The 57,671-nt window shown below is 37.1% G+C and carries 55 protein-coding genes, 1 tRNA gene and 1 pseudogene; 18 read left to right on the top strand and 39 right to left on the bottom strand.

Annotated elements, in window-relative coordinates; genetic code table 11:
• Positions 1 to 10 precede the first annotated feature (10 nt).
• The 4 genes from ACOCEA_RS07430 to ACOCEA_RS07415 all read left to right on the top strand — a co-directional run bounded on the left by ACOCEA_RS07430 (position 11) and on the right by ACOCEA_RS07415 (position 3,831).
• Positions 11 to 1,420, top strand: a complete 1,410-nt coding sequence (locus ACOCEA_RS07430) for an MBL fold metallo-hydrolase (protein WP_420755592.1) — start codon at positions 11 to 13, stop codon at positions 1,418 to 1,420.
• A 181-nt stretch (positions 1,421 to 1,601) separates the two neighbouring features.
• A complete protein-coding gene (locus ACOCEA_RS07425; RefSeq protein ID WP_420755591.1) occupies positions 1,602 to 2,264 on the top strand; it encodes a peroxiredoxin in 663 nt (220 codons plus the stop codon).
• An 89-nt stretch (positions 2,265 to 2,353) separates the two neighbouring features.
• The gene (locus ACOCEA_RS07420) at positions 2,354 to 2,698 is read left to right on the top strand and encodes a rhodanese-like domain-containing protein (RefSeq protein WP_420755590.1); all 345 of its coding nucleotides are present in this window, start codon (positions 2,354 to 2,356) and stop codon (positions 2,696 to 2,698) included.
• Between the two features lie 122 nt (positions 2,699 to 2,820).
• Complete coding sequence (locus ACOCEA_RS07415) at positions 2,821 to 3,831, top strand: c-type heme family protein (protein ID WP_420755589.1); 1,011 nt, start codon at positions 2,821 to 2,823, stop codon at positions 3,829 to 3,831.
• 566 nt (positions 3,832 to 4,397) lie between these two features.
• On the opposite strand, the gene ACOCEA_RS07410 is transcribed toward ACOCEA_RS07415, so the two are convergent.
• Positions 4,398 to 5,282: a sterol desaturase family protein gene (locus ACOCEA_RS07410; RefSeq protein WP_420755588.1), complete on the bottom strand. Its 885-nt coding sequence runs from the start codon at positions 5,280 to 5,282 to the stop codon at positions 4,398 to 4,400.
• Positions 5,283 to 5,490: 208 nt separating this feature from the next.
• Between ACOCEA_RS07410 and ACOCEA_RS07405 the strand changes: the two genes are divergently transcribed.
• Both ACOCEA_RS07405 and ACOCEA_RS07400 read left to right on the top strand, forming a co-directional pair.
• Positions 5,491 to 5,697, top strand: a complete 207-nt coding sequence (locus tag ACOCEA_RS07405) for a YgaP family membrane protein (protein WP_420755587.1) — start codon at positions 5,491 to 5,493, stop codon at positions 5,695 to 5,697.
• A 156-nt stretch (positions 5,698 to 5,853) separates the two neighbouring features.
• A complete protein-coding gene (locus ACOCEA_RS07400; protein WP_420755586.1) occupies positions 5,854 to 7,161 on the top strand; it encodes an NAD(P)/FAD-dependent oxidoreductase in 1,308 nt (435 codons plus the stop codon).
• Between the two features lie 80 nt (positions 7,162 to 7,241).
• Here the strand turns inward: ACOCEA_RS07400 and ACOCEA_RS07395 are convergent, their stop codons facing one another.
• Together ACOCEA_RS07395 and ACOCEA_RS07390 are read right to left on the bottom strand one after the other, a co-directional pair.
• The gene (locus ACOCEA_RS07395) at positions 7,242 to 8,582 is read right to left on the bottom strand and encodes an OprD family outer membrane porin (protein ID WP_420755585.1); all 1,341 of its coding nucleotides are present in this window, start codon (positions 8,580 to 8,582) and stop codon (positions 7,242 to 7,244) included.
• Positions 8,583 to 8,588: 6 nt separating this feature from the next.
• Positions 8,589 to 9,629 (bottom strand): c-type cytochrome, encoded by a 1,041-nt coding sequence (locus ACOCEA_RS07390; protein ID WP_420755584.1) that lies wholly within the window; start codon positions 9,627 to 9,629, stop codon positions 8,589 to 8,591.
• Between the two features lie 203 nt (positions 9,630 to 9,832).
• On the opposite strand from ACOCEA_RS07390, the gene ACOCEA_RS07385 reads away from it, so the two are divergent.
• The 6 genes and pseudogenes from ACOCEA_RS07385 (at position 9,833) to ACOCEA_RS07360 (ending at position 13,586) form a co-directional block, all read left to right on the top strand.
• Positions 9,833 to 10,360, top strand: coding sequence for a DsrE family protein (locus ACOCEA_RS07385; protein ID WP_420755583.1), 528 nt, complete (start codon positions 9,833 to 9,835; stop codon positions 10,358 to 10,360).
• A gap of 10 nt (positions 10,361 to 10,370) precedes the next feature.
• Entirely contained in the window at positions 10,371 to 10,961 is a 591-nt protein-coding gene (locus ACOCEA_RS07380) for a class I SAM-dependent methyltransferase (RefSeq protein ID WP_420755582.1), read from the top strand.
• Positions 10,962 to 11,027: 66 nt separating this feature from the next.
• Positions 11,028 to 11,276, top strand: a pseudogene (locus ACOCEA_RS07375) (cytochrome d ubiquinol oxidase subunit II); the annotation flags it as partial.
• A gap of 92 nt (positions 11,277 to 11,368) precedes the next feature.
• Entirely contained in the window at positions 11,369 to 11,926 is a 558-nt protein-coding gene (locus ACOCEA_RS07370; protein ID WP_420755581.1) for a YeeE/YedE family protein, read from the top strand.
• Positions 11,927 to 11,930: 4 nt separating this feature from the next.
• Positions 11,931 to 12,344, top strand: a complete 414-nt coding sequence (locus tag ACOCEA_RS07365; protein WP_420755580.1) for a DUF6691 family protein — start codon at positions 11,931 to 11,933, stop codon at positions 12,342 to 12,344.
• A 393-nt stretch (positions 12,345 to 12,737) separates the two neighbouring features.
• Entirely contained in the window at positions 12,738 to 13,586 is an 849-nt protein-coding gene (locus tag ACOCEA_RS07360; RefSeq protein WP_420755579.1) for a universal stress protein, read from the top strand.
• Positions 13,587 to 13,619: 33 nt separating this feature from the next.
• Here ACOCEA_RS07360 and ACOCEA_RS07355 read toward each other — a convergent pair whose 3' ends face one another.
• On the bottom strand, positions 13,620 to 14,717 hold the full coding sequence (locus ACOCEA_RS07355; protein WP_420755578.1) for an efflux RND transporter periplasmic adaptor subunit: 1,098 nt from the start codon (positions 14,715 to 14,717) through the stop codon (positions 13,620 to 13,622).
• Between the two features lie 120 nt (positions 14,718 to 14,837).
• Between ACOCEA_RS07355 and ACOCEA_RS07350 the strand changes: the two genes are divergently transcribed.
• A complete protein-coding gene (locus tag ACOCEA_RS07350; protein ID WP_420755577.1) occupies positions 14,838 to 15,689 on the top strand; it encodes a universal stress protein in 852 nt (283 codons plus the stop codon).
• Positions 15,690 to 15,713: 24 nt separating this feature from the next.
• Here the strand turns inward: ACOCEA_RS07350 and trxA are convergent, their stop codons facing one another.
• Positions 15,714 to 16,013, bottom strand: coding sequence for a thioredoxin (trxA, locus tag ACOCEA_RS07345; RefSeq protein WP_420755576.1), 300 nt, complete (start codon positions 16,011 to 16,013; stop codon positions 15,714 to 15,716).
• A 116-nt stretch (positions 16,014 to 16,129) separates the two neighbouring features.
• Between trxA and ACOCEA_RS07340 the strand changes: the two genes are divergently transcribed.
• The gene (locus ACOCEA_RS07340) at positions 16,130 to 16,972 is read left to right on the top strand and encodes a universal stress protein (RefSeq protein WP_420755575.1); all 843 of its coding nucleotides are present in this window, start codon (positions 16,130 to 16,132) and stop codon (positions 16,970 to 16,972) included.
• A gap of 546 nt (positions 16,973 to 17,518) precedes the next feature.
• Here ACOCEA_RS07340 and ACOCEA_RS07335 read toward each other — a convergent pair.
• The 3 genes from ACOCEA_RS07335 to ACOCEA_RS07325 all read right to left on the bottom strand — a co-directional run bounded on the left by ACOCEA_RS07335 (position 17,519) and on the right by ACOCEA_RS07325 (position 19,436).
• A tRNA-Pro gene (locus ACOCEA_RS07335) sits at positions 17,519 to 17,592 on the bottom strand.
• A gap of 170 nt (positions 17,593 to 17,762) precedes the next feature.
• Positions 17,763 to 18,674, bottom strand: a complete 912-nt coding sequence (locus tag ACOCEA_RS07330; RefSeq protein ID WP_420755574.1) for an alpha/beta hydrolase — start codon at positions 18,672 to 18,674, stop codon at positions 17,763 to 17,765.
• 27 nt (positions 18,675 to 18,701) lie between these two features.
• The gene (locus ACOCEA_RS07325; RefSeq protein WP_420755573.1) at positions 18,702 to 19,436 is read right to left on the bottom strand and encodes a M15 family metallopeptidase; all 735 of its coding nucleotides are present in this window, start codon (positions 19,434 to 19,436) and stop codon (positions 18,702 to 18,704) included.
• 156 nt (positions 19,437 to 19,592) lie between these two features.
• Here ACOCEA_RS07325 and ACOCEA_RS07320 point away from each other — a divergent pair, with 156 nt between their 5' ends.
• Positions 19,593 to 20,714 carry a glycoside hydrolase family 130 protein gene (locus ACOCEA_RS07320; protein ID WP_420755572.1) on the top strand — a complete coding sequence of 374 codons (1,122 nt, stop codon included), beginning with the start codon at positions 19,593 to 19,595 and terminating at the stop codon, positions 20,712 to 20,714.
• A gap of 54 nt (positions 20,715 to 20,768) precedes the next feature.
• Here ACOCEA_RS07320 and ACOCEA_RS07315 read toward each other — a convergent pair whose 3' ends face one another.
• The 6 genes from ACOCEA_RS07315 to ACOCEA_RS07290 form a co-directional block, all read right to left on the bottom strand.
• A complete protein-coding gene (locus ACOCEA_RS07315) occupies positions 20,769 to 22,835 on the bottom strand; it encodes a glycoside hydrolase family 3 protein (protein ID WP_420755571.1) in 2,067 nt (688 codons plus the stop codon).
• A gap of 134 nt (positions 22,836 to 22,969) precedes the next feature.
• Positions 22,970 to 23,251: a hypothetical protein gene (locus ACOCEA_RS07310; protein ID WP_420755570.1), complete on the bottom strand. Its 282-nt coding sequence runs from the start codon at positions 23,249 to 23,251 to the stop codon at positions 22,970 to 22,972.
• 21 nt (positions 23,252 to 23,272) lie between these two features.
• On the bottom strand, positions 23,273 to 24,598 hold the full coding sequence (locus ACOCEA_RS07305) for a sulfatase family protein (RefSeq protein ID WP_420755569.1): 1,326 nt from the start codon (positions 24,596 to 24,598) through the stop codon (positions 23,273 to 23,275).
• Between the two features lie 101 nt (positions 24,599 to 24,699).
• Positions 24,700 to 25,521, bottom strand: a complete 822-nt coding sequence (locus tag ACOCEA_RS07300) for a sugar phosphate isomerase/epimerase family protein (RefSeq protein WP_420755568.1) — start codon at positions 25,519 to 25,521, stop codon at positions 24,700 to 24,702.
• 13 nt (positions 25,522 to 25,534) lie between these two features.
• The gene (locus ACOCEA_RS07295; protein ID WP_420755567.1) at positions 25,535 to 26,257 is read right to left on the bottom strand and encodes a gluconate 2-dehydrogenase subunit 3 family protein; all 723 of its coding nucleotides are present in this window, start codon (positions 26,255 to 26,257) and stop codon (positions 25,535 to 25,537) included.
• A gap of 3 nt (positions 26,258 to 26,260) precedes the next feature.
• Positions 26,261 to 27,982, bottom strand: a complete 1,722-nt coding sequence (locus ACOCEA_RS07290; protein WP_420755566.1) for a GMC family oxidoreductase — start codon at positions 27,980 to 27,982, stop codon at positions 26,261 to 26,263.
• Positions 27,983 to 28,181: 199 nt separating this feature from the next.
• Between ACOCEA_RS07290 and ACOCEA_RS07285 the strand changes: the two genes are divergently transcribed.
• The gene (locus ACOCEA_RS07285) at positions 28,182 to 29,555 is read left to right on the top strand and encodes a Gfo/Idh/MocA family protein (RefSeq protein ID WP_420755565.1); all 1,374 of its coding nucleotides are present in this window, start codon (positions 28,182 to 28,184) and stop codon (positions 29,553 to 29,555) included.
• A gap of 1 nt (position 29,556) precedes the next feature.
• On the opposite strand, the gene ACOCEA_RS07280 is transcribed toward ACOCEA_RS07285, so the two are convergent.
• From ACOCEA_RS07280 to ACOCEA_RS07255, 6 genes are all read right to left on the bottom strand, one after another.
• Positions 29,557 to 30,573, bottom strand: coding sequence for a LacI family DNA-binding transcriptional regulator (locus ACOCEA_RS07280; protein ID WP_420755564.1), 1,017 nt, complete (start codon positions 30,571 to 30,573; stop codon positions 29,557 to 29,559).
• A 62-nt stretch (positions 30,574 to 30,635) separates the two neighbouring features.
• Positions 30,636 to 31,952 (bottom strand): xylose isomerase, encoded by a 1,317-nt coding sequence (gene xylA / locus ACOCEA_RS07275; RefSeq protein ID WP_420755563.1) that lies wholly within the window; start codon positions 31,950 to 31,952, stop codon positions 30,636 to 30,638.
• Positions 31,953 to 31,963: 11 nt separating this feature from the next.
• Positions 31,964 to 33,448, bottom strand: a complete 1,485-nt coding sequence (locus tag ACOCEA_RS07270) for a xylulokinase (RefSeq protein WP_420755562.1) — start codon at positions 33,446 to 33,448, stop codon at positions 31,964 to 31,966.
• A 269-nt stretch (positions 33,449 to 33,717) separates the two neighbouring features.
• The gene (locus ACOCEA_RS07265) at positions 33,718 to 34,338 is read right to left on the bottom strand and encodes a response regulator transcription factor (protein ID WP_420755561.1); all 621 of its coding nucleotides are present in this window, start codon (positions 34,336 to 34,338) and stop codon (positions 33,718 to 33,720) included.
• Between the two features lie 673 nt (positions 34,339 to 35,011).
• Positions 35,012 to 36,715: a PorP/SprF family type IX secretion system membrane protein gene (locus ACOCEA_RS07260; protein ID WP_420755560.1), complete on the bottom strand. Its 1,704-nt coding sequence runs from the start codon at positions 36,713 to 36,715 to the stop codon at positions 35,012 to 35,014.
• A gap of 142 nt (positions 36,716 to 36,857) precedes the next feature.
• Positions 36,858 to 38,117: a cell envelope biogenesis protein OmpA gene (locus tag ACOCEA_RS07255; protein ID WP_420755559.1), complete on the bottom strand. Its 1,260-nt coding sequence runs from the start codon at positions 38,115 to 38,117 to the stop codon at positions 36,858 to 36,860.
• Between the two features lie 254 nt (positions 38,118 to 38,371).
• Here ACOCEA_RS07255 and ACOCEA_RS07250 point away from each other — a divergent pair, with 254 nt between their 5' ends.
• Positions 38,372 to 38,560 (top strand): hypothetical protein, encoded by a 189-nt coding sequence (locus ACOCEA_RS07250; protein WP_420755558.1) that lies wholly within the window; start codon positions 38,372 to 38,374, stop codon positions 38,558 to 38,560.
• Between the two features lie 12 nt (positions 38,561 to 38,572).
• On the opposite strand, the gene ACOCEA_RS07245 is transcribed toward ACOCEA_RS07250, so the two are convergent.
• From ACOCEA_RS07245 to pcaH, 8 genes are all read right to left on the bottom strand, one after another.
• Positions 38,573 to 39,403: a DMT family transporter gene (locus ACOCEA_RS07245; RefSeq protein WP_420755557.1), complete on the bottom strand. Its 831-nt coding sequence runs from the start codon at positions 39,401 to 39,403 to the stop codon at positions 38,573 to 38,575.
• A gap of 260 nt (positions 39,404 to 39,663) precedes the next feature.
• On the bottom strand, positions 39,664 to 40,869 hold the full coding sequence (pcaF, locus tag ACOCEA_RS07240; protein WP_420755556.1) for a 3-oxoadipyl-CoA thiolase: 1,206 nt from the start codon (positions 40,867 to 40,869) through the stop codon (positions 39,664 to 39,666).
• A 1-nt stretch (position 40,870) separates the two neighbouring features.
• On the bottom strand, positions 40,871 to 42,223 hold the full coding sequence (locus ACOCEA_RS07235) for a 3-oxoacid CoA-transferase (RefSeq protein ID WP_420755555.1): 1,353 nt from the start codon (positions 42,221 to 42,223) through the stop codon (positions 40,871 to 40,873).
• An 11-nt stretch (positions 42,224 to 42,234) separates the two neighbouring features.
• Positions 42,235 to 43,431, bottom strand: a complete 1,197-nt coding sequence (locus tag ACOCEA_RS07230; protein WP_420755554.1) for a 4-hydroxybenzoate 3-monooxygenase — start codon at positions 43,429 to 43,431, stop codon at positions 42,235 to 42,237.
• Positions 43,432 to 43,585: 154 nt separating this feature from the next.
• Positions 43,586 to 44,716, bottom strand: a complete 1,131-nt coding sequence (gene pcaDC, locus ACOCEA_RS07220) for a bifunctional 3-oxoadipate enol-lactonase/4-carboxymuconolactone decarboxylase PcaDC (RefSeq protein WP_476422496.1) — start codon at positions 44,714 to 44,716, stop codon at positions 43,586 to 43,588.
• Positions 44,717 to 44,731: 15 nt separating this feature from the next.
• On the bottom strand, positions 44,732 to 46,048 hold the full coding sequence (pcaB, locus tag ACOCEA_RS07215) for a 3-carboxy-cis,cis-muconate cycloisomerase (RefSeq protein ID WP_420755553.1): 1,317 nt from the start codon (positions 46,046 to 46,048) through the stop codon (positions 44,732 to 44,734).
• Between the two features lie 12 nt (positions 46,049 to 46,060).
• Positions 46,061 to 46,597: a protocatechuate 3,4-dioxygenase subunit alpha gene (gene pcaG / locus ACOCEA_RS07210; RefSeq protein WP_420755552.1), complete on the bottom strand. Its 537-nt coding sequence runs from the start codon at positions 46,595 to 46,597 to the stop codon at positions 46,061 to 46,063.
• 21 nt (positions 46,598 to 46,618) lie between these two features.
• Complete coding sequence (gene pcaH / locus ACOCEA_RS07205) at positions 46,619 to 47,326, bottom strand: protocatechuate 3,4-dioxygenase subunit beta (protein ID WP_420755551.1); 708 nt, start codon at positions 47,324 to 47,326, stop codon at positions 46,619 to 46,621.
• Positions 47,327 to 47,528: 202 nt separating this feature from the next.
• Between pcaH and ACOCEA_RS07200 the strand changes: the two genes are divergently transcribed.
• Positions 47,529 to 48,401: a helix-turn-helix domain-containing protein gene (locus tag ACOCEA_RS07200; protein WP_420755550.1), complete on the top strand. Its 873-nt coding sequence runs from the start codon at positions 47,529 to 47,531 to the stop codon at positions 48,399 to 48,401.
• A gap of 358 nt (positions 48,402 to 48,759) precedes the next feature.
• Here ACOCEA_RS07200 and ACOCEA_RS07195 read toward each other — a convergent pair whose 3' ends face one another.
• The 11 genes from ACOCEA_RS07195 to ACOCEA_RS07145 all read right to left on the bottom strand — a co-directional run bounded on the left by ACOCEA_RS07195 (position 48,760) and on the right by ACOCEA_RS07145 (position 57,668).
• Entirely contained in the window at positions 48,760 to 49,311 is a 552-nt protein-coding gene (locus tag ACOCEA_RS07195) for a GNAT family N-acetyltransferase (protein WP_420755549.1), read from the bottom strand.
• A gap of 60 nt (positions 49,312 to 49,371) precedes the next feature.
• A complete protein-coding gene (locus tag ACOCEA_RS07190) occupies positions 49,372 to 49,872 on the bottom strand; it encodes a YybH family protein (protein ID WP_420755548.1) in 501 nt (166 codons plus the stop codon).
• Between the two features lie 84 nt (positions 49,873 to 49,956).
• Complete coding sequence (locus ACOCEA_RS07185) at positions 49,957 to 50,538, bottom strand: Crp/Fnr family transcriptional regulator (RefSeq protein WP_420755547.1); 582 nt, start codon at positions 50,536 to 50,538, stop codon at positions 49,957 to 49,959.
• Positions 50,539 to 50,653: 115 nt separating this feature from the next.
• Positions 50,654 to 51,919: an RNA polymerase sigma factor gene (locus ACOCEA_RS07180; protein ID WP_420755546.1), complete on the bottom strand. Its 1,266-nt coding sequence runs from the start codon at positions 51,917 to 51,919 to the stop codon at positions 50,654 to 50,656.
• Between the two features lie 36 nt (positions 51,920 to 51,955).
• Complete coding sequence (locus ACOCEA_RS07175) at positions 51,956 to 52,297, bottom strand: YciI family protein (protein WP_420755545.1); 342 nt, start codon at positions 52,295 to 52,297, stop codon at positions 51,956 to 51,958.
• A 209-nt stretch (positions 52,298 to 52,506) separates the two neighbouring features.
• Positions 52,507 to 53,244 carry a DUF6090 family protein gene (locus tag ACOCEA_RS07170; RefSeq protein ID WP_420755544.1) on the bottom strand — a complete coding sequence of 246 codons (738 nt, stop codon included), beginning with the start codon at positions 53,242 to 53,244 and terminating at the stop codon, positions 52,507 to 52,509.
• Positions 53,237 to 53,971: a DUF6090 family protein gene (locus ACOCEA_RS07165; protein ID WP_420755543.1), complete on the bottom strand. Its 735-nt coding sequence runs from the start codon at positions 53,969 to 53,971 to the stop codon at positions 53,237 to 53,239. Before ACOCEA_RS07165 ends, ACOCEA_RS07170 begins: the two co-directional genes overlap by 8 nt.
• A 106-nt stretch (positions 53,972 to 54,077) precedes the next feature.
• Positions 54,078 to 55,556 (bottom strand): nitrilase-related carbon-nitrogen hydrolase, encoded by a 1,479-nt coding sequence (locus tag ACOCEA_RS07160; protein ID WP_420755542.1) that lies wholly within the window; start codon positions 55,554 to 55,556, stop codon positions 54,078 to 54,080.
• Positions 55,557 to 55,635: 79 nt separating this feature from the next.
• Positions 55,636 to 56,226: a Crp/Fnr family transcriptional regulator gene (locus tag ACOCEA_RS07155; protein ID WP_420755541.1), complete on the bottom strand. Its 591-nt coding sequence runs from the start codon at positions 56,224 to 56,226 to the stop codon at positions 55,636 to 55,638.
• A gap of 186 nt (positions 56,227 to 56,412) precedes the next feature.
• Positions 56,413 to 57,516 carry an AmmeMemoRadiSam system protein B gene (amrB, locus tag ACOCEA_RS07150; RefSeq protein ID WP_420755540.1) on the bottom strand — a complete coding sequence of 368 codons (1,104 nt, stop codon included), beginning with the start codon at positions 57,514 to 57,516 and terminating at the stop codon, positions 56,413 to 56,415.
• 38 nt (positions 57,517 to 57,554) lie between these two features.
• Complete coding sequence (locus ACOCEA_RS07145; RefSeq protein ID WP_420756216.1) at positions 57,555 to 57,668, bottom strand: hypothetical protein; 114 nt, start codon at positions 57,666 to 57,668, stop codon at positions 57,555 to 57,557.
• Between the last annotated feature and the right edge of the window lie 3 nt (positions 57,669 to 57,671).

Raw genomic sequence — 57,671 nt, 5'->3', positions numbered from 1 at the left:
ATGTGTTACTATGAAAGTTGAACAAATTTATACAGGCTGTCTTGCTCAAGGCGCCTATTATATAGAAAGTAAAGGAGAAGTTGCCATCATTGATCCCTTAAGAGAGGTTAAACCTTATATTGAAAGGGCAAAACAGGATAATGCCAAGATCAAGTATATCTTTGAAACCCACTTTCACGCAGATTTTGTTAGCGGACATGTTACTTTGGCAAAAGAGACCGGGGCACCAATTGTTTACGGTCCAAACGCCAACCCTACTTTTGATGCAATCATAGCTGAGGACAATCAAGAATTTAAACTGGGGGATCTTACCATTAAAGTGTTACACACACCTGGACATACCATGGAAAGTACCACATTTCTTCTAATAGATGAGAATGGAAAAGACCATGCCATTTTTAGTGGGGATACCTTATTCCTAGGTGATGTCGGCAGACCTGATTTAGCTCAAAAAATGGGTGTTTTAACAGAAAGAGATCTTGCTGGCTTTCTTTATGATAGCCTTAGGGAAAAAATTATGCCCTTAGCGGACGATGTTGTTGTTTATCCTGCCCACGGGGCTGGTTCTGCATGTGGCAAGAACATGATGAAGGAAACCATAGATACTCTTGGTAACCAGAAAAAAATGAATTATGCCTTGCGAGCTGATATGACCAAGGAAGAATTTATAGATGAGGTGACAGAAGGATTGTTGCCCCCTCCACAATATTTCCCTTTAAACGTTAAGTTAAATAAGGAAGGTTATGAGGATATTGAACAGGTTTTGGAAAGAGGTACCACTGCATTGAGCCCAAAGGCATTCGAAACAGCGGCAAATGAAACAGGTGCTATTGTTTTAGATGTAGGCCATCAAGACGACTATGCCAAAGGACACATACCACGTTCCATATTTATTGGTTTGGATGGCAGCTTTGCACCTTGGGTAGGTGCTTTAATTGCAGATGTACAACAACCTATACTTTTGGTAACTCCAAATGGTATGGAAGAAGAAGCTGTTACCAGATTATCAAGGGTTGGATTTGACAATACATTAGGTTATTTGGAAGGTGGTTTCGAGGCTTGGAAAAAAGCAGCTATGGAATATGATACCGTTAGCCAAATAGATGCTAAAGGGCTTAAAGAAAAAGTAGCATCCGAAGAGGCTCCTGTTTTTGATGTTCGCAAAGAAAGTGAGTTTCTTTCTGAACATATGTTGGTGGCCAATAACACCCCATTGGATTATCTAAACGATCATTTGGCAGAGTTCCCAGATAATGAACCATTTTATGTGCATTGCGCGGGTGGCTATAGAAGTATGATTGCATCGTCTATCCTAAAAAGCCGCGGCATTCATAACTTAATTGATGTTAAAGGAGGGTTTAAGGCCATAAAAGAAGCGGAGATACCTGTTTCTGAATACGTTTGCCCTTCTACACTTTAACTCATTGTTTTATTGGATTGATTGAAAAGGAAAATTCCCCAATTGGGGAATTTTCCTTTTTTATATTATTTATTCCATTCCTCAAATTTTTTAATGTTTTACATGAGTTCTATGTCTTAATGTAACCAGTGTTACTGTGCAAGATAGGTCATAGGGCTATCTTTATTTTAAATAATAACATATGGAAACTATAGACAATAAAGAAGTAAATACCATGCCTAGAATTGGAGATATAGCACCAGATTTTGAGGCGATAACTACAAAGGGTCGTATAAAACTATCTGATTTTGCTAAGGACAAGTGGATTGTAATGTTCTCTCATCCTGCAGATTTCACACCAGTATGTACTACTGAAATGAGTGGTTTTGCAACTCGTAAATCAGAATTTGACGATTTAAATACCGAATTATTGGGGTTGAGTATTGATAGTATACACGCACACTTGGGATGGGTACAAAACGTACGCGAAAATACTGGCGTATATTTTGACTTTCCTATCATTGCCGACTTGGACATGAAAGTTTCCAAGAAATATGGCATGTTGCAACCAAATGAAAGTGAGACAGCTGCAGTACGTGCCGTATTTTTTATTGATCCTAAGAAAAAGATAAGGTTAATCATGTACTACCCTCTTAATGTTGGAAGAAATATGAATGAAATACTACGTGCGTTAGTAGCATTGCAGACATCGGACAAGCATAAAGTATCTATGCCATTGGATTGGAAAAAAGGAGATAAGGTCATTGTTTCGCCTCCAAAGACCCTAGATGAACTAAATGCTAGATTGGTGGATGACAGCCTAGAGAAAATAGATTGGTACCTAGCCAAAAAAAATCTTAATTAAACTGCTTTTATTGGTTGGTTGTTTAAGGAAACGGTTCATTTAAATGGCCGTTTCCTTTAAAATAAAACTTAAATTAAAAATATAAAATTATGTCTTTTATAAGCGCACTCTTCGGATCAAAAAAGAAAGAAACAGACCGTATCGCTATATTAAATAAGGAAGAATATAAAGAAGCCATTGAACATAAAAATATTCAATTGGTTGATGTTCGCACATCGTTAGAGTATACCAGCGGCCATATTAAAAACGCCTTGAATATTGACTTTTTCAATGCGAATACGTTTCAAAGGGAATTTGAAAAATTGGATAAGGATAAACCCGTATACCTATACTGTAGATCTGGAGCTAGAAGCCAAAAAGCTGCATATAAACTACTTGATATGGGATTTACCAAAATCTATGACCTTAAAGGAGGATATAATAATTGGAGATAAAAACCTTTACTCTTTTAAAGTCACCATCCCTATGCGAAATATTGAATATAAAGGATGTAGTACTACCATAATTTTTTAAGCCAAATCATTTGTGGGTTGCATAAGAAGATAAATATAAAATCATGAAAAATATAATCCTATTATTAACTATCATTGGGCTGACAAGCTGTAAGGATAAACCCAAGACAACAACTGAACAAGGTATAAAAGGGTCCAATGTAATGGCTTTATTAGCCCAAGAAATATCACAAGATGCTAGTACGTTACTAAAAACTAAATGCTATAGCTGTCACGATCCAAATGCCAGTCACCAGCAACGTATTGCCCCACCAATGGCAGCCATAAAAGCTAGGTATCTAAAGGACTATTTAACAAAACAGGAATTTACCAATGCTATTTGGGCATTTGTAGAAAAACCTTCAAAAGAGAAGGCAAAAATGAAAGGTGCCATAAACCGTTTTGGCGTAATGCCCTATCAACCCTATAATGAAGAAGACATTCGACTGATTTCCGATTTTATTTTCGATTATCAAATAGAAGAACCTTCATGGTTTAAAAAACATTGGGAAGAACGCCATGGTGAGGGCAGTTACCAGCAGAAAGGAAAGAAATTGGGGAATACCATCAACACACACGAAAAAAACTATGTTGAAATTGAATTGACATATGCCAACAACACGAAAAAAATATTAGGACAAAACCTTATGGGTACTATACAAAATAAGGGAACCGTAGCGGCATTAGATTTTTGCAATGAAAGAGCTTACCCATTAACGGACAGTATATCAAAAGTACATAATGCCATAATTAAACGTGTTACAGATAAACCTCGTAACCCTGCAAACCAAGCAAATAGCATAGAATTGGGACATATAGATTATTTTAAAAATGTAGTTGCCGCAAATGAAAAATATGAACCTATTATAGAAGAAGATGGCAAGGGTGTTAACTTTTACTACCCTATTATTACCAATAGTTTATGTTTACAATGTCATGGAGAAATTGGTAGTGATATACGGTCCGATGTGGTAAACAACTTAAAAATTAAATATCCAATGGATGAAGCTGTAGGATATAGAGCCAATGAAGTTAGGGGTGTCTGGAGTATCTATTTTAAAAAAAATGAACAATAACATAAGGTTTTTAGTGGAAATTACAGATTAGGTTTAGAACTACGACAACCTGAATGCAACTGGAAAATGGGCTGATTCCTTGCCAAGTAGCTTTTGTGAGCGTACAATGCAATCTCCAATAGGTCTCTACCTATCCAATGCCCTATCACTTTCCAAAAAAATGAAAATAGAATACAAATACGAAACTTTGCCGTAAACTGTTGCGAACAATGGTACAACCATAAAAGAAATTTAGAACAAGGCTATTCTATCCTATTCTAGAATGAAAAATAGTATTTGGAACATGCACACTTTTATACTAGTGAATATACTATAGAAGATAAGCGTTACGAAATGGATAATCATCTTGTGCATCCGGTCTACGGAAATTAAAATATTGGTTATTGCGGTCTTTAGTTGTGGAGAATAGTAGAGAACTTTCCTCACCAGATTTGCTGGTTAAACACCTTTCTTAATTACATTAAGCCATAGCTTGGTAATATCTGCCTACAAGTAATGTTAATGAACAAGCTAAAAAAATGGCGGCACCATTGTAAGTGTTGGAACAATAGCAAAATTATTTAAAACTAAGAGTGTGGCTTATCCTTAGGGCCAAAACCATACAAAATCTGCTTAAAGAATGTTTTTGGCATCTCATCATCTCCAGGATATCCTAACGTAATGCTTCCACTATCTTCAGGAATATAATTGGTTTTAAAAATATAATCCCATAAACTTAAGCTTATTCCAAAGTTAACACCGTAGGTGCCTTTGGGCAATGTATAGGCATGATGATACAGATGCATTACCGGGTTGTTAAAGATATACTTAAAAGGCCCCCAGGTTATTTTAATGTTTGAGTGATTAAAATGGCCAATGGTTATGGCCAAAAAATGAACAATATATGCCTGTTCTGGTTCAAAACCACCCAATATCATCACCCCAAATGTTTTTAATGGTTTGTAAAAAATATTTTCCATCCAGTGGTAACGTAAATGAGCGGCAAAACCCATTTCCTTAACGCTATGATGTACTTTATGAAATTTCCATAAAAAGGCATATTTATGTAACAAAACATGCGTAAACCACTGTACAAAATCCAAGATTATAAAGAATATAAGAAGTTGGGCCCAAGAAGGCAATGATGTTATATCCATTATTGCCAAACTACTTGCTTTAATGCCTATATCCTTAAAAAACAACTGTAACACCCTATATACGCCACTTATAACGATAGCGAACAGAAAAAAATTAAAGAACATGTAAAATCCGTCTAACCAAAAATCCTTTCTAAAAATTCCCTGTTCTTTTCGCCAAGGGAACATAATTTCCAAAAACCAAACCACTAAGGAAATAATGATAAGACCCCAAAAATAATTGGTATACCAAGGCACATCGAAAATTATAGATTTCCAGGTCCAATCCATAGTTCCCATAAATGCGTTCCAAAAAGCTTCTAAATAATGCTTCATTTGTATAGATAGTATATTCAAAGATAAGGGCTTACCTAATTTTTAAAAGTAACAAATGTTACAAATTATTAAGATTTGAATTATTAACTTGTACTATGAAATTTAACAAAGTACTTAAACTCATAGCGGTATGTATTTTATGTATTGCGATAATAACAGGAATAGTATTCTTTGTTGAAAATGTATTAACCAACTAAATTTATCCAATATGAAAAAAAACATGGGCGGTTTAGACCGTACAATTCGAATTATTGCTGCATTAATTATTGCTGCATTATTTTATTTTAAAGTAATTGATGGAACTTTAGCGTATGTGTTGTTAGCAATATCCGCAATTTTCCTATTAACAAGCTTTATCAGCTTTTGCCCACTATATACCCTCTTTGGTATAAGTACTTGTAAGGTAAAAGAATAAGAATCCATCACAAATCATAAACACCTGCTTCGATTTATAGAAACGGGTGTTTTGTTTTTGGTTACCATACCCTTAATTAGTTCTTGTGTAACAAAAGTTACACTATTGATAATTTATACACCCTATATTTATATTATCATTAAAATTGAACACTAAATGAGCTCACATCATCAAATATTGATTATAGGCGGTGGAACCGCAGGAATCATGGTAGCCGCGCAATTACTAAAACAGAAACACGCCAAAGACGTTGCTATCATTGAACCATCGGATACACATTACTACCAACCTGCTTGGACTTTAGTTGGTGCCGGTACTTACGACTTTGATAAAACGGCAAGACCTATGCCCTCCTTAATACCTAAAGGCGCCACTTGGATCAAAGATAAGGCTACCGGGTTTGACCCGGAAAACAACACAGTCAAAACAGCTACTTCGGGTGATATTACTTATGACTATTTGGTGGTAGCGCCAGGTTTGGCATATGATTATAGCCTAGTACCTGGCCTAGGTGAGGCCATGGACAAAGGTGTGGTTTGTAGCAACTATACCGATCCAAAACATACATGGGAGGTTATTAAAAACTTCAAAGGTGGTACGGCTTTATTTACACAGCCTACCACACCGATAAAATGTGGAGGGGCACCACAAAAAATAATGTATTTGGCAGAAAGCTACTTTAGAAAAAGTGGTGTCAGAAAAAAGACCGATGTTGTTTTTGCTACAGGTGGCACGGTTATTTTTGGAGTAAAGGAAATAGCCAAAACATTAATGAAAGTGGTTGATAGAAAAGATATCAATCTTAGGTTTTACCATAAATTAGTAGCGGTTGATGCTGATAAAAAAATTGCATGGTATGAGTTAGGTAAGGATATTTCGGCAGGCGGTTGTGTAGTTATGTCTGGTGAAGACGATGATAACCATTTGGACGAGTCTTTCCAGTATAATTATAAGGATGTTAAAGTTACCGTAGAAGGTAATAGATATGGTATACATTATGATATGTTGCATACCGCACCTCCATCTGTTGCTCCAAAATTTGTTAAAGATTCTGTATTGGTAAATGATGCAGGTTGGCTAGATGTAAACCACCAAACCATGCAACATAATAAATATCCAAACATTTTTGGATTAGGAGATGTTGCTGCTTTACCAACTGCTAAAACAGGGGCTGCGATTCGCAAACAAGTGCCAATTGTAGTAGATAATGTAGACATATTGATAAAATCCCATAAATTGGGCAGCAAAGCATATAACGGCTACTCATCATGTCCTTTGGTAACGGATTATGGCAAAATGGTATTAGCTGAATTTGATTATAATAACAATTTTACTCCAGACCCAAAATTAAAACAAATGTTGGTGTTTGATTCATCTAAGGAACATTGGAGGTTGTGGATATTGAAGAAATATGGTTTGCCCTATCTATATTGGAATAAAATGATGAAAGGTAAGGATGTTTAAAAAATTCCCCCAATACATTAAAAGATGAAACCATTTTGTTTCATCTTTTTTTATTAATATCCCTATTTACTTCAATATGTTTAAAAATTATAATTCAGTATTATGTTAATATTGACCATGTCGGTTTTATTAAAATAAAAATTTGGGTTTTCTGGGATATTGCCATCAGCAATTTTTGTGGTTACCAAAATCTCCGGCTTCAATTGCTTTAGCCTTTTAAAGTTAAAAAATACATCAAGGTTGATATGGGTATAATCTGGCATGGCATATTTGTTTAAAATAGGATCTTGTACAGATGGTTTCCAATGCTTACCTAAACTAAATATGGTCCTCATGTCTGCTTTATCCTTAATGAGGGGAACTAAAGTATTATAGTGAAACACCAAGGCGTGGTTATTGGCAGAACCCTCACTTCTTTCCCGCTTTTGAAAGCTAAACAGGTCCTCCCTACCCCACTCCCTAGGAAAAAGAAACTGTCCTCCAGTGACTATATGATCATAGCCCAAAGTAATTTGAGATGTCTTCCATGTATAATCTATTTCTAAACCTAAAACATCCGCTGTTGTATCTCTAAAATATTGAAAAGCTTCTTGGGTATTGCCACCATTTCCAACTTGGTTTTGATGCAGCCACTCCCCATTTATCGTTAGTTGTGGTGTTAATCGTAAACTTGGTTTTACATACAACGAGTTAAATATATTTTCTACATAATAATCCCATGCATCCAATTGAAAATTATCCGAGACCTTAAGATTATAATTGGATACCAGAACATAATCAGATTTTGTATTCCCAGCATATAAACTTGTCTGTCCCGTATAATTTCTTCCAACAGCATAAGTTCCAATACTTTCCCCTATTCCAAAATATTCCCCTGTTGATCTAGGGGCTATTTGGTTTAAAATTCCCAATTGTAGGGTATTTTCTTTTTTAGACCTGAACTTATACCAAAAGCCCTGAACCAGTGTGGGTATCATCCTTCCATCCTCCGGATTTATGAAAGGCGTATTAATTTTCATCCTACCCAATTTAAATTGATGACGGTCTAAACTATAATCCACATAGAGTTCTCCCAGTAGAAAGATCATGTCATTTTCTACATTCAATATATCAAAAAGGCCTTCTTCATATCTACTTAATTTTCCCGTTTGGGCATCAGCAATCGTCAAATCTTGAAGCCCTAAATTGGTTGTGTTGTATATCGCTGTACCAAGATGTAAGCGTTTACTTAATCCATATTGATATTTGATATACCCTCCTGTGGCCAAAGCGCTATAGTCTTTAAGTGAACCCTTATTCACCGTATTCGAAAAAAAGGTACGCCATTGACCAGAGAATTGGCCTTTCTTTTCTGTTGCTAACGACCCCTGTGCTATAGAAATAATGGGCAGTAAAATTAGCAGATATAGTAAGTTCCTCATGAATAATTATTTGGCCTTGGAGATGTTGTACTTTTCCTTGTAATAGGAAATGATTGGTGGAAACGGACCGTATTTATGTTGTTCTGGAGTAAAATTATCTTCCCATGGACCATTAGGAGTAGAAACTGGTTTTAATTTCTTATCTGGATAATCGAATTCAGCATTTGACTTAATTGGCCTGTTAAAACTATTGATATATCCTGCTACATGATAGGCCTCTACATCTGTTAATTTGGGGTTTTCCCATGTAGCCAAACCAAATGGCATATTACTTTTAATGAACTCGGCTGCAGTAATTACCCGGTGCATCCCAGCACCATGGTTATAACTATCGGGACCCCATAAAGGTGGGTATAGATACCCCGTAGTACCACCTGGTTTTTTAATACCTTGCCCATTGGCACCATGGCAAACCATACATTCTTTATCATATACTGCCTTTCCTATTTCCAGGTCTACTGCTTCATTCGGTATTTTTATTTTAGGATAGCCTTTGTAGACTTCTATCTGTTCTGTGGGTAAACCTTCTCCCAACCAATCCATATAGGCAACGATAGCATTCATTTCCTTAGAATCTTCAGGTAATTGCTTTCCATTCATACTGCGTTCCATGCAACCATTGATACGATCCTTAATACTTCCAATTTTATTGGACCTGCCTCCAAATTGTGGAAAACGGTCGACCACTCCCACCCAAGATGCCGAACCGGCTTGTGAACCTTTTTGTAAATGGCAATTGGTACAAGCCAGATTATTTCCCGCATACCGTTTTGCCGTTTCCTTAGCCTGAGGCCCGATATACAGAGTGGTTTCAGTTACCAGTAGATATCCCAGTTTCACATCTGAGGGCATAGCATCTTTTTCAAGCTCCATTAAAACATTCTTGGGTTCCCATTTGTTATTTACAACCATCACTTGGTCTGGTAAATCTAGAATGATTTTGTTGGGTTTATATGTTAGAAGCCCTATGAACATTATCGTAATTAACGACAACACACTTAAAAACAACCAAAACAAACGTCTTGTCAAAAATTTGAACTCCTCCATAACCTTGGTAGAAATCTTTACCCCAATAAACCGCTAAATTAGTTTTTTGAATTAGGTTTAACAGTAACAATTGTTACAGATCACTTATTTAGGAAATAGTATTTTTAGCCACTTTTAAGTCCATCTGTATAATTATGCCAGAACCAAATTTTAGTATATTCAAAACCATAAAATAATGGGCAACCATAAATTCAAATAACTGTATGAAGAATAAAATGATGATTACCGCTCTATGCCTTACTTCTGGCTTATTATTTTCGCAAGATTGGGAAACCCCTGTAATTAATGGGTATGGGAAAATTAAAAATTTTGAAGATGTAGCGGTTAAACCAAGCTCAGATTTAAAATATAATTTGGTGTTTGATATTAAGGACGACCGTGAAATGGACGGTGTGAATATAGGCCTTTGGAAAATTGCCAGGGTAATAAATATGCTAGGGTCTTCCAACATTCCCAGTGCTGAAGTTCATATTATAGCAGCCATCCATGGTGGGGCAACCTTCTCATCATTGAGCGATACAAAATATCAAGAAAAATATGGGAAAGCCAACCCAAATGCCGAATTATTGGAATTATTGAACAATTATGGAGTTAAACTATATGTTTGTTCCCAGGCTACGGCAGCTCGGGGAATTACTGCAGAAGATTTAAACCCAAACACCCAATTAGCGCTTTCTGCTATGACCGTACTTGCCAATTATCAGCTTAAGGGTTATGCGTTAATGCCTTAATTGGTAGATTATGAGAGATTTTTGGAACCATCGTTATGCAGAGGAAGGTTTTGCCTACGGACAATTGCCTAATGCCTATTTTAAACAGGAACTAGATAAATTGCCTGTTGGTTCTATATTACTTCCTGCTGAAGGTGAAGGTAGAAATGCGATTTATGCCTTAAAAAAAGGGTGGCATGTTCATGCTTTTGATTTTAGCCCTTCTGCCATGATAAAAGCATTGGAATTTGCGAACGACGAAAAATTGCCATTACAGTATGAAGTATCCGATGTACTATCTTTCTCTTCCGACAAAACATATGATGTACTTGCCTTGTGTTATGCACATTTCCCCGCCAATATTAGAAAGGAAGCCCACAAACATTTACTACGATATTTAAAACCTAATGGTACTATTATTTTTGAGGCTTTCGCCAAATCTCAACTGGGAAATCTTTCCGGAGGGCCCAAAAATATAGACATGTTATTTTCTATTGAAGAAATCAAAAAAGAATTTAACGGAATAGCTTTTAACCACCTCACTGAAACTAAGGTAGAATTAAACGAAGGCAAATATCATCAGGGAGAAGCATCCGTGATTCGTTTTACCGGTAAAAAATAAATCAATCCTTAACTTTCTTAGAGATGATTAGAAATATTTTCATCATAAAAAAATGCGGTCTTTTTCTTCTCATCCCTTACTATTACTATTTCCTTTTTATTGGTACTGGTTGCCATTGAGTTATATCCTGTACTTATAGTTAGCAACCTTGACCCAAATTATTCCGTTACCATTTACAATGCGGCATCTTCCCAAAAATCATTAGGGATTATGTTGACTATCGTAGTTATTGGAGCACCTCTTTTGGCTGGTTATTTCTTGTTCCTTTATAAGACATTCCATGGCAAAGTAAAGTTAGATGATACCAGCTACTAATTGCTTTAAGAATTGATTTACCACTTATGTAACCTATGTTACATTATGCCTTGGTCTAATGTTCGTACATTTGCAAATCGTAAATTATAATTATGAATTGGATATATGAACCTTGGCCGTGGTATGTGTCTGGCCCAATGATCGCTCTTATTATGTTCTTATTGATCATGGTAGGTAAAAATTTTGGAATGTCCTCTAATTTAAGAACCATGTGTACGATATGTGGTGCAGGGAACAAAGCTGATTTTTTCAGGTTCGATTGGAAAGCGCAACGATGGAACTTGGTTGTGGTACTTGGGGCTATAATTGGTGGGTTTATTGGTTCTGAACTGTTAAGCAACGATTCCTCTGTTGCGATTAATCCTGATACGATCAATGACTTAAAAACACTTGGTTTTGAAAGTGCAGGTTCTGCATACCTTCCTACAGAAATGTTTTCCATTGATGCCTTAATGGATGTTAAAAATTTAGCACTGCTCATTATTGGTGGCCTCTTAGTTGGTTTTGGCACCCGTTATGCGGGTGGATGTACCTCCGGGCATGCCATCTCTGGATTGAGCAATTTACAATTACCCTCTTTAATTGCGGTAATTGGTTTTTTCATTGGCGGATTGGTAATGATCCATTTAATTTTCCCTTTAATATTCTAAGATTATGAGAACAGTTTCCTATCTATTAATTGGTATTGTATTTGGAATTACCATGTTTAAATCAGAAGCAGCCTCTTGGTTTAGAATTTATGAAATGTTCAAATTTGAATCGTTTCATATGTACGGAATTATTGGTTCTGCACTTGTTATAGGGATACTTATGGTTCAACTCATCAAAAGACTATCTATCAAGTCATTCCATGGGGAAAAAATCATTTTTCATCCAAAAGCCAAAAGCTTTAGCAGATATATGTTTGGAGGTATAATCTTTGGATTAGGTTGGGCATTGGCAGGCGCATGTCCAGGACCTATGTTCACTTTAGTAGGTGCTGGTTATGTTCCTATTTTTATAGTAATTGCTTCTGCTATGGTGGGCACCTTTATTTATGGTTTGATAAAGGATAAATTACCCCATTAAAATAGTTTAGTTACACTAAAGGGCATATTGCATATACTTCCAAATGCAGAATTTAAAAACGATTCTGCATTTCTAAGTATTGGATTTGCCTTTACATCCAAAGACTAGCCCAATATGAGAAGCTTATGATTTAACATATCCTAGTTTACGAGGATACCTTATCAAAAAGTAACCTACTTTACCAAGTCATTACTTTCTACTACATAAAGAAAATCTAGTTCTTCCAGGTATGTACTAATGGTCTTTTTACAACCTCCGTATTTTAGTTCCTGAATTTTTAAAAAATGCAGTAATACACTAAGTATTTACTTGTAAGGTGCTGTATATATGATAATTATCATTACAGAACAAATACATTTATTATACTTTGTTAGCACTATAATCAAATTTGTTATGAAGACGATTCTTTATGCTACGGACTGTAACCCTAAATCCTCAGCTGCATTACGGTACGCTGAAAACTTAACTGCTACTTTAGATACAAGACTCCTAGTACTTTATGTTTACGATGTGCCACCAATTATGGGAAGAATTATAAAATCGAAAGAACAGGTAGGTCGTAGTTTAAAGGATGAGAAAACAGAATTCATGACCAACTATTGCGAACAACATTTTTCAGGAAAAATCAATACAACCAAAGTTCATTATATTGCTGAATACCATACTTCTATTTCAGAGGCCATACTTAACAAAACAAAGGAATTTGATGTAGACATGCTCCTCATTGGCATGAAGGATGTACATACTCAAAGAGGCATTTTCTCAGGTAATATAGCAAATAAAATACTGGAGAAGGTAGCATGTCACCTATTGATTGTACCTAATAACATTGCTAATAATGAATTAAGGACAATTGTATATGCCACAGATTTTGAGGAGGACGATATTGAGGCCATCTCACAAGTATTGCCAATTGCCATTGCCTTTGATGCCACCATCAAAATAATACATATAGATACCCGAGATAATAAAAAAGGAAATGAACAGATGGCATGGTTCAAAGAAATGGTATCCCAAACTGTAACCTATACACCCATAACTTTTACGATAGTAGAGGCTGATTCGATATCTGAAGGTTTACGTAGGTTTATTGGAAATGAAAACGCCGACGCAATTGCTTTATTGGAAAGAACGGAACAAAATATATTAAAAAAACTCTTTCATAAAGACACCATAAAAACGATTGAATCACAGATTAAAATACCTTTATTGGTTATCAACCAAAAGGTTATCAACCAATAACCTCGTATGTATTACGTTTGGCATTACACATAATTATTCAGGTCTAATAATATATGTGCTACTATTTAGACCTCCAATAATTTCTACAGTATCTAAACTCATAAGGCCTGTCTTTACCTCTATCAGGCCAGCTTCTGTCCTAAGCTTGTTTCCTTCAATTAGATAGGATTTAGGTATAACCATGGCATCCACTTTATGGGCAATGACAATATTCCCCTCACCGGAAAGTCCAGGGTATAGAATTTTTGGGAGTGTGTCAAATTTGGCTTCTACCTTAAAAGTTTGCGAACGTTCATCTTTCCTAGGGTATATCTTACTTACTTTCGCCTTAAAAATTTCGGTTCCATAAGCATCCAAGGTAATAAATACCTGTTGTTCAATTTCAACATTCACAATATCCACCTCATCAACCAATAATTCTATAACAAAATCATCGGCACTACCAATAGAAGCTAACGGTTCCATAGTACTTACCAACTCGCCAGTCTTTTTAAAAAGTGCGTAGACCTTACCATTTATTTTACTCGTCACCGTAAAATCCCTATTGGTCACCAAGGCGGTCCGGTAATTATTTTCTGCTGTTTCTAACTGAGTCAATAATTCATTTTTGGTACGTTCCAGTTTACCATTCAAAAGTGCTAAGGCATTGCTAGAAAGTTCATAAGCCAATTTACGATTGTCGTATTCTGTCTGTGATCCTATGTGTTCCTTCCATAACCTTTTTTGGCGAAAATAATTTAAAGAATCATTTTTCAACCTTAACTTGGCTGCATTAATTTCATCCCTTATACCGTTTAGGACCGTTGCGCTACCGCTATAATTTTTTTTTGCTAGTTCTAAACCTAACCTGGCATTATCTGTATTTAGCTTGGGGGTCGTATTTATTATTTGTAAAATACCCTGACCTTTTTGTACCACATCACCTTCATTCACTAAATTTTTATCTAAAATTCCTGCTACAATGGCGTAGGCCTGATAAAGACTGTCTGGCTGTATAGTGACCGAAGAATAAACAGATTCTGTAATGGTAGTAACCGTTGGTAATATCTTTTGCTCAGATGACCCACAAGACAAAAACAAGGTTAAAATTATGATTCCTAAAGTGATGGCACGGGATACTTTGACCAACATACACAATGTAATTAAACAATGAATAAAGTTAACTATGTGACCATTAGATAATAATGATATTTATCATACTGTAGATAGGATACTAGAACTATCTTCAAATACAAATTGAAAAATAAACTCATGAGAAAGATTTTAGTGCCCACGGATTTTTCTGACAATGCTTATCATGCACTGCGTTATGCCATGCATCTTTTTAAAAATGAACCATGTACTTTTTATCTTTTAAATGCCTACGCTAAGGAAACAAGTATCTTGGCTGTACCTTTATTAAAACAGACAAATACGAAATTGTCCCAGACTGTACGGCAATCTGTTAAACATAACCTAGATCAAGTACGTGAAATTGCCAAAAAAGAGGGCATAAATCCAAAACATACCTTTAAAACATTACCGATTGCCGACACGCTTTTGAATGCCATAGGTAAAACGGTTTTGGACAATAGTATTCAGTATATTTTTATGGGTACAAAGGGTACTACAGGCTTAAAGACGGTGTTCTTTGGAAGTAACACGGTTAAAGTAATTTCAAAAATCAACTTTTGCCCATTGATAGCCGTTCCTATGGAATTTGAAATAGATACCCCAAAAGAAATAGTATTTGCCACGGGTTTTGAACATGTATATGACACCTATGAATTAAATCCTATGATTACGCTTGCTAAAATTTGGAATGCTAAAATACATGTGCTTCACCTTATAGCAGGAAACGGGGAAACAAAAACAGAAGCTACTGCTAGAAAGGTTATTGAAGACAGACTAAAAGATATACAACATGATATTTTAGAAGTAACCAAATCAAATAAGATTTCAACCGAGATAGAAAAAATCACCGCGCTAAACCCAGCTATAGGCATGGTAGTAATTATTAATTACTGGCATAGTTTCTTAGAAAAGCTGACACACGAATCTGTAATTAAAAACATTACTTTCAACACCAAAGTTCCATTATTGGTGCTGCATTTACCGGATTAAACCGCTATTATGGTTACCATTCCCTTATCGTGCAGCGTTGATGGCATCCACAATTTCATGTTTTGGTAGTGCCCCAGACTTACGCCATAGTAATTTACCGTTTTTAAATAAAATCATTGTGGGTACCCCCCTAACTTGATATTTACCAGCTAGTGGTTGGTTTCTATCCACATCTATTTTTACAATACGAACAGCATCTCCCAATTCAGCTTTTACTTGTTTAAGTGTAGGTGCCAACATCTTGCATGGGCCACACCAATCGGCATAAAAATCTACCAACACCGGTGTTTCAGAAGCTATCACTTTTTCAAAATTACCTTTCATTCCTAACACTGATTTAAATAATAAAGTTACAAAATACAGGAAAGTGAAAACTGACCAATATCATGGTTTTAACGCTTTCTTACATTTAGCTTTAGCTTTAAATAAAATATTTTCCCATGTTGCACATTCTCCTACCAACCGATTTTTCTGAAACCTCATATAATGCGATTACCTATACCATGAAGCTTTATAATAAAGTGGAGTGTACATTTTATTTGCTGAACACTTTTACACCAGCTATTTACCATGCAGACTATATGTTGGTAAACCCAGAACAGTTTAGCATTTATGAAGCCTATAAAAATGATTCGGAGACTAATTTAAAAGCTTTGAAAGAAAAATTGGAATACGAATTACCTAATTATAAGCATGAGTTGGTTATACATTCGGTTTTCAATATCCTAATTGATGAAGTAAAGGATTTTGTAAACAACTATAAAATTGATTTTATAGCCATGGGTACCAAAGGAGCCACAGGTGCTAAAGAAATTTTTCTTGGTACCCATGCCGTTCATATCATTAGAAAATCAAAGGTGCCGGTACTTGCTATTCCGCCAAACTATAACTTTAAACCACCAGAAAAAATCCTTTTTCCGACCGACTATGAGGTAGCGTATGAGAAATCTTCAATGCAAGTACTTTTGGACATTGCCAATGACCATGGCTCAAGTATAGATGTCCTTCATGTTTCCTATGGTTATGATTTGTCTGAAAAACAGCAAAAAAATAAAAGACTGTTAGACAATGTAATGGTAGACATTCCCCATCTGTTTCATATGTATCCAAACCAAGAAGTAATACAGGCCATTACCAATTTTCAAGAAAAAAATGATACACAATTACTGGTCATGATACAAAACAAACACACTTTCATAGAACGAATATTTATAGAACCTATTATCAAGAAAATAGGCTATCACATTACTACTCCGTTCTTGGTAATGCCTGATATTGATTAATTTAAAAAAACACCCTGATCACTGCATTTGGCGTAATACCTAAAGAGTTTTGCTATATTTTCTCGGCAGTACCCATTGTATTTACCCTAAAGTAAGTATTGATGTACTGTTTACGGAAAAATAGGACTACCCAAACTTTTTTATTTTTTACAATTTGTTTGAAGAGCTTAAAGTTGCAGATACAAAATGGGATGACAAACTTTACCTAATCCTAATGAACACTAAGTGCAAATGTGAAACTAAAGTCAAATCTTGAAATAAACTAATTTCAAAAAGCTCTCTTAGGAAAATAAATTTTCAGGTAGTGATTTTTCACTTTAACTTGTCGGGATGATAGGATTTAGATAATCCCAATAAACCCTCATTGTAAATAAAGCTTCGTTTTATTATAAAACAAAAGCTTTGGTTCTCTTAGGAAAGCAGGATTTGCAGAATCCTTTTACATCGCTATTGATGCAAATTAAAGCGAAGCTTTAATTCAGCCAAATGAGAAAGGTTTTCTTAAGAAAGTAAACTTTCTACGAAAACCCTTATCGCTTTAGCTTGTCGGGATGACAGGATTTGAACCTGCGACCACTCGACCCCCAGCCGAGTGCGCTACCGGACTGCGCTACATCCCGAATTATAATATATAAAACCAACTCTACCTTGCTTTGTAGTTTATCAACGGTAATCAAGATCACTATAGTGCAGTTTATCTTGAATTCACCAAAGAGCTACATCCCCAAATTGGATGGCAAAAATAAAAAAGTAAAATCGATTACCTCCTATCTTTCTGTAAAATTTAGAGCTAACGCAAACTTTCAATCCATTCAAACATTCTCTCCGTCCAGCCACGCAGATGGATATCATTTCTTGCTAGTGAAAATCCATGACCACCTTTTGGATAAACGTGCATAGTTGCTGATACACCGTTATTCTTTAAGGCCTGATAGAATAACAAACTGTTTTCTACCGGTACGGCCTCATCATCTGTAGCATGCATCAAAAAAGTTGGAGGCGTATGGGAGGTCACCTGTTTTTCATTTGAAAAATGTTGTACCAAATCCGCTGATGGATTTTTACCAATTAAATTCATTTTAGAACCTCCATGTGTGCTATTTCCAAACGAAATTACCGGATAACCCAATACCATAAAATCTGGCCAAGCACTTTCTTGATCCGCATCATCTACATATTCGTAGACCTTTTCATTGAAATGAGTACCCAAAGTTGACGCTAAATGACCTCCGGCAGAAAAACCAATAATTCCAATTTTATTTGCCGCTATATTAAAGGTTGCTGAATTATGTCGAACCAACCGCATCGCTCTTTGGGCATCCATTAATGGTACATAGTGCTTATCCTTTTGGGAAATATCTGAAGGTAATCGGTACTTAACAACGATTCCCGCAATTCCTTTACCATTAAGAAATTTCGCGATATCCGTCCCTTCCCAATCATAAGCCAGAACGCCATAACCGCCACCTGGAAATATTAACATCGCTTCCCCAGTAGCATTTCTTTGCGAAGGCAGATAAACTTCTATGGTTGGTTTTTGCACTTTACTAATTATAAGAATACCCTCATTCTTGTGGATTTCCTTTTCACCACTTTGAATAAAGTTAGGAACCTTACCCTCTGGCCATAATGGTATAATGGTATCTTGAGAAAGCAAATTGAGACTTATTAAAAATGCGGTTGTTAAGATTAGTGTTTTCATTGTGCTCTTTAAAAGTTAACCTGGAATTTATCTTTCGCAATCCCATTTAAAATCGGCAATCTTATCATTAGAGGCTATACCTAGGTTATAATGCCACCATTCTGTTCTTATACTCCAAAAACCATGATTTTCCATGGTTTCCTTTAGTAATTTTCTATTATCCAAAATTTCTTGGGGAAGGTCCATATTGTCATGATAGGCCATTTTTCCAAAAAAATCAAAATCGGTACCCATATCTAATTCCTTACCATCCAAAGTAACCAAGGTAATATCCACTGCCCCACCCTTGTTATGAATGGATCCCTTTACGGGGTTAGCAACGTATTGTGGATTGGGAACGATAGCCCACATTTTGTATTGAACTGAATTGGGTCTATAACAATCGTAGAACTTTATTTTTACCCCATGTGCCTTAAAGGCCTCGTTAGCTGCCAATAAGGCCTTGACCGTCTTTACTCTGGTATAGCATTCTGCACAGTCATACACCTTGGCTTTTAGAAAATTATTCTCTGTGGCATATCGAAGATCGTACGCAAATCCATCACTATAATCCACCAATCTAACAAAAGTAGTATCTGCAAGGCCATCTAAATTTTTAAAGATAGGCTTGGATACATTACTCTTAATGACAGTATCTATTTGTAATACTTCTGTTGGATTTTCTTGAACCAATTTGGTTTTAGCATTGGTACTTCTTTTACAGCCAATAGCTAAAACCAAATAGGCCAACACTAAAATATCCAAGTTTCTAGAAGAAGACATTTCGCTAAAATAGTAAGGTTTGAAGATACAGATCTTTTTTGTATCAAAAATCTTAGAACTTTTGATTTTAGAACACAAAATTAGCATTTTTCTACCTTTTAGTTGAATTTCAATAGAGGTGCTTTATCTTTAAACAAATTCAATTAAAAAAAAATTATGAGGTCTATCATTTTAATTATTTCAGCATTTTGCGTATTTCTTATATCATGTAAAACAGATCAAAGCAAATCTCAAAAAGCAAAAAAAAATAAGGAACCTTGGATGCTTGGTTTTGAAAAAACAGATATAAACCCCATAATGAAATCAGACTCAACTTATATTTTTTTAGACCCTATACATAAAAAAGAAGTGCAATGGCAACGAGCAGATGTTTTTAATCCAGGGGCCATAGTTAGAAATGATACGGTTTTTCTCCTTTTTAGGGCAGAAGACAATCCCGATGCCATTTTAGGGGAACGTACCTCTCGAATTGGTCTGTCTTACAGTACTGACGGTATAAATTTTACCAAATACCCAAAACCAGTACTTTTTCCAGATAATGATGAATTTGCCAAGTGGGACCAACCAGGTGGAATAGAAGATCCGAGGATAACAGAAATGCCAGATGGTAGTTATGTAATGCTTTACACCAGTTGGAACAATGATATTGCGCGACTATCAAGTGCTACCTCCAAGGATTTAAAAAATTGGACCAAACAAGGGCCTGTTTTTGAAGAGGCCCATGGTGGAAAATTCCTAGATATCTGGAGCAAATCTGGTTCTATGGTAACGGAATTGATTAATGGTAGATTAATTGCTAAGAGGATTAATGGTAAATACCAAATGTATTGGGGAGAACTATATGTAAATCTTGCACAATCTGAAGATGGAGTTAATTGGGTGCCTACTTTAAACCAAAATAACGAACCTCTTCATGTTTTTGAACCTACCTTGAACGAGTTCGACAGCCATTTAACGGAGCCTGGACCACCCGCATTATATACCGATAACGGTATTCTTTTATTATATAATGGCAAAAATTTAAGTGGCGAAGGTGCAACTACCAAATATCCAGAGGGCACCTATTGCGGTGGCCAGGTTCTTTTTGATAAAAATGACCCAACAAAATTCATAAAAAGGTTAGAAACACCATTTATTTGCCCAAGTTTACCACATGAGGTTAGTGGCCAATATAAGGCAGGGACAACCTTTATAGAAGGTCTTGTATATTTTAAGGACAAATGGTTTTTATATTATGGAACGGCAGACTCTATGGTAGGCCTTGCCATAAAGGAATAAACCATATGCTATCCACCACTCTACTATATAAAGTATAACGCTATCCTTTTTCCATCAATAGGATAATCCTTCATGGAAATTGAATAGGGCATATCCCTCACCTTCCATATAGCCGGGCACATCTGACTTTTGAGTCTGTGCAGCTTGATCTGAAACGGGCGTGGAAAATGGCATTTTAGCACTTGGCGTGAATTTTCCCGTCAACACGTCTAAAATTGCTTCAGGTGTGGTTCCAAAAGTTGCCAATACCGCTTTGATAGTTGATGAGGATTGGTTGTAAACTTCATCAATGGCCCATGGGTTACTATAGTTGACCACTAAAACAGTCGGCTTTTTAGAACTCAGTCGATTGATATAATCGATATCTACGTTGTTTTTTGACAAACTCACATGCAACGGTGACCCATCAGACTCAAAAAGCGACGGTGATTTTGGAATTACCCATACTACAATTACATCCGCTTTATCGGGGTTATCAACGATGTCAATATCCCAATCGTTCGCTTCTGGGGCATAGATATTAGAAGACTTAGCACCTTTCTTTGGGTAGTACGTTTCAAAATATACTTTTGTTTTTGACCGGATTGGGAGCGACTTCGTTTCGCCATTGTCTTCATTGCGTAGTAAAACGATGGACTTACGCATGGCGACATCCGCCTTTTCTTGAAACTGTTTTTTCCCTACGATTTTTTCAGCCATATCCACATCCGTATATGGATTCTCAAAAAGTCCTAATCGAAATTTTTCCAAAAGCAATTTCTGAACAGATATATTGACGTTTTCATGCAAATCTGGATTGTTTTTCAAGGTTTCTATCAGTTGTGTCGGGTCGGCCGTTCCAGAAAAAATATTCACACCAGCTTCTACCGCCTTCTTATAACGTTCAATAACGCTCAACTGCTCTACCCCCCAAGGCATCATATGGATAGGACCGGTATCAGAATTTATAATTCCATCAAAACCAAGTTCTCCTCTGAGTACATCTTGTAAGATAGGCTTGTTATATGCATAGGCAACTTGCTCATATTTAGTGCCAACCGGAAAAGAATAGTAAGGCATAATTGCCGATGTGCCTGCCGCTATTGCCGCCTTGAAAGGTATTAAGTTATTTTCAAACATCCCCCCAGGAAAAACCTCTCGTTTTCCCCAGTCAAAATGTGGATCTTGACCACCCTCGGTTGCGCCTCCTCCTGGAAAATGTTTTGTAGTAAGCGCTATTGAAGTGGGCCCTAGCCTTTCACGCTGAAAACCCAAAACCACGTCGCGTATCATTTGTGAAGCAAGCTCGGCATCCTCACCAAAAGTACCCTCTACCCTTTGCCAGCGTGGTTCCGTTGCTAGATCGGCCATATACATATACCCTTTTCTAATACCCGTTGCCAACCATTCTTGTCTAGCGATATCTGCAAATTCACGAACCAATACCGAATCACGCATGGCTGCCAAACCGAGCTCTCCAGGCCAAACAGAAAATGGAGTTTTACCAACACTAAGCCCGATTGAGGCATCTATTGTGATATGGTTTCTAGGATTGGAAGCAATTATTGCAGGGATACCTAAACCATCACTTTCGCAAAGGGCCTGCAAGTTATTCGACCATTCGGCCAATATTCTTGGTGTGGTGTTCGCGCGTAATATAAAATGTCTTTCATGAAATTGTGTGACCGCCTTTGTTGTTCCAGCAGCAAAAATCATTGGATAATCCAATGGTTTTCTGGTGAACATATTCACACTTCTTACCATATCTGTTTCATTAAAACCACTAGTAATGGGGCCCTCAGATTGCGGGGTATCAAAAGACCAATCATTTTCTAATCTAGTTGTACTTATAAGCATAAAACCGGCCTTTTGCTCCAAGGTCATTTTCGATACCAGATCATTACTTCTTTCCTCGTCCGTCAACCTCCAATCTTCGTAATCATCTAATAGACCATTACGATTTAGGTCCTTGAACTGCAAGCCCTCCATGGTTAATATAGTAGCGCTGCGGTAACCCAATAAGGGTTGTTGTTTTGACTGGGTTGAAGTGGGCACCGTCGCTTCCTTACATGACCATACCGTAAGCCCCAAAATCATAAGGCCTAAAAGAAACCGAACACTTAAACTCTTAATATTTTGCATTTTTTCCAATATTTATCCAATTTCCTAAATTATCGATAATTATCGATAATTGTTGAATATTCCTTATTTTTCTATATGTTTTTTTACTGAAACTGTGCTTCAAAATAGTATGTTTTCATAAGCTGAGGACTATATTATTCTTCAAAATATAGAATCTCGCTGTCCAAATAACCTATTCGTTCTGCCTTTGCCTCAAAAGTCATCTTGGAAGGAATAGGTTCTGTGTACATATTCCATATGGAGTCTTTGGGATTTTTCCATACAATAGATACATCGGCTCGTTTATTTAATAAATGGACACCATCCTCTTTTTCCTGTATTTCCAAAGGTGGTAGTTTAGGTTGATGTCCGTTTGGCAACCATTTGGCAATCAAATCCCTTTCATCAAATATCCCTAAATCATAGGTTTGCTTCATCCAATCATTAAGAAGTTTACGCTAATGTACTAAGGTGTCCCTAAGCTTTGGTTGGTCAACAAGATTATTTAATTCATATGGATCTTCCTGTAAGTCGTATAGTTCTTCTTCTGGTTTGGGTGCTTTAAGCCAAAGTGATTGTTCCTTATTTAACTTTCCTTCTGCATATAACCTACGTAATTCACGCATCATGGGCATTTGTTCTCGATAAGAAACAGGTATGGCATGTGGTAAATCCGTATTAAAACTTCGGATATACTTGAAACGTTTTGAACGTACAGCTCGTAATCGGTCATAAAATTCATCAAACCGATCTGAGGAATGAAACGTATATTTTTTTTCCTTCTGTACTCCATAAGCTCCAAATTGTGCTACACCTTGCATCACTTTGGGTGGTTCAATGACTGCCATTGAAAGAACGGTAGGGGCATAATCAATAAAACTAATAAGACGTTCATCCTTACTGCCAGCTTTCTTGTTTTCTGGAAACTTAATAACCAAGGGTACTTTTAAACCAGAATCGTAAAGCGCCCTTTTATGCCTAGGAAAAGGACCTCCATGATCTCCATAAAAAAAAATAATACTGTTTTCATAAAGACCATCTTCTTTTAGGTCTGAAATAATTTCACCTACTTGGTCATCCAATCTTTTGAGGTTACTGTAATTAACAGCAAAATCATGCCTTACAATATGGTTATCAGGAAAATAGGGAGGTACTGGAACAGTTTCCGGGGCAACAAATAAAGAATCCTTTCCTCTGGCCCATATCTGCGATTCATGGCAAACTCCAAAATTGAAAACAGCAAAAAATGGTTGGTCCGATTTACGTTTTCTCCAATGACGGTCCTTACTGCTTTCATCCCATGCGGCATCGGTCCGTTCAAAATTATAATCCTCTTTAGGTCCGTTAATTGCATAATACCCATTTTTTCTAAGGTATTCGGTAAACATTTTTACTCCATTGGGAACAATTGGAGAATAACTTGGTAAACTATCTAGTAGCGGTTCGTTAACTTCTCGCCATGGTGTATAGGTACGCATATTATGTGTGCCTAGACTGGTTGGGTACATACCAGTAATCAAAGCACTTCTGGCTGGTGCACATACGGGTACAGGAGAAACTGCATTGGTAAAAGTAACGCCGTCTTTAGCCAATGATTCTAAATTTGGTAAAGAGATGGTGCTGTCTCCATACATTGGAAAAAAGTCAGGCGATTGATCCTCTGCCACCAACCAAATAATATTAGGCAGGGCTTTTTTTACGTTGCCTTCATTATGCTTTCCTTCATTTTCGCATCCTAACAAGAATGACCCTATAAGCAGGAAAAAAAACAGTATATTTTTCATTACCGGAAGCCTTAATGGTAACTAAAGATACTGGATTTGGACGGTTTTGTCTAATCTCCAAATCCAGTACTCCTCTTCCTCTTAAAAAACTCTAAATAACTCTATTCAAGGCTTTTCAAATATTCCAAACTTTTAGGTACTTGTGAAACAACATTTGAAGATTCATCTTCTATGAACATATATTCAATTCCTAAGTTTTTGGCTTCAGCAACAACACCTTCAATATCAATTTGACCAGAACCTAATACTACGTTAGTCTCCACATCCTCATGACCTGTGTTATTCCCTTGTATACCTTTCTTCATATCTTTTAAATGAAGTAAAACGAACTTGGTTGGATATTTTTTCATGAGTGCCAAAGGGTCCGCACCTCCATGTTGAGCCCAATAAACATCCAATTCGAACTTAAAATCAGTTGCATTTTCTGCCATGTAATCAAATAAAGTACCATCATTATAAGGTCTAAATTCGTATCCGTGCGCATGATATGCCAGTATTAAGCCATTCTTACTTAAAATCTTGCCCGCTTCATTAAACACTTTTGTAGCTTGTATGGTCTCCTCCAAGTCCCATTTATTGTCATCGTGGGGAACCCAAGCACACATCACATATTTAGCACCAAAATCTTTGGCATTTTCAACTACCTTATCAAGATTCTTTTCCAAATCCTCAAATCCAGCACCAATACTTACTACCTCTAATTCATTTTTAGATAATAAAGCTTTGAACTCAGGCAAAGGCATACCGTAGGTCCCTCCACCCTCAATTTTGGTAATTCCCCATTCATTTATTAACCCTAAGGTATTGGAAACATCTTGATCAAATTGATTTCTAAGGCTATATAACTGTAAACCTACTTCTTGTGCTTGTGTGAAAAAACTACCAAAAACTATAACCACTAGTACGGTCACTAAATTTTTCATTTTATAGTTTCGTTTATGTTAATAAATTTCCTTGATCATCCCACTCGGCAATAACACCTCGTTTACTCTGATCAATACATTTAGCGATCCATTCTGGATCATAGGCAACTCCATGTTGATCTAAAACATCCTGTGGTACGCCATCCCAAACATTTGGGGTATTTCCTTTGTACCCTAAATCTGCTATACCCACTTTAGATGTGTAATAACCTGTAACTGTCAAACCCCGCATAGTATAGAAAAATTGGATTTCCAAAGGTTGTTTGTCCAAAGGAACCTCTACGTCATGCCAACAAATTTCATCACAAATCTGTTTTTTCTGCTCTAACGTTGCAGATTTAAATTCGGTTCCAAATTCTGTATTGCTTTTATGATCTAACCACATTAAACCACCTAATAAAGTAGGTGCCATAGAGGGTATATCCTTGCCCATAAATTCTACCAGGTCAGGAACACCTGCTTCTATAGGGCCACCATGGGGTTCTTTGGGCGGAAGAATAACAACACTTAATGCCCCAATAGTTTCCATCTCATGTTCATTAAAAAGTTGTTCTGCGTTTAATTTTTTCAAACGTTCCAATTCTTCCGGTGTACGTCCAAAATACTTCTCACTACTCTCAGCAATCGCCTTATCAATAGTTTCACTATTTTCTGGATTACATGCGTTGAAAACCAAGCCAGAACCTGCTGCGGCCCCACCAAGTAGTAATGTCTGTAAACTCTTTCTTCTATCCATCTTCTAAATATTTTGTTGCTTCAATTGTTCTATAATATAATCTGATGCCCTCCATGATAGGGCCATAATTGTCCATGTACAGTTCTTATCTGCCTGTGAAACAAAAGGACCAGCATCTACTATAAAAACATTATCAACATCGTGTAATTGTTGATACTTATTGGTAACTGAGGTTTTAGGATCATCGCCCATTCTTGTAGTACCTACCTCATGAATAATTTGCCCAGGGGCAAGAAGGCCATAATCTTTATCCTTACCTGGTTTTTCATTTAAAGGTATACCTCCCATATTGTGAATTAATTCTTCAAAAGTATCCTGCATATGTTTGGCCTGGTTAATTTCAAACTCCGAATGCCTATAATTAAATTTCAAAACAGGAATTCCAAATTGGTCTACTGTGGTTGGATCTATTTCACAATAATTATCCTTTCTAGCTATGGCCTCACCTCGTCCACCGAAACCAATTACTGAACCATAGTATTTCTTAACATCATCACGAAGACTGTCTCCATAACCTCCAACTTTAAGTCCAAAATATTTGTTCATACCATTAGGGTCCCATCCAAAACCGTAATTAGGTTGCCCCATACCACCCCAAACCTCGATATGATAACCTCTTGGGAAATTTAACTTGGAATTGTCTCCCCACCACGGTGAATACACATGCATACCCCCTACACCGTCTTCGTTGTAAGAAGTTTTTCGGTTCATTAAACCAGGAATTACACCAGAGGCACTTGCTCCTGTGGAATCATGAAGATATTTACCAACAATATCACTACTATTGCCCAAACCATTTGGGTGTTGTTTACTTTTAGAATTTAAGAGTATTCGTGCTGAACTACAGGCAGATGCAGCCAATACTACAACTTTCGCCTTTAGTTTATATTCCTTTCTATCATCCTTACTTATGTACGATACGCCTGTAGCCTTGCCTTCTTCATTTGTTGTAATTTCCCTCACCATTGAGTTAACAAAAATCTTGACTTTACCACCACTTTTTTGTGCTGGGAATATTAAGCAACTACCCGCTGAAAAATCAGCATACACCTGACATGATCTTGAGCATTGTCCGCAATAAAAACAAACGCCACGGTCATTATTAATTTTCTTGGTCAACATTGAAAGTCGACCTGGAATTACAGGAATTCCAGATTTTTTAGCACCGTTTATATAAAATAACTCATGCAATCTTGGTTTTGGCGGGGGAAGAAAAAATCCATCTGGATCATTTTCCCTACCTTCATTGGTACCAAAAACACCTATTAACTTATCTAGCTTATCATAATAAGGCTTAACATCTTCATATCCTATAGGCCAATCATCTCCATGGCCATCACGTGTTTTTCCTTTAAAATCTTTAGGTCCGAACCGTAAGGAAATACGGCCCCAGTGATTTGTACGTCCTCCAAGCATTCTTGCACGCCACCATTTAAAATCAGTACCCTCTTCATGGGTGTAAGGTTCCCCTTCAACCTCCCAATCTCCCCAAGACATATCCCACTCACCAAAAGCCCTGTCAGTACCTGCTCCTCTTCTAGGGGATTCATAAGGCCATTTTAATTGTGTCATGGTTACTGGATCCGCAGGGTCAAAATAAGGTCCCGCTTCTACCACGGCAACATTTAATCCGGCATCTGCCAACTGTTTGGTGGCCATACCACCACCTGCTCCCGAACCTACAATAATTACATCATAGATTTCTGAAGATTCCTTTATTTGCATAATTTGTAGTTTGATTATAGGTACAATTTAAAGAATTTATCAAAAAAAAGAAGGTTTTTCAATATATTAACAACACAAATTCATGAATCATTTGATTGCATTTAAAAGTTATTTCTTTCCTGATTATATTTAGAAGTGTAAAAATCATTTTATAACTTTTACGAATAATTGACAGCCTAGCGTTTAAACCAAAAAAAAAATGAATAATCAACCGTATCAGTTAAAAAGAAGGAATTTTATAAAAGGAGCTACCGCATCACTCTTACTTTCTTCCGTTGGCACCTATGGATTTGAATTTTTCAAGGATGAAAAACCAAAACGAGTAGGTTTAATTGGAACAGGGTGGTATGGTACAAGTGATTTATTCAAACTTATACAAGTTGCCAATGTTGAAGTAATTTCTTTGTGTGACGTGGATTCCAATTTTTTAAATGAAGTTGCAGAACTTGTGTCAGAAAGACAAAAAAATGGTAAAAAGCCCAAATTATATTCAGATTACAGGGAAATGCTAAAAAAGAGTGATTTGGACATTGTACTAATTGGCACGCCGGATCATTGGCATGCCCTAATGTGTATCGAAGCCTTGAAGTCCGGAGCACACGTTTACGTTCAAAAACCTATTAGTGTTGATGTGATAGAGGGAGAAGCTATGGTAGCCGCAGCTCGAAAATATAATAAAGTGGTTCAGGTAGGTACACAAAGAAAAAGCACACCGCATTTAATTGATGTTAAAAAACAAATTGTTGATGCTGGCCTACTTGGCAAAGTTGCACATGTAGAAATGTGTTGCTATTATCACATGCGTGCCAATGGAAATCCTCCTTTACAACCAGTTCCCGATTTTCTAGATTATGAAATGTGGACCGGACCTGCTCCACTCAGACCTTATGACGGTATTCCACATAGAAGGTGGTGGCGTACATTTAAGGAATATGGTAATGGGATTATGGGCGATATGTGCGTTCATATGCTGGATACTGTTCGTTGGATGTTGGATTTGGGGTGGCCAAAACGCATTAGCAGTGAAGGTGGCATATATGTTCAAAAAGACGGTAAGTCCAATATTTCAGATACGCAAACAGCAATTTTTGAATATGATGACTTAAACTGTGTATGGCAACATAGAAGCTGGGGGTACCCTGCAGACCCAGAATATCCATGGGCCTTTATAATTTATGGAGATAAGGGCGTTCTTAAGGGAAGCACTATGCAAGCGGACTTTATTCCTTATGGCGAAGGAGAACCTTTACACTTTGATGTTCTCTACGAAAAAGAAAAATATCCAGAAGATTTAGTGGAAAAGGATAATGAACTTAATGCGGCACCAGCTACAAGAAGACATATGATAAACTTTTTAGAAGCGATAAAAAATGGAACTAGACCTATTGCTGATATAGAAGAAGGGCACATTTCTACCGCTAGTTGTATTCTAGCCAATATGTCCATGGATTTAAAAAGACCTTTGGTATATGATCCTAAAACCAAAACGGTCGTAAACGACCAGGAGGCTACAAATTTACTGGAGAGAACGTATCGTGGTACCTGGGTTCACCCCAATCCCGATACTGTTTGATCTATTGAAGTTTCTTTGTAGAATCGCGAATCAATAAACTGGTTTTAACCACTTGCGTCTTAAATGGTTGGGAAGGGTTTTTAATTCTATTGATTAAACGTTCGGCTGCCCTTTCACCTATATACTTGCCATGTTGACTCACCATGGTCAATGATGGAGTTACGTATTTTGATAACTGTCCGTTGGTAAATCCAATTATAGAAATATCCTCGGGAACATTATACCCCCTAGCTTTAACTATGTGAAGTATTTTAACAGCAGTTATCTCGTCGAGGCCCAAAATACCATCAATCTGTTTATAATTTAATAATAGTGACATTAAAAGTTCCAAATCAGCATTTGGTTTGAAGTCTATTACCAATTTTGGATCAAACGCTATCTCAAATTCCAACAGTGCCTTTTTGTATCCCTGCAACCTTAATTGGCCCACACTGGATTTACCTATAGGTGAAACAAATGCAATATTTTTACAACCAATATTTAGAAAATGTTTTGAACTCTTATAACCTGCCTCAAAATCATCTACGATTACCTTATCACAATCTATCCTATCCGAAATCCTATCAAACAACACCAAAGGTATTTGGCTATTTGAAAGATCACTTAATGCATCTATTTTATCATTTACCTGCGTTTCTTCCGATAAAGAAATAATGAGACCATCTACGGTACCAGAATCCAGTAACTCTAATGTTTTACATTCCTTTTCATACGATTCATCACTAATGCAACTAATTATATTGTACCCATGCTCATTGGCAACCTTTTCAATACCATAAAGTACCTGGACGAAGAAATAATTTAAAATATTTGGCACGATTACCCCTATGGTCTTAGTGCTTCTATTTAAGAGGTTTAAGGCAAGCTTATTGGGTTTGTAATGTTGGTCCTTGGCAAATTGCTGTATCTGCTTTTTTAATGCATTACTTATCTCGTGGCTATCATTCACTGCTTTAGAGACAGTAGAAATAGAAACACCAAAATGTTTGGCAATATCCTTTAAGGTTATTTTTTTCATGAATTAAAACCAAAAAGGGCCTTGATTACACCTCAAGACCCTCTTCACTTATATCTTACTGGTTATATATATTGATTGATTATATTTTCAAACAATTCCTGTTTTCCACTAACCAATGGCAACTCACCATTTTCTTGGGCAATCTTATATAAATCGTTCAAATCTAGTTTTCCTTCCTCAAATGCCTTTCCTTTTCCGGCATCAAAAGAACTATATCTTTTTTCCCTAAGGCTATTGTAGGCTGATGATGACATTATTTTATCAGCTGTGACCAAAGCCCTGGCAAATGTATCTGCACCACCTATATGTGCAAGGAAAATATCTTCCAAATCGGTTGAATTACGTCTAATTTTAGCATCAAAATTAACACCGCCACCTTGCAAGCCGCCTGCTGCCAAGAACACTAACATGGCTTCCGTTGTTTCCTGAATATTATTTGGAAACTGATCAGTATCCCAACCATTTTGGTAATCTCCTCTATTGGCATCTAAACTACCTAGCATTCCTGCTTTGGCAGCCACGGCAATTTCGTGCTGAAAAGTATGTTGTGCCAAAGTTGCGTGGTTGACTTCAATATTGATTTTAAAATCCTTGTCTAGACCATACTCCCTTAAAAACCCAATTGCTGTGGCGGAATCAAAATCATATTGATGTTTCATTGGTTCCATTGGCTTAGGCTCAATAAAGAAATTACCTTTAAAACCTTGACTTCTTGCATAATCCCTTGCCATTACCAAAAATTGCCCCATATGATCTAATTCACGACCCATGTCAGAATTCAATAGGGACATATACCCTTCACGGCCACCCCAAAACACATAGTTTTCACCATTTAGTGCCATAGTGGCGTCCAATGCCAGTTTTATTTGTCCACCTGCCCTCGCCAAAACATTAAATTCAGGATTTGTGGCTGCACCGTTCATATAACGTGGATTGGAAAAACAGTTGGCCGTACCCCAAAGTAATTTTTTACCAGAAGCATTTTGCTTTTCCTTTATGTAATCTACGATAGTGTGCAACCTCTTTTCTGATTCTGCAAAAGTTGGTCCCTCTTGTATCAAATCAAAATCATGGAAACAGAAGTAATCAAAGCCTATTTTATCAAAAAATTCGAAAGCGGCATCTGCTTTGTCCTTGGCCGCCTGTACAGGATCTGCAGCCTTATCCCATTCAAAATTTTGAGTCCCCGGGCCAAAAGGATCAGAACCCTGTCCACAGAAGGTATGCCAGTAAGCTATGGAAAACTTAAAATGATCTCTCATTGTTTTCCCTGCAACCACTTGGTCTGGATTGTAATATTTAAATGCCAGTGGATTGTCAGAATCCTTTCCTTCAAATTTTATATTTCCTATCCCCTTAAAATATTCTTTGTTTGCCATTTTATTATCTATTATTTGTTCAATATTAAGTCTAATTCCTTTTTCCATTGCCCATAGGCAGATTCGTATTCTTTCTTATTAGGTAATGGGGTAAACGTTTTTATATAATCATTTTCCATAATGGCCCTGCCAAACCTTTTATAATCACCATCTCTTAAGATCCCGGCCCTTGCAGCACCAATGGCCCCGGTGGTATTATAAATTTCTATATCATATCCAATTAAGGTCGCCACCGTATTAGAGAAGATTTCAGAACGAAAAAGGTTGTCGTTACCTGCACGCATCACATTCACATGAATACCATCAGACTCCATTATTTGCATTCCATAAACAAAAGAGAAGGCTATGCCTTCCAAAGCCGCCCTGCACAAATGCTCTTTACCGTGATTATTCAAGTTTATATTTACTATTCTCGTACCAACCTCTTGATTGTTAAGCATTCTCTCTGCTCCATTACCAAAAGGTATTATAACAACACCATCGGAACCTACTTTTATACCCGATGCCAATTGGTTCATTTCATCATACGAGGTGACATCCAAATTATTCAACAACCATCTATATTGTATTCCAGAACCATTTATACACAATAGTTTACCGATTCTTGGATCGTATTGTTTTTGGTAATTTACATGTGCGAAATTATTTACCCTTGCGCTCTCCTTAACCGAAAGGCTATTGGTAATGGCATAGACAACACCAGAAGTGCCCCCAGTTGCAGCAACTTCTCCCGGATGGAACACGTTTAAGGACAATGCATTATTAGGTTGATCCCCTGCCCTATATAAAATTGGTGTTCCAATTTCTAAACCGCTTTCTAAAGCGCCATTAGTGTTTACTGAGCACTGTTCTGAGAACGTATCCACAATTTCTGGCACCAATGAAGCATCCAACCCGTAAAATTTCAATAAAAAATCGGCTATTTCATTTTTTTTGAAATCCCAAAAAATACCTTCGGACAATCCGGATATGGTGGTGTTTATTTTACCTGTCAACTTAAAGGCGATATAATCGCCGGGTAACATAAACTTATAGGCCTTTTCATAAATTTCTGGCTCATTATCCTTTACCCATTTTAACTTAGAGGCCGTAAAATTTGCCGGAGAATTCAATAGGTGTTCGGAACACTTTTCCTCACCAATTTCCTTAAACGCATTTTGTCCAATACCAACCGCCCTACTATCGCACCAAATAATAGAATTCCTTAGGGGTTTACCTTCCCTATCCACCAATACCAAACCATGCATTTGATATGATATGCCAATGCCAATCACTGCAGTTGAAGGAACGTTGTTCTCTTTTAAAATTCTTTTGATACCAACACAAACATGGGTATACCAATCATCTGGATGCTGCTCTGCCCAACCATTTTTAATGGCCAGCATGGACATTTCCGTTTGTGGTTCTTGTACCACAGCAACACTTTTTCCGCTGTCCGATGCTACTAAAGCAATTTTTATGGATGAACTACCTATATCAAGACCTAAATAATACATGATGCTATTTTATAGCAATACAATTGTAGTATTGCTGGAATAAAAATAACAGAATAGAATGGTATTACCCTTACATAGAATTAAAATAATTGCCTATACCTTAAAAATATTATAATATGAGTGAGAAATATGTAAATTTAAAATGCTGATTATTAGATTTTTATATTTTTTTCGTGATTTTCGAAAAATTACGAAACCGCTTTCGTAAACTATAAAAAAGGCCCTTAGTAAGTGATACACTAAGGGCCTCAATTAAACATAAGTAGGGTTTACATTTGTTCCAATTTTAGCAATGCTTCAGACTTAGAGTTCACATCCAATTTTAGATAAATATTCTGAATATGAAAATTCACGGTACTGGTAGTCACAAAAAGCTTGTCCGCAATCATTTTATAGGTGGCGCCTTTACATAAAAAGTCTATAATCTGATTTTCCCTATCAGAGAAAAACTTAAATGATTTTCTATGAAAATCGCTTATCACCTTGGTAACGATATCGTTGCTCATGGTAGCACCTTCTTTTTTTACATTCATAAGTGCATGTTGAATTTTATCGGCGGTCATTGGTTTAGTCAAATAACCATTTGCTCCACTTTTAAAAGCCTTTTTAATGACATCAAAATCATTTATTTCACTTATCATTATAATCTTTACGTTCCAATCTTTTCTGCGGAATAACTTTATGGCGTCCATACCACAAATACCATCTAAAGTAACTTCCGATATTATAATATCCGGTTTTTTTGACCTTATATCCTTCAGAGCCTTATTCGCATTTGTGTACATGCCAACTAGTTTGTAACCCGTAAAATGAGCTAGGTAATCCTCATATTCATTATGTAGACTTTTATCCTTTTCTATTATAATAATTTTTAAATCTTGAGTTTTCATATTAAACAGTATTTTATTACATCCTGTTGATAATTAACAGAATAGCAATGGTTAGTTATGAGTAAAATATAAGGTTTAGGGAACAGTATTCTTCATAGCAAGGTTCATCCATACCATCAAAATAAAACGTATAGTGATTATGACAACCAAAGTAAAACGAACCTATATCCAGACACTGAATGTTGGTTGGATCAAAATTTGGCTATAGAACTGTTCCCTTTTTAAAAATTAATTCAGGTACTTAGTAACCCTGAATTTATGCCAAAAGCATATTTGAAAAGGTACTTGAATTGATCTCTGAAGTCATGAGATCTTGGTTTGGAACTGTTGGATGCCTTAAAAGCAAAGTTAGTTTTTAAGACAAATTGTAGGTAATGTGTATTCATATTGTGGGGGGATTTGGGGGTTAAACTTTATTTATATCATATGTTTGTTTTTTAAATATATAAACTCATCAAATAAGTTGGCTAAAACTATAGGTTTTTTCGTTCAAATACATAGCGATTTGCATTTCATCGGAAAAATCGGTTGAATTTTTTTAAATGAAAAAGGAGGGGACTTGGCTATCCCCCCGGATACCACCCCTCCTTTAGTCGGCAATTTACTCAAACATAGAAATATTAAAACCCAACGCCGCTCAAATGATTTTTATTGTAATTAAAGTACAGTATTGTTATTGTTCTGTACTGTAGGTGTCATCATCCTCAAAAGTATTTGAAGCAGTAGCCGTGGCATGGTCTACTTGCATAATCCATTTATCATCATTGTATTTACCGTTCATGTTTGATACGAAGGCTGTTTGCGCATCCTTTTTATAATCATAATCTGCTAAATACACATAGTACAATCCATTTTCCTTGTTATAGAATTGTTTGGCATCCAATCCTTCTTTCTTTAATTTGGCCATAAAGGCATTCAGGTAATTTTTATTCTTATACACGTTTGCAATAACATAATAACCTGTTTTTACGCCTACTAAATCGCCTTCGCCAAAAACCCTGATTGGTAGCTTTTTGTATTTACTGTGCTCCTCTTCTTCAGCAGCGTCATGTTCCCTTTGCATTTCATTGGCCAATAACATCGTCTGTTGATCTTGGTCGAAATTTAGAAGGTTATTTTTGATATTGTCCTTAATGTCATTTCTCAAAAGGCGTACTATGGTTTCGAATCGATGCTCAAAAGCAGCGGTACGTGCCTCTTCAATGGAATCTTGTCTTAAGATAAGTTCATCTAATATTAGTCTATTTTGATACGCTATAGTGTTCGCGTCATCGTTTGTAGATAGCGTAACCTCTGTTTTTCCTTTTACATTATTACTATTTTTTCTAGCCTTATCGCGTTCAGTAATTAAATCCGCTATCTGTTCTTCATAATTTCTAACGATACGGTCTATTTTACTATCGTTGGATCTATCTGCAATAGTTAAGGACATGTCATCATCCTTGAACTTATAAGCAAGAGAGACCTCGTGGTTCCATCCTAAATTGGATTCATCTTTAGAAATATCCTTCTCCATTAAATAACCCAGCGACATTTTTTCACTTAAATTAAACCCTACACCAGCAGATACGCCAAATTCTTGATCAATAGTAGTCTGCAACCATCCATATTTTGGCAAATCCAATAATAAGGAACCTAAATAATAAATACTACCGTCCACATTTTTCCCTATTTGCCCCAAAGGCATTAACCTACCGTTTTCAAAAAGGCCTCTACCTGCATCAAACGTATGCGTGTATTGAACAGATGCATTCACACTTTTTGTAGATAGATTTGTTAAAAACTCATTGGTAGTCTGATTATATCGTAAAAGGTCCTTGGCATATAATCCAAAATCAAAATTACCTATGGTTAAATTAATTCCAGGTTGAACCGCTATTTTACTTTCCTTCCTTGCTTCAGAAATCTCTGGGTCATTTTCAGTTACTACAACCCTATTTTTGTCTAACCCTTGGTTAAAGTACGTTATGTTGGCCCCAAATGCCAATTGGCTTTTTTGCCCTAATTTAACAGCTGTAGCATAATTGGCATTAAAACCAAATTCCTGTACCACACCAGCCCATTGACTATACACACCAATACCTAAGGCCGTACGTTCATTAAGTTTATTGCTAAAACCTAAATAATAATTCTGACTGTTATCGTCAAAAGTGGCATATTGGTTTCTATGCAATATGTTTAGGTACGATTTGTTCTCGCGCACCAATGAAAACGTAGGATTAATTAAATACCTATTAAAAAATAATTGATTATGATAGGTAGTACTAGAGTTTAGGTTGGTATTCGTTTCTTGGGCCACAACCCTTAAGTTTCCATAAACGATACCAAGAAGAAGTAGTAAACCTAATTTCTTAAATGTTGTATTTGCGTAGTTCATCTGAGTAAATTTTAAAATTTGGGTAACTAATCACAAGCAAGGGCGTTTATAGGTTGCGTTGGTCTATTTGGGTGGAATATACTTCAGCAATTTCCCTTGAAAAGGTCTATTATATTTTAATCCTTAGAAATGATGTATTTAACTATTGTTCATCTTCAAATACAGAGGTAGAATAATTTACATGGTCCTCACTATTTAAGGCTTCCAGCAAATGATAATCCTTACCTTGGTTAGCACTCCTTTCACCTATATAGGAAAAGGCTACTTTTTGCAAATCCTCACCCTCTTGCCCTCTGTTTGATATCACATAGGCCATCTGGTCTTTATTTGCAAGTTGAATAGAGAATTCATCTTTTTTACTGTTTATTGGACTACCTAAATTTATGGCCAAGCCTACATTTTTCTGACCTACCTCTACCATATACACATCTAAGCCACCATAGCCTTTATGGCCTTCAGAAGCAAATACAAGCGTATTCCCTTCTATTACCTTAGGATAAATATCATTTTTAACCGTATTCACCTTTTCACCTAAGTTCTTGGCAATACCTATAGTACCTGTCTTACTAATATTCGACACATATATATCATACTTGCCATAAGCTCCAGGCATATTAGATGCAAAAAAAAGTCGCTTACCATCAGGGGAAATCGCTGGGTGCAATGCCGAATAGTTACTAGGGCATAAGGCTAATTCCTGAATGGTTCTCCATTGCCCGTCTACTTTATCCGCTTTATATATTTTATGTATTTTTTCCTTTTTTGAGAATATTCCTGTGGTAGGTTTAACCATAACAGCTTTACTAAAATATGCCGTATTACCGTCTTTGGTAACCACTATTGGCGTCTCGTACTCAAATTCATTTTTACTAAGAACTTGTTTACTTGTAACCTTATGGGCATTAATACCGCCTAAAGAAGCAGTGCCAGACTCAGTTGAAAAATTCAAAGGCTTAAACCTGTCCCTAAAATTTGAACGCTTAGCCACTTTTGAGGAAACATGGGTCATCTGATAATCGGACCTTACCAATTCTGTCCAATTTTCATCTTCAACCTCTTTAATTGTATTGGAACTTCCCAATTTTGAAACTGCATGGTCGTAACGCTTCTGATAAGAAGGTTCCAATTGGCCATCCTCACTCAATTCAATTAATTTATCATACCAAAAAAGGGCAGTCTCATAATTGTTGGACAGAAAATGTGCATTGCCCAGGTCCTCATAAATTTCCTTTTCAGTATACCCTAAGGATTTTAATTCTTGAAAATTCTGAAGGCGCTTCGAACTTTCATTTTTCTGATAAATGCGGTCATTTGAGACCAGCTCCGCTTGAGCGAGCAGGGAACCACAACAAAGGGTGGCCATGCACCCTATTATCAATCTGTGTTTTAAGTTATTTCTCATGTTTGTAGATTTTGGGGATTTACATGACAAAGTTCTTAATTGTTCAGCAGCCAATACTTAACAAAAATTCATAGGTTTTTTGATTTTTTTGATAAATTTTGAGTTTTTCATCAAGAAATTTAGCAGTTCACCCGATATTCTAACCTTAAGGATTGTTGGGTTTTAATTAACAATAAATACATTTTGTCTTAATTATTTGTTAATTATTTTAGAATTTTTTATTTTTATAAGGTTGATTTTATAAATGCGTAATTATGAATACTTCTGGGAATTTATTTGATACAAAAATGATTTCGGACATACTATTAATAGTGATGCTTGTGGTAACCACCCTGTTATTTTTTCAATATTACCATGTAATTGAAGAGGAAATTACCCAAGTTGTACTAAATTCAATGACAGATATTAATAACAGTATAGCGGAAACCAGAACAGGTAGATAAGCATTGACTTGCTCACCTTTTACCAACCAATACATTGGTTGCCAAAGCACCTATAATCAAAAGTATACCTAACAGACTCCAAATGGTATACACATCCCCAAACCAAAAGACACCTACGCAGACCGTAAAAATAACCTCTATATATTTTAAAGGGGCCACTAGTGTGGTTTTTGCCGTTTGAAACGCCTCGGTCATAAATACTTGTCCAAAAAAACCAAAAATCCCCAAGCTTAATAAAAGGAACCACTCAATTCCTACTGGAAACGTAAAATCCCTTATACTCAACAAACCGCCTATTACGGTTCCAATAAACATAAAGTAATTGACCACAACCAAAGGATGATCTCCTTTTCCTATTCTTCTAATAATAACGTATACCAATCCACTAAAAACGGAAGCGGTAAGCACTAATAGTAATCCGACGGTACTTGCCGAATCATCAAATCCCTTAATTACCAGCACCCCACAAAAAGCAATGGCAAACAAGAGCCATTGTATGGCACGTAATTTTTCACCAAGTAAAATAACAGCAAAAAAGGTGGCGAAGATCGGTGCTATATATCGTAACGAAACCGCTGTGCCAACAGGTAAATATTTTAAGGACATAAAGAATAGACTCATAGCCGTTAATCCTGCAAAAGATCTTAATAACATCAGTTTCCTATTATGTCCCATGATAGGGATTCCTTTAAACAGAATGTAAGACGTAGCTAAAATCAAGGAGCCTACCGACCTAAAAAAAACAATTTCAAAAGTTGGAAAATGGTTCAGGTATTTTACCAACGCATTCATTAAAGTGAATGAGAACGTACTAATTACCATGAACAAAACTGCTTTCTTCACAAAGAGGTATTCTAGAAGTGCAAAGTTACTGGAAGATAAAGGGATTAAGCAATCAACGACTATAAATAGACCATCTACATCTAGATTTTTACGATATTAATTACGAAAGCCCACTAAAATCATAATACTTTAATTTTAGCTTCAGGCCTCAATAAAAATCACAGGTCTTTCCAATAAGTGTATAAACATACCATTGGATCATACCTCCTATTGCATTAAAAAATATCCGTTTGGTTTATTGGTTTTTACCTTGCACCGTATTAAACCCTTTCTACAATTATGGCATAGCCCATACCTACACCCACACACATGGTAGCAAGTCCATATTTACCACCAATTCTTCCCAACTGATTCACGGCAGCCTGTACAATTCTGGTACCTGACATGCCCAAAGGATGTCCAATGGCAATGGCCCCGCCATTCGGATTGATACGTGGGTCGTTATCTTCCATACCCAACTGTCGCGTACAGGCTAGGGACTGTGCGGAAAATGCCTCATTAAATTCCAAGGTATCCATATCCTTTAGCGTCAATCCTGTTTTCTCCAATACTTTTTTGGTGGCATATACCGGGCCTATACCCATAATCCGGGGCTCTACCCCTACCACGGCAGAAGCAACAATCCGTGCTTTTGGTGTTAGGTTATAGGTTTTTAAGGCTTCTTCAGAAACGATCAACATAGCCGCAGCGCCATCATTAAGGCCAGATGCATTACCAGCGGTTACCGTACCGTCTTTTTTGAAAACGGTTCGGAGGGTCGCCAACTTCTCCAAAGAGGTGTCAGGACGAATGAATTCATCTTGATCTACGATTACAGGATTTCCTTTTCTTTGCGGAATCTCCACGGAGCAAATTTCCTCTGCCAGTGTACCATTCTTTTGTGCCGCTGCTGCTTTCATCTGTGAATTGTAGGCAAACAAATCTTGGTCTTCGCGACTAATTTTGAATAGCTCCGCCAGATTCTCGGCAGTAATGCCCATGGCATCGGTACCATACATCTCATGTAACTTTTTGTTCACAAAGCGCCATCCAAAACTGGAATCCTCCATTTTGGAGTCGTTCCCAAAGGCGGATGTCGCTTTTGAAATCACATAGGGTCCACGCGACATATGTTCCATTCCTCCCGAAATAAATACATCACCGTCATTGGCCTTAATGGCCCTATTGGCATGAATTATAGCGGACATACCCGAAGAACACAATCTATTGATGGTCTCCCCGGGAACCGAGTAGGGCAACCCTGCCAAAAGTAAGGCCATTCGGGCCACATTTCGATTGTCCTCCCCAGCTTGGTTATGACAGCCCAAAATCACATCATCAATCACCTCTTTAGGCAAATTGGGATATCTAGCCAACAAGGCCTTTATGGGAATAGCTGCCAAATCATCTGCCCTAACGGGCGCTAGTGCTCCTCTAAAGCTTCCTATGGGGGTACGTATAGCATCAACGATATATGCTTCTTTCATCTTATTTCTGCTCTAATTTTTCAACAAATTTGGCATCGGTCTTTTCACGGACTTCCTCCAAAGAACTTCCAGGCAATATTTCAACTAAGGTCAATTGTCCCTCAATAAATTTAAAAACGGCCAAATCCGTAATCAATACATCCACACAATGGAAATCCGTAATGGGCAATGAACATGTTTCTACCACTTTGGAATTTCCGGCCCTATCGGTATGGCTCAAGGTAATGATTAATTTTTTTGCGCCCGATGCCAAATCCATCGCACCTCCAACACCCAGTAGTGGTTTTCCGGGAACCGCCCAATTGGCCAAATTGCCCTGGGCATCCACTTCAAGACCACCCATGATGGCTACATCTATATGCCCGCCACGAATCATGGCAAAACTATCCGCACTATCAAAATAGCTACTTCCTGGCAAGGCGGTTACGGGAACTTTACCAGCATTTACGGGATAATGCATGGCACCACCGCCATCTGAAGGTTCTGGACCAACGCCCAACATCCCATTTTCGGTATGTAAAATAATGCCATCCTCGGGTTGTATCAAATCTGCCACTAAGGTTGGAATCCCAATACCTAGATTCACGACATCGCCTTTTTCCAATTCCGCAAAAGCTCTTTTTGCCATGTTCATACGCCGTTCATCTATCACTTTAGATGAGCCCACCGATGCGGAAGTCCCTAAATCTTCTTCGGTCAATTCTTTTTGAACAAGATAATCCACAAAACAACCTGGTGTGTGAATCTGATTAGGGTCAATAGCTCCTACGGGAACTATTTCCTGAACTTCGGCAATCACCAAATCAGCTGCCGTAGCCATGGCCCTATTGAAATTTTGTTCGGTCATACGGTACTGTAAATTACCTGCTGTATCCGCTTTCCAAGCACGTACGATGGCTACATTTCCACGAATACCTTCAATGAACACCTGCTCCTTACCATTCAGCATTTTGGTTTCCCGCCCTTCGGCAATCAAAGTTCCTGCAGAGGTAGGGGTGTAAAACCCACCTATACCTGCACCGCCTGCACGTATGGCCTCTGCCAAGGTTCCTTGCGGTAATAGCTCATATTCCACTTTGCCTTCCTGTGCAGCCTTTACCGCTTCTGGATTGGAGGTAAAAAAAGAACCTATCATTTTCTTAAGCTGTCCGTTGTTCAATAAACGGCCACCACCCATGTTCGGTTCCCCAACATTATTGGCAATAAACGTAAGGTCTTTAGTTGTAGTTTCCGCCAAGGCATGAATGACATGTACTGGGTTACCGGTCATGCCAAAACCACCACCCAAAATCACATCGCCGTCCTTCACCATCGCCGCCGCTGCTTGGGCCGTTATTTGTGGTACTTTCTTCATATTATAGTATTCTAAAATTCGTAGGTTTCAAAAGGTAGGCCCACATAATTTTCCGCTATGGTGGTTTTATAGGCTTTTGACATTTTTATATAGTCGATTTTGGCCTTTTGTAATTTATAGGTATAAGAGCCATGCTCATCCTGTTTATGAAATAGCTGTGTCATAAAATTGGAAAAGTCCTGTGCCCTCCAGATTCTTCGCAATGCCATTTGTGTATAATCATCCAAATTCTGAAGGGAGTTGTTCTTGTAAAAATCCACAAAGCCATCTACTAGATGCTTTATATCTGCAACGGCAAGGTTCAACCCTTTCCCTCCCGTAGGTGGGACAATATGACCGGCATCGCCAGCTAAAAACAGGCGACCAGAACTCAAATTGTCGATCATATGGCTACGCATTGGCGTTATGCTCTTATCGAAAATAGGTCCGGATTTTAAGGTCCATCCTTTAGTGGCCAATCTTGTGGACAGTTCCTCCCAAATACGTTCATCGGGCCAATCTTCCAGTTTTTCATCATTATCTACTTGCAGGTATAATCTACTTACCGTCTCGGACCTAAGGCTATGAAGGGCGAATCCATTTTCGTGATAGGCATATATCAGCTCATCGGTAGAAGGTGCTACATTAGCCAAAATACCCAACCAGCTAAAAGGATAGGTGATGTCGTAGGATTGGTAACTGTCCTTGGGCATGGTTTTTCTTCCAATACCATGAAAACCATCACAAGCCGCTACAAAATCACATTCCAGTATTCCCTGTTCACCCCCATCGCTTTCAAAATGTATCTTAGGCCTATCCGTATCAAAATCCACAATAGCGGTTGCCCCGGTTTCAAAATACAATTGCCCACCCTGCTCCAACCAGGCATCGGTAAGGTCTTTTACCACTTCTTGTTGTCCATAAATGGTAATCTTACGACCTCCTGTTAATTCTGCAAAAGGCACATGAATGCGTTCTTCATCAAAACTCAAATACACCCCATCATGCTCAATCCCCTCGGTATTAAGTCGGTCTGCCAAACCCAAATCGTTGATGATATCCACCGTATTTTGCTCCAACAGCCCTGCGCGTACACGGCCCTCTACATATTCACGTGAACGTAATTCCAAAATCACGGATGAAATCCCATGTTTTTTTAGCCAATGTGCCAATACCAGACCCGCAGGGCCTGCACCAATAATTCCGACTTGCGTTGTTATTTTTTTCATTCGATACACTTTTTCATATCCTTATCATTAATATACTACAGTCACCTCGAGCGCAGTCGAGAGGTCATTTAAATTAACGTACTTTAAAATTAGGTCTCGAATGCACTCGACCTGACATCATTGGTTTAATCACATATTTAAGAAAATAATTCTTCTAGTATTCAATCCCCAATTCCTTAAAAACTTCCTCCGCATTATGCATGGCCTCGTTTGCCGCGGGTAAACCACAATAGATACCGGATTGCAGGATTACTTCCTTAATTTCAGCAACGGTAACGCCATTGTTAAAAGCGGCACGAATGTGCATCTTAAATTCAGCTCCCCTATTCAAGGGAATCAACATCGCCAAAGTGATCAAACTTCTTTGGCGTTTTAGCAATCCTGGTCTGGTCCAGATCTCTCCCCATGCATAGTTTGAGATAAACTCTTGAAAATCTGAATTGAAACTATTTTTCTTCGTGATAGACCGATCTACATGGGCATCTCCCAAAACGGTACGCCTTACATGCATGCCCCGTTCAAAGGTGGAATGGCCCACAATAAAATCCAATAACAGCTGTGTGTACTGTTCCGGTAATTCTGTACTGGCCAAATGGCGCGCATGTACTACATTTAACTGTGAATTGGGAATGGCCTGCTGCATTTTTTTTGCTGCGGCCACATTGGTCACCTCATCCTCATCACCGGTAATAATCAAGGTAGGTACCGAAATATTTTTGATTTCCTCCCTAAAATCTGCAGCTCCTATTGCGGCACAGCAATTTCCATACCCTAGAATACTGTTCGCTAAAAACATATTCCTTGTTTCCGCTACGCGTCCGGGATTCGTCTTTCTAAAAGCATCGGTGAACCATTTTACCAAAGTCGTATCGATCAAAGCATCCATACCTTCTTCCCCAATGAGGGCAATTCGGTCGTTCCAACGCTGCCTATCCCCTATTTTAGAATCGGTATTGCTAAGAATAAGTTTTTTAATGCGTTTAGGGTGATGGATACCTAACCACTGCCCTATCAATCCGCCCATGGATAACCCGCAAAAATATACTTCATCCAAACCTAAATCATCCAACAATGCAATGACATCACCACCCAAAAGGTCTATCGTATACGGTGCTGGAGTCACCTCACTATCGCCATGACCTCGGGTATCATATTGCAACACCCTAAAATAAGGCAGTAAATAAGGTACCAGTTCATCCCACATGTGCATCGTAGATCCCAACGAATTGGAGAATACGATAACGGGACTATTTGGTGTTCCTTGAAGTTTATAGTTAGTAACCATATCAGTGCTGTTGATTTAATCGGTATTGTAATTTTTTAAAATAGTCTCTACCCAAGAAACGCTGTTTCCTATGGCATTTTCAGGTTGAAAAAGCGTCTCTAAATCGGTGATATCGGGAAAAGCCTCCTGTACCACCTCCTTTAGGTGTCGCTCTTCTGAAACAGCAGATTTACAGGCTTTCTTCACCGCTTCATGCGCTTGCATTTTTCCGATGGACTTGGACAAATACAAGGAAACCTTTTCGGCATAAATGAGTCCGTTGGTAATTTCAATGTTCCGTAACATATGCTCCGGGCTTACTTCCAGGTGCTGGATCAAATCCAGACTTTTTTCCAAGGAACCAGCGGTCAGGCCCATGAGTTGGGTCAAGGTTTCCCACTCCGCATGCCAATAGCCAGCAGAACGTTCGTGCTCTTGTACCATAGCAGCAAGCATGGTGCTTACCAATCCAGGGGTACGGGTACTATTGCTGAGAATAAGGGCACAGGTTACCGGATTTCGTTTATGGGGCATGGTACTGGATCCCCCTTTTCCTTCGGCCGCCCCTTCAAAAACCTCAGCAATTTCGGTTTGCATCATTAAGGAGATATCCTTGGCGATTTTACCGAGCGAACCGCTTAGAACCCCTAAAATTCCAGCAAAATCATTTAAGGTATCCCGTTGCGATTGCCACGGAAAGCTTTTTTCCAATCCCAAGATCTCCGCAAACTTGGCTTGGACTTCCTCAGTTATAGTAATGTTTCCACTGCCCACTGCACCTCCCAATTGAATATGAAACAGCTGTGATTTTATGGCTTGTACCCTTTTTTTGGTATTGGTAACGGACTGCAACCAACCTGCCGTTTTAAAGCCGAAGGTAATGGGCCTCGCTTGTTGTAACAAGGTACGCCCAATCATGATCGTGCCTTTATGTTGGTTGGTAATCTGCACCAGTACTTTTTCTAAAAGCAGTATTTTTTCCTCGGTCCAAGTTATATACTCCTTAATGGCAAGTATATTGGCGGTGTCTATAATATCTTGACTGGTGGCACCAAAGTGTACGTATTTAGACGCTTCAAAATCGGTATTCTTTATAATCTTTGTGAGTTGCTGTACTAAAGGAATGGCAGCATTTCCACCCAAAACAATATCTGTCTTCAGCTTGTTCACATCAATAAAATCAACATTGCAACTTGCCGAAATTACCATAGCCGCTTCCTTGGGTATGATTCCCAAACTGGCCTGCGCCTCCGCAAGGGCAGCCTCTACCTTAAGCATATATCCTATGGTTTCCCTTTCGGAAAAAAGGCGATTGATGGCATCTGCATAAAAGGTCTCAGAATAAAGCGACATAATGAACTTTGGTTAGATTTGAAAAAATACGGTTTCCTGTTCTCCCTGCATGTGAATATCAAAAACATATTCGCTACCGCTCTTTTTAGCGATTACCGTATTTCTTCGCTCTTTAGGAATGGCGTTCAGTACCACATCCGTATCATTCAAGACTTCGTCGGAAAAATAGAGGCGCGTATACGAATGCAACAATTGTCCTCGCATAAATAATATCACATTGATAAAAGGTGCCTGCCCGTCTACAGATTTTGGTTTTATGGTGCGAAATTCAAAACTATTATCCGGTTTTGTACCGGTGCCGTATCTACCAAAAAGTTGATGCTCCCCATCATTCTGCCATAATTCTACCATGGCATCATCTACAGCAACACCTTTGCCGTCAAAAACCCTTCCTGTAATAGTGATGGTATTCTGATGCGCTTTCACGTTTGCCATGGTACCATCTACCAAACTCTTAAAGTCATATCCGTATTGCTCGGGCGTGAGGCCGTAGGCAAAGTAAGGACCTATGGTCTGTGATGGTGTTTGTGGTTTTAGTTCCGTTTTCATACTATCATTTAGAGTGTATAATTAGTTGTTTTCAAAGGGCGTTGCCTTATTTCCGCGTAGCACGATATTAAAACGATACCCCAAGGCAAAGTTGGGTTCTGTAATGGACAGGTCAAAACTAGAAATCAAAAGGTCACGACCTTTTACCGGTACTGCCTTAAAAATAGGGTCATATGCAAATAGCGGGTCGCCCGGAAAATACATTTGTGTAATCAGCCTACTTGAAATATCCCCGCCAAAAAGCGAAAAATGGATGTGGTTGGGGCGCCATGCGTTCGGGTGGTTTCCCCAAGGGTAGGCACCGGGTTTGATGGTATAAAATTTATAATTCCCATTGGCATCGGTCATACAGCGACCCGTTCCCAAAAAGTTCGGGTCCAAGGGTGCATCATGCTGGTCTACCTTATGCACATACCTTCCGGCAGCATTGGCCTGCCATACCTCTAACAGCGTATTTTTAAGCGGTCTTCCCTTTTCATCGGTCACTTGGCCATGTACCACAATACGTTCGCCCAAAGGCTCCCCGTTCTTTCTTGAATTCCTGGTGAGGTCATGATCAAATTCCCCCAAAACAAGGTCGTTGAATACGGGTGCAGTTAGATCGGAAAGTGATTTTTTCACTAGTACCAATTCCTTTGTTGGCGCCCGTAGCAGTGTCGATTTATAATCGGGAGCCAAATACGGCGGTTGCAACTCTATATCAAAGCTATCATTGGTTTCTGTTGCCATATGTTTTTAACTTTTGTGATCACCCAAATCTAAGGTGAACTATAAAATTTACCTTGGATTTTTTCGTTTTAATACAGGACTAAATAAACATTAATTAGAACTAAATTGAATGTTTAAAATTATAAATATGATATAAAAACCCTATTTTTAGGGTTTTAAGATTAAAAAATACACAAAAAATAACAAGACATAATACACATTTATGCCGCAAGGGTTTCTAAAATATAAAGGACTTTATGGAGACAACCAACCTGGTTTTGTTTCGGATTTCATCCATATTGAACCCTTGGCTATACGAAGTAAAATTTATGCATGGGAGATTAGCGAGCATATTCATACGGACTTGTTTCAAGTATTCTTGATTCAAAAAGGGGAAGGTGTACTGGTGTCGGAAAAAAAGGAATTGCGCATTCAAGGGCCCTGTATTCTAGTAATTCCGCCCAACATATTACACGGATTTACATTTGATGCCACCATTAAGGGGGATGTCATTACCCTTTCCAATTCGTTTTTATATACCCTTTTCAAGGACAGACCCAACTTACAGGAATCCTTACAACAACTCAACCGGATTCTGCTTGAGGCCAACAGCCCTATTTTTAAGGACTTTTTGTACTTGAAAAACAAGATCCAGGAAGAAATCTTTGAGGAACACCCAGAGAAGTCATTGGCCATGCAGTCGTATTTTCAATTGTTCTTTGTGGCATTATTCCGTTGTAAACTGGAGGCCAAGCGACCTGAAATTGTACATACCAATAGGGCACTCGGGTATTTTCGTCAGTTTCAACAGTTGATCAAGCAATCTGCCCAACAACCGTTGAGCATCAAGGCCTACGCAGACCAACTGCACATTACCCAAATGCACCTTAACCGCATCTGCCATGTGGTGGCAAATACTACAGCCCTAAAGGTAGTTCAGGATTTTACCATCACAGAGGCCAAAAAATACTTATTGAATACCTCCTACTCCATTTCTGAAATTGCCTATTTCCTCAATTTTAACGACCCAGCCTATTTTAGCCGTTTGTTCAAGAAACGGGTAGGTGTAGCACCAGGGGAGTTTCGGAAGGGGTGAGTCTGACAGCTTATGGTTAATTGCCAAAATCATTGCGTAAAACAGATACGTACTGATTTTGCCTTCTGAAAATAAATTTTGTCTAATACGCCCAAAGAATTTTATCATGGGTTCCTGGTTGGTTTTGCCATGTACACAACGTCCGAGCTAAACGTACTGCGTAGGTACGTCATCTGGGTTAGCAGTGGGTGAGTTGGCGCGTTGGCCTGTTTCCGTCTGTGTACGAAGCTAAAGCTTATTGTTTAGTTTTATTTTTTCTTGTCCAAAGCTAAATTCAGAAGATTTAGCGACTTTTTAAATATACACAGACCTTTCGGTTTTGCCCCAAAGTCCACATTGCGATTAGGCTTTGTTGGCATTAGTTTTTTATTCCATTATATACATTCGGGTTATGTTTCTCCATATAAAATTTAGGATTAAGTATTTCTGTAAAACCAAACTTTTTATAAAGCCATTCAGCTGTATCAGTTAATAAAATCCAGCGTCTTAATCCTTGAAGATTTGGATGCTCCATTATTTCATTTATCAGCCATTTACTTAATCCCTTTCCTCTATATTCCTTTAAAACATAAACATCTCCTAAATATGCAATAGTTGAATAGTCTGAAATTATTCTAGCAAAGCCAATTTGCTTGTTTTCGTAATAAAGCCCAAAATTCAAAGAGTTTTCAATTGAAGTTTTCAAAGTATTGATTGGAATTCCGTTAGCCCAATCAGTTTCGTTTGCAAGGAATTTGTGAATGCTCAAAATATCTAATTTATCCTTGTCGGTTGAAATGGTATATTCATTTCTATGAGCTTCTCTAATTATCATTTCAGTTTTCACAATTAATGCCAGCGTTTGGTATAAGAGGGTTAGTGAATTAAACGCACTTGCCTTACAGGAAGCAAGATACTTATTTAAAGGCAAAAACGGTTTGAGTTAGTTCTCAAACCGCTATTGCTATTATATATTGTTGTCGCAAGTTCTTTATCCTTTTGGCTCAGTTTTATTGAACATGTAACGAGCAATTTTCCATTCTCCATTTACTTTCTCGAATACAAAGAGCTCTCTGTTTGCTTCTGGTACTTCAGCTCCATTTGCGTGAATTTTAACTGTTCCCTTTGAACTGGTTACGGCAAAGGCCATATTTCCTTCAACTTCTATTTCCTCAATGAAGAATTCAATATTCAACTGAATTTTAGAGAAAACAAATTCATATGATTTTAAAATACCTTCAGAGCCTATTCCTGAAGGTGCCTCTGTTGGCATAAATACTCCATCCTTTGTATAAAGGCTTTGGGCGAGTTTGGCATTGGAAGTATTCAATGACTTTTTATATTCACTTAGTAATTCTTCTATTTTTTGTTTCTCTTCTTTTTGCATAATTTCTGTTTTTTCAGTTAAACTTTTATTTGATTTTTGATTGCTTTTTTCGCCACAAGATGTCATTATCAAAATGGCAGTTAAGGGTATTAAAATTTTCTTCATTTTTTCAAATTTTGTTTACACAAAGTTCAAGAAATAGAATCATGCTTACCTATAAGGTATATTAAGAAAGAAGCTTAAGGAAGATTAAGATTTTACCAATCTTTTACGAATGGTGCTCAGAAATTCAGGAGTTACCCCAAGGTAAGAGGCTATTTGAACATTGGAAATACGATTAAAGAAATGAGGATATCGTTCCATAAAATCTAAATAACGTTCTTCTGCAGTTGAACTGATATTCTGTAATACTCTCCGTTGAGTGCTAACCAAAGCGTTTTCGGTTATTACTCTAAAAATTCGATTGAATTTAGGGTAATCAACAAACAACTTTAGTTGGTCTTCTTTACTGATTTGCAGAATTACTGAGTTTTCAATGGCTTCAATATATAGTTTACTCGCCTGTTCGGTATGAAAGCTGCCGATATCACCAATCCACCAATTTTCTATTGCAAACTGAAGATTATGCTCCTTACCGTTTGCATCAACCATGTACATTTTGAAGCACCCTTCAATTACAAATGTGTTGAGTTTACACACATCACCTTCTTGGAGAATAAACTGCCTTCGTTTAACTTTTCGTTCTTTGAAAACCTTCTCCACCATAGACTTTTCTTCTTCATTCAAAGGAAGATGTTGGTTAAAATATTCTATGAGTGGTTTTGTATTCATTTTAATTCGCTACAACGGTTTTGTATGTGAATAATAGCGGATTTTCACGCACTAATTTATCGGTTTATGCAGGTTTTAAATTTACAAACTACTTCTGATTTAAGCACTTAAACCGCTATTTTTTATATACCTTGCTATGCGGTCGGCTTTCTTCACTTTTTTGAAAATTCTCAATTTTCTTTCTTATGAATTTTCGTTCGGTTTCGGTTTTGCAAAGCTTTAATGAGTTCTTCAATGCTCTTTTTTCTTTGTTTTCGTCCGAGCCTTTGTAAAGTGCGCTTAAAAGCAGGTGGTAGAAGTGATTATCTTTTAAGTTAAGTTTTTCGGCTTCTGCTAATGCTCTTTTATTCCCTTTTATTTTTGAAAGAGCAAATATCCTGTTTAAATCTGCAATAGGTGTATACTCTATTTTTAATAAAATGTCATACAGTTTAAAAATGCTTTCCCATTTTTCTTCGGTGTCCTTTTTAATTGTATGCCAATAGGCTATACTTGCTTCAAGGTAGTATTTTGAGGCAATTTCCCATTTCGATGCTTGTTGTAGATAATGGAATCCTTTTTCGATAAGTTCTGTGTCCCAAAGATTTTCGTCCTGATCTTTATAAAGGATTATTTCGCCTTTATCCGTGAGTCTTGCTTCTAATCGTGATGAATGAAAGCACATCAGGGACATCAACGAATTGGAAAAATGTGTGCTTGTAAGGTCGTTTTGAAGTAGTAGATAATTTAAATTCATAGCTTCAAGACAAAGTTCTTGTCTTATTAGAGAACTATTGCGTTCGGAATAATAGCCTTCATTGAATACTAAATATATTATTCGTAGAACGGAATCCAATCTCGGTAGTAACTGGTCGTTCGGTGGAATTTCCATTTGTATGTTTTCCGACCGTAGTTTTTCTTTTGCTCTATGAAGCCTTTTGTTAATGGTTTCTTTATTGGTCAAAAAAGCATCAGCTATTTCATCTATTCCGAAACCACAAAGTATCCTTAAAGCTAAACTGATTTGAGATTTTTCCGAAATGGTTGGATGACAAACAGCGAACAACATTTGCAATTGACTGTCAGCAATATTTTTATCGGAAAGGTCAAAGTCGAATTCTTCTATCCGATTTTCCTGCATTTGTTTGGCAATCTTATCTCTAAATATGCCGTCTCTTATAAAATGATTTTTGGCTTTGTTTTTTGCTACGGCAAACAGCCAAGCTGAAGGGTTTTTGGGAATGCCTTTATATGGCCAAGTTTCCATGGCAGTTAAAAAAGTTTCGCTCGCAATGTCTTCAGCAATTTCAATATGTTTGATGCCAAATAAATTGGAAAGTACAGCAACAATTTTGCTGAATTCTGATCTAAACAGGTTTGATATGATATCATTTTTTTTCATAAAAAAAGCCCCAATTCAGGGGCTTGTTGGTTGAATTTAGTGTGTAACTATTTGTCTAACTTCAACGGTGTTGCCCTCGCCCTGCAAAACAGGCGAGCCTTTTGCAAATTCCGCTGCTTCGTTTGCCGATTCCGCTCTAATCGTAATGTAACCGCCAAGGGTTTCCTTTATGTCCCCGAACGGTCCATTCGTAACCATTTTGTTATGATCAACAACTTTGGCATCATCAAAAAGTAGTCCTGTTCCGCCAATAAATTTGTTTTGGGCAGCAATACTATCCACCCAGTCCTTTTGCTGTTTCATCCATTGTTGCATTTGCTCTGGTGAAACTTTCCCATTTGCATTTTCGTGTCTGAAAATAAGAAGGAATTCTTTCATTTTTCTTAATTTTAGTTGTTAATGAATGTTTGTTTTATATTTCAATAACAATCGAGATTAGTTGAATTGGACATAAATTCTAAAAAATTTTATCAGCTCGTTATTTTTGTCCGATAATCGTTTTTCAACTGCCGCATAACGACCTTGGCTATACGCACTTTGCCCGTAAGGACAAATGGCAGGTATAGCCCATATTGGTGGTTCGTTTTCTATTTTTCTAATTCTTTAAGTAGTTCTTCAATCTGATCGTTTAATAATTTATAGTTCTCAACTATTCTAAGACCTGTATTCCGAGAGGCAATCTTATGTCGCCTGGACCTAGTTAAGTAGTGCTGAAATTGGTAATCAGTTTTCATTAATTCAAAATTGTAAATAGCCTCATCCTTAGAATTGAACCTTAATACATCACTATTTAGGGATTTATCATGATTAAAAAGATTTTCTTGATGACTATCAAGTAAGTCTTTTCCAAGCCCAAACCCATCGATTAGATTGCTTATCGTTCTTACCACCTCGTTTTTACTGGCTAATTTTGATCTGGAAATACTTTGAGAAAGGGATTCTAAATTTTCAATCTTCCGAGTTCTGAGCCCTAGGTAAGGTAAAACCTCAAAAGCTTTATCTAGTACCTCTCCATGTTGAAGTGTGAGCACTTCAACGTCTTCAATAATGATTTGGGCATTAAGTACAGTGTCGATCCAACCATTAATTAATTGAATTTGGATCTCCTCCTTTTCGATTTCGATTGCTATAGATATTTTTTCATTTTTCAGAATGGAGATTAAAGTTATATTTTCCTTTCGTTCTTCATTCCAATTATTTATCTGCAATGCAATCAAAATCCCTATAACAACAAGTACAATTTCTCCAATGGCATAAGCCAGATACTTACTGAACTTGTTTTCAGAAAGTAGTTTTTGCCTAATTCTCCTAAAGAATTTAATCATTATTCAAACTTTTGAGTTCAGCTTCAATTTCTAATCTGAGTATTGTGTTCAACTCATGAAAGGTTTTCAATTTTTTCAAGGTGCCTGTATTGTTGTTTTGGAAGCCAACTAATATTCGATGTAATGCTTCTTTAAAATCAGGATTATTGTAATTTGTAATCAAGACTTTATTATTTAGGTCTATGGATTCAACGTACTTAAGTATTCCAGAATCATTCTCTATTATTTTCAAAATTGCATTCTCAATGTCTACAACACTTCGGTTTATCTTATTTTGTTCATAATCGTAGTAACGTGATATTTTACTGGTTAGATCGTTGTTACTAAGCTGTAATCCTTTTGATTTTAAAATCTCATAGGCGTTATTAATTGAGAAATACCGCTCAAAAGTTAAAAAGTTAACCATATCCTTTTCTAAGATCTCCTTATCAATAATTTCCTTTTGCAGATAAATGGACATATTGGCTACGGATGCTTTTGTCAATTCACGCCGAAAAATCATATCATCTAAGATGTTAGCATCTTCATTAAGGTTGCTCACAATTTCATTCAGGACATAGATTTCGGTTCTTCTTGATTTACGATTTTCATTCCAATTATTTATTTGCAACGCGATAAGTATTCCAATAACGACTAATAGTATTTCACCAATCGCATATTGTAGGTATGTTCTAGTTCTCCCCTCAGAGAATTGTTTTTGACGAATTTTCCTAAAGAATTTTATCATAGGTTATTTTGGTTTGTCCTAATGAAGCACAACATTTGGCTAAACTGCGTTTTAATGCAGTTTAGGTTTTGTTGTAGCAAGTAATACTAATATAGCTCTATTTAAATCAATCATCTATTGTTGTAGGTTTTGATTTATTTTTTGATCGAGACACAATAGCCATGAACGACAGTAAGAATCCAATACACAGGTAGACGAAACTATCTTGAATAACTGAGTATAATGTAGTGACAACTTTGGTAGGCAGTTGTGAATACATGATTTTATCATTATTGTCAAAACTGCTCATTTGTGAAACCATTTCACCGTATGGTGTAATTGCTGCGGAGAGCCCAAAACGCGTTGAACGAAGAACCGAGTGACCTTGCTCAACTGCTCTAAAGGCTGCCATTTCTGTATGAACAGGGTCAATGCCTCTCCAATCACTTGACGGAATAATAACTATATCTGCTCCTAATTCACCATACCCTTTTGCCAGATATGGAAAATCATAATCATAGCAAATTGCAGCCCCGATTTTTGTTCCGGTTATATCAACCACTTTTAAAAGTGACTTTCCTTGCACCGCTGGTTCTCCTGGTACGGGTTGATGCTTGAGATATGCATGCGTAATGTTTCCTAACGAATCGATAAACTGGTACTTGTTCTCATATCTCAAGGGAGTTTGTGAAATAGGCATCACATAAGAAGCTACCAAAGTGATTTTGAGTTCAGCAGCCAGTTCCTTGATGGAGTTAATCCATTCCTTCTCATCTTCAGGCATTATAAATATAGCGGCTTCGTTCCATGATATTATTTTAGCACCACCGTCCGCTGCAGTTTTGGTTCGTTTAAATAATGCCGTTTTAGTCTGTTCCGTTCTTTCCTTAGTTGGCAATGGTAAACCACTTGCCTCCGAGTCTGTCCCAACTGCGGCAACAGTTACCGTGTCAATACCATTGGCTTTGCTCATGTCGTATCGGATGGAGCCAAAAACAATTAAAAGGAACAACATAATTAACGGGAGCTGAAATGTTGAAATAGCGGTTTTTCTTTTGATTATGATATTGGCAATTGAGACATTAACCCAATAAATCAGAAAGCTTAGACCGGCCATCCCAAATAGGGATACTGTTTGAATAAGCGATACATTATCGTGCATGGTATATGCAGCTACGCCCCAACTGGCAAGAGGTGTAAAGGTGTATTGAATCCATTCCATAATAACCATGATGACAGGAAATAGAAACAGCGCATATTTTTGATTTTTAAATTTACTCCAGATCAAGTATCCCGGCAGGTGAAATAAACTTATTGGGATCGAGTAAAGGAAGACCAGTACCAATGGAATTGGTTCGCTGATAATCTTCGTTACAACAAAGGACCAAGCCAAAACTAAAGCGAGAAAAAAGGTTAATCTTGACTTCCAGCCTTGTGTGAGACTTAAAAAAATTAAAAACGGAACACTTGAAACCCAAGCCATGACTTCAATACTAAAGGTCATGTGAGTTAGGGACATGGTAGCTAGTCCAATTACAAGATACCATAGTGGATTAATTTTATTTACATCAAATCTTTGTGAGGTGGTCCGTGAAAAGTTCTTCATCTTTCTTTGTTTTTAAGTTCACTACAAAGATTGATGATTGTGATTCCGATTCCATTAACATTTGTTAAAGGATGACATTTTACTTCCTGAGTTCTTTACGGAGCCTGCTTAGGGAAATATTTGTAATTCCCAGATAGGAGGCAATGTCAACATGTGAGATTAGATTTTCCAGAAAGTGATATTTTTCTCTAAAAAGAATGAGCCTTTCTCTCCCGTTCAGCGAGGCGAGGGCAATTTCTTTTTCAACTTTTGCAAGGAGTTCATTTTGTAAAACCATATTTCCAAACTCGCGTATGTCAATGTGATTTATCATTAGCTGCTCAAACTTGTCAGCGTTTAAACTAGCTACGGTTAGCTTTGTAAGCGCTTGAAAGTTGAGGTGAGATATTTGATTGGCGGTTCTCGTTTTATTCGGAGAGAGTACACTGCCTTCAAGAAAATAAGATATAGTTATTTCATCACCTTCCGGGCTTAGCAAAAAGCTCCGGCAGACGCCTTCATAAACAAAGTATTCCTTGTTATTTTTTTTCCCTCTATCAATAAACACATCTCCTTTTTCATAAACTTCAACTAAAATCAAGTCACTTATCAGATCTAATGACCCCTCCGATACAGGAGATACTTTATTGACTAAGGGTCTTGTTCGTTCTTTAATCTGTTCGAAATTCATGATTATCTTTTATGTCTTGTCCTGAAATATGGCTCGTTGCGGAAAATCAGCTATGATTTTCTGCTGTAACCGAAAGATAAATTGCAATGAATTCCGATTAAGGAATTCAGCCGCAATAAGCTATACACGCTGTTAGCGGTAGTGATTTTAAGTTATTATTTCCAGTTAATTAAAGCACCAAATAAACTATTCAAATTTTATACTTGTGTAAGCGACCCAATGATTTTGGTTTGCAATAGTTTTAGTTTCTACACCTAAATCTTCCACTTTTATAAGGTCGTGGTCTATACTTGTTTCGTACTCTAAAAATGTACCTGATAACGGTTTATTATTTAATGCCTGATTTAATTTATTTGCGAAACTCACTCCGAATGGAACAGAATAGCGACCGCACCAAACCCATTTATATTCCTTATAATCGTTATTTTGCACGGTATATTCTGTAAATTTTTTCACTTTTTCATTACCAATTTCGTCTACTAAACACTTTTCAATTATCTCCATGTCCAAGGCTCTTGCTTTTTTAATGCCTTTATCATCAACTCCAAAAGGTGCTAAATCACTACTAAAACCTTCATTACCATAATGCACAGCATCGTTAGAAATTACAATCGCTACATCTTTTCCGTATTCAAGATTCTTTTCTTTTAAAATTTTTGAGACAACATTTGAGAGATTATTACTCACTCCTTCAATAGTTTCATAATTTATATATGGCACAAGTATTGGGATAATCTCAAGATTCTTGTTTTTTCGATGTAAAAAAGGTACAATTCCTTCTATTGAATGTTCGGTTTTGTAAATTTCATTATGAATTATGTATGAAGATTGTGGAAGCTGTTCAATAATTTCAGAGTTTAAGTCAGATACTTTTAAGTCTCCATAAGGCGATTCCCAATGAGTAAAATCTCCGAAAATTATTTTGTCTTGTAAATCAAAATTTCTGGCAAAATGGGCAACACCAACTAAAATAATTGTGTTGGCATTAATTCCTTTGAGCGATTCGTAATACAAACGACCAGAATATTTATAAGCATCGTGAGGACAAATTGCTGCTTTCCATTTCATATTATTTTTAGAGTCCTTAATACCTAAACGGCTATAAATAGAATCCAATTGCCAATCGTATTTTGTATAGCCAATAGCATCGTTCCATAACCTAACTTTCTTTTCTTGTGTTTCATCTTGTACTACATTTTCTAATGTTGATTTGTTCTTACAGCTGAAACAACATAGACAGATGAAAATAATTATTAGTCTCATATAAAGTTCTATTGTAGTTTTTTTCATGTCTTGTCCTGAAATATGGCTACAGGTTAAAAATAGATTTACGCTGTTAATTTATATACCATATTCGGTGTTTTATATTCTAAAGATAAATGTAACCTAATTTCATTGTATAAATTAATTGCATTTTTTGTTGCTCTTTTAGCGTGTTGCAGGCT

The organism is Maribacter luteocoastalis (assembly GCF_048890225.1).
GTDB lineage: Bacteria > Bacteroidota > Bacteroidia > Flavobacteriales > Flavobacteriaceae > Maribacter > Maribacter luteocoastalis.
This window is presented reverse-complemented; position numbering and strand designations above follow the sequence as displayed.

What these genes read in the sequence shown, in the direction of transcription:
- ACOCEA_RS07320 (WP_420755572.1), top strand. Translation starts at nt 19,593, where the DNA reads ATGAGGTCTATCATTTTAATTATTTCAGCATTTTGCGTATTTCTTATA.
- ACOCEA_RS07425 (WP_420755591.1), top strand. Translation starts at nt 1,602, where the DNA reads ATGGAAACTATAGACAATAAAGAAGTAAATACCATGCCTAGAATTGGA.
- ACOCEA_RS07340 (WP_420755575.1), top strand. Translation starts at nt 16,130, where the DNA reads ATGTTGCACATTCTCCTACCAACCGATTTTTCTGAAACCTCATATAAT.
- ACOCEA_RS07410 (WP_420755588.1), bottom strand. Translation starts at nt 5,282, where the DNA reads ATGAAGCATTATTTAGAAGCTTTTTGGAACGCATTTATGGGAACTATG.
- ACOCEA_RS07285 (WP_420755565.1), top strand. Translation starts at nt 28,182, where the DNA reads ATGAATAATCAACCGTATCAGTTAAAAAGAAGGAATTTTATAAAAGGA.
- ACOCEA_RS07355 (WP_420755578.1), bottom strand. Translation starts at nt 14,717, where the DNA reads ATGTTGGTCAAAGTATCCCGTGCCATCACTTTAGGAATCATAATTTTA.
- ACOCEA_RS07160 (WP_420755542.1), bottom strand. Translation starts at nt 55,556, where the DNA reads ATGAAGAACTTTTCACGGACCACCTCACAAAGATTTGATGTAAATAAA.
- ACOCEA_RS07400 (WP_420755586.1), top strand. Translation starts at nt 5,854, where the DNA reads ATGAGCTCACATCATCAAATATTGATTATAGGCGGTGGAACCGCAGGA.
- ACOCEA_RS07170 (WP_420755544.1), bottom strand. Translation starts at nt 53,244, where the DNA reads ATGATTAAATTCTTTAGGAGAATTAGGCAAAAACTACTTTCTGAAAAC.
- pcaG (WP_420755552.1), bottom strand. Translation starts at nt 46,597, where the DNA reads ATGAAAACGGAACTAAAACCACAAACACCATCACAGACCATAGGTCCT.
- ACOCEA_RS07270 (WP_420755562.1), bottom strand. Translation starts at nt 33,448, where the DNA reads ATGTATTATTTAGGTCTTGATATAGGTAGTTCATCCATAAAAATTGCT.
- pcaH (WP_420755551.1), bottom strand. Translation starts at nt 47,326, where the DNA reads ATGGCAACAGAAACCAATGATAGCTTTGATATAGAGTTGCAACCGCCG.
- amrB (WP_420755540.1), bottom strand. Translation starts at nt 57,516, where the DNA reads ATGAAAAAAACTACAATAGAACTTTATATGAGACTAATAATTATTTTC.
- ACOCEA_RS07405 (WP_420755587.1), top strand. Translation starts at nt 5,491, where the DNA reads ATGAAAAAAAACATGGGCGGTTTAGACCGTACAATTCGAATTATTGCT.
- ACOCEA_RS07260 (WP_420755560.1), bottom strand. Translation starts at nt 36,715, where the DNA reads ATGAACTACGCAAATACAACATTTAAGAAATTAGGTTTACTACTTCTT.
- ACOCEA_RS07420 (WP_420755590.1), top strand. Translation starts at nt 2,354, where the DNA reads ATGTCTTTTATAAGCGCACTCTTCGGATCAAAAAAGAAAGAAACAGAC.
- ACOCEA_RS07290 (WP_420755566.1), bottom strand. Translation starts at nt 27,982, where the DNA reads ATGCAAATAAAGGAATCTTCAGAAATCTATGATGTAATTATTGTAGGT.
- pcaF (WP_420755556.1), bottom strand. Translation starts at nt 40,869, where the DNA reads ATGAAAGAAGCATATATCGTTGATGCTATACGTACCCCCATAGGAAGC.
- ACOCEA_RS07385 (WP_420755583.1), top strand. Translation starts at nt 9,833, where the DNA reads ATGAAGAATAAAATGATGATTACCGCTCTATGCCTTACTTCTGGCTTA.
- ACOCEA_RS07315 (WP_420755571.1), bottom strand. Translation starts at nt 22,835, where the DNA reads ATGCAAAATATTAAGAGTTTAAGTGTTCGGTTTCTTTTAGGCCTTATG.
- ACOCEA_RS07180 (WP_420755546.1), bottom strand. Translation starts at nt 51,919, where the DNA reads ATGAAAAAAAATGATATCATATCAAACCTGTTTAGATCAGAATTCAGC.
- ACOCEA_RS07265 (WP_420755561.1), bottom strand. Translation starts at nt 34,338, where the DNA reads ATGAAAACTCAAGATTTAAAAATTATTATAATAGAAAAGGATAAAAGT.
- ACOCEA_RS07190 (WP_420755548.1), bottom strand. Translation starts at nt 49,872, where the DNA reads ATGAAGAAAATTTTAATACCCTTAACTGCCATTTTGATAATGACATCT.
- ACOCEA_RS07235 (WP_420755555.1), bottom strand. Translation starts at nt 42,223, where the DNA reads ATGAAGAAAGTACCACAAATAACGGCCCAAGCAGCGGCGGCGATGGTG.
- xylA (WP_420755563.1), bottom strand. Translation starts at nt 31,952, where the DNA reads ATGGCAAACAAAGAATATTTTAAGGGGATAGGAAATATAAAATTTGAA.
- ACOCEA_RS07325 (WP_420755573.1), bottom strand. Translation starts at nt 19,436, where the DNA reads ATGTCTTCTTCTAGAAACTTGGATATTTTAGTGTTGGCCTATTTGGTT.
- ACOCEA_RS07395 (WP_420755585.1), bottom strand. Translation starts at nt 8,582, where the DNA reads ATGAGGAACTTACTATATCTGCTAATTTTACTGCCCATTATTTCTATA.
- ACOCEA_RS07280 (WP_420755564.1), bottom strand. Translation starts at nt 30,573, where the DNA reads ATGAAAAAAATAACCTTAAAGGATATTGCCAAACATTTTGGTGTTTCT.
- ACOCEA_RS07185 (WP_420755547.1), bottom strand. Translation starts at nt 50,538, where the DNA reads ATGAATACAAAACCACTCATAGAATATTTTAACCAACATCTTCCTTTG.
- ACOCEA_RS07360 (WP_420755579.1), top strand. Translation starts at nt 12,738, where the DNA reads ATGAAGACGATTCTTTATGCTACGGACTGTAACCCTAAATCCTCAGCT.
- ACOCEA_RS07250 (WP_420755558.1), top strand. Translation starts at nt 38,372, where the DNA reads ATGAATACTTCTGGGAATTTATTTGATACAAAAATGATTTCGGACATA.
- ACOCEA_RS07295 (WP_420755567.1), bottom strand. Translation starts at nt 26,257, where the DNA reads ATGGATAGAAGAAAGAGTTTACAGACATTACTACTTGGTGGGGCCGCA.
- ACOCEA_RS07165 (WP_420755543.1), bottom strand. Translation starts at nt 53,971, where the DNA reads ATGATAAAATTCTTTAGGAAAATTCGTCAAAAACAATTCTCTGAGGGG.
- ACOCEA_RS07175 (WP_420755545.1), bottom strand. Translation starts at nt 52,297, where the DNA reads ATGAAAGAATTCCTTCTTATTTTCAGACACGAAAATGCAAATGGGAAA.
- ACOCEA_RS07305 (WP_420755569.1), bottom strand. Translation starts at nt 24,598, where the DNA reads ATGAAAAATATACTGTTTTTTTTCCTGCTTATAGGGTCATTCTTGTTA.
- ACOCEA_RS07415 (WP_420755589.1), top strand. Translation starts at nt 2,821, where the DNA reads ATGAAAAATATAATCCTATTATTAACTATCATTGGGCTGACAAGCTGT.
- ACOCEA_RS07230 (WP_420755554.1), bottom strand. Translation starts at nt 43,431, where the DNA reads ATGAAAAAAATAACAACGCAAGTCGGAATTATTGGTGCAGGCCCTGCG.
- ACOCEA_RS07430 (WP_420755592.1), top strand. Translation starts at nt 11, where the DNA reads ATGAAAGTTGAACAAATTTATACAGGCTGTCTTGCTCAAGGCGCCTAT.
- ACOCEA_RS07310 (WP_420755570.1), bottom strand. Translation starts at nt 23,251, where the DNA reads ATGAAGCAAACCTATGATTTAGGGATATTTGATGAAAGGGATTTGATT.
- ACOCEA_RS07370 (WP_420755581.1), top strand. Translation starts at nt 11,369, where the DNA reads ATGAATTGGATATATGAACCTTGGCCGTGGTATGTGTCTGGCCCAATG.
- ACOCEA_RS07155 (WP_420755541.1), bottom strand. Translation starts at nt 56,226, where the DNA reads ATGAATTTCGAACAGATTAAAGAACGAACAAGACCCTTAGTCAATAAA.
- ACOCEA_RS07380 (WP_420755582.1), top strand. Translation starts at nt 10,371, where the DNA reads ATGAGAGATTTTTGGAACCATCGTTATGCAGAGGAAGGTTTTGCCTAC.
- ACOCEA_RS07330 (WP_420755574.1), bottom strand. Translation starts at nt 18,674, where the DNA reads ATGAAAACACTAATCTTAACAACCGCATTTTTAATAAGTCTCAATTTG.
- ACOCEA_RS07390 (WP_420755584.1), bottom strand. Translation starts at nt 9,629, where the DNA reads ATGGAGGAGTTCAAATTTTTGACAAGACGTTTGTTTTGGTTGTTTTTA.
- ACOCEA_RS07200 (WP_420755550.1), top strand. Translation starts at nt 47,529, where the DNA reads ATGCCGCAAGGGTTTCTAAAATATAAAGGACTTTATGGAGACAACCAA.
- ACOCEA_RS07300 (WP_420755568.1), bottom strand. Translation starts at nt 25,521, where the DNA reads ATGAAAAATTTAGTGACCGTACTAGTGGTTATAGTTTTTGGTAGTTTT.
- pcaDC (WP_476422496.1), bottom strand. Translation starts at nt 44,716, where the DNA reads ATGGTTACTAACTATAAACTTCAAGGAACACCAAATAGTCCCGTTATC.
- ACOCEA_RS07365 (WP_420755580.1), top strand. Translation starts at nt 11,931, where the DNA reads ATGAGAACAGTTTCCTATCTATTAATTGGTATTGTATTTGGAATTACC.
- ACOCEA_RS07350 (WP_420755577.1), top strand. Translation starts at nt 14,838, where the DNA reads ATGAGAAAGATTTTAGTGCCCACGGATTTTTCTGACAATGCTTATCAT.
- pcaB (WP_420755553.1), bottom strand. Translation starts at nt 46,048, where the DNA reads ATGTCGCTTTATTCTGAGACCTTTTATGCAGATGCCATCAATCGCCTT.
- trxA (WP_420755576.1), bottom strand. Translation starts at nt 16,013, where the DNA reads ATGAAAGGTAATTTTGAAAAAGTGATAGCTTCTGAAACACCGGTGTTG.
- ACOCEA_RS07255 (WP_420755559.1), bottom strand. Translation starts at nt 38,117, where the DNA reads ATGAGAAATAACTTAAAACACAGATTGATAATAGGGTGCATGGCCACC.